General features: G+C 39.2%; 35 protein-coding genes, 1 pseudogene and 1 riboswitch. Of the genes and pseudogenes, 15 read left to right on the top strand and 21 right to left on the bottom strand.

Annotation, left to right across the window (positions count from 1 at the left end):
• Nucleotides 1–152 precede the first annotated feature (152 nt).
• From gmhB to H4J69_RS16620, 5 genes are all read right to left on the bottom strand, one after another.
• Nucleotides 153–689, bottom strand: coding sequence for a D-glycero-beta-D-manno-heptose 1,7-bisphosphate 7-phosphatase (gene gmhB, locus H4J69_RS16640; RefSeq protein WP_182217466.1), 537 nt, complete (start codon nt 687–689; stop codon nt 153–155).
• A gap of 173 nt (nt 690–862) precedes the next feature.
• Nucleotides 863–1,624: an SDR family oxidoreductase gene (locus H4J69_RS16635; RefSeq protein WP_182217464.1), complete on the bottom strand. Its 762-nt coding sequence runs from the start codon at nt 1,622–1,624 to the stop codon at nt 863–865.
• 19 nt (nt 1,625–1,643) lie between these two features.
• Nucleotides 1,644–2,750 carry an enoyl-CoA hydratase/isomerase family protein gene (locus tag H4J69_RS16630; protein ID WP_182244838.1) on the bottom strand — a complete coding sequence of 369 codons (1,107 nt, stop codon included), beginning with the start codon at nt 2,748–2,750 and terminating at the stop codon, nt 1,644–1,646.
• A 49-nt stretch (nt 2,751–2,799) separates the two neighbouring features.
• Nucleotides 2,800–3,843 (bottom strand): oxidoreductase, encoded by a 1,044-nt coding sequence (locus H4J69_RS16625; RefSeq protein WP_182244837.1) that lies wholly within the window; start codon nt 3,841–3,843, stop codon nt 2,800–2,802.
• A gap of 113 nt (nt 3,844–3,956) precedes the next feature.
• Entirely contained in the window at nt 3,957–7,337 is a 3,381-nt protein-coding gene (locus H4J69_RS16620) for a methylmalonyl-CoA mutase family protein (RefSeq protein ID WP_182251987.1), read from the bottom strand.
• A gap of 168 nt (nt 7,338–7,505) precedes the next feature.
• Between H4J69_RS16620 and H4J69_RS16615 the strand changes: the two genes are divergently transcribed.
• Both H4J69_RS16615 and recQ read left to right on the top strand, forming a co-directional pair.
• Nucleotides 7,506–8,453 (top strand): AraC family transcriptional regulator, encoded by a 948-nt coding sequence (locus tag H4J69_RS16615; RefSeq protein WP_182244835.1) that lies wholly within the window; start codon nt 7,506–7,508, stop codon nt 8,451–8,453.
• A 305-nt stretch (nt 8,454–8,758) separates the two neighbouring features.
• Entirely contained in the window at nt 8,759–10,555 is a 1,797-nt protein-coding gene (recQ, locus tag H4J69_RS16610) for a DNA helicase RecQ (protein WP_182244834.1), read from the top strand.
• Between the two features lie 139 nt (nt 10,556–10,694).
• Here recQ and H4J69_RS16605 read toward each other — a convergent pair whose 3' ends face one another.
• Complete coding sequence (locus tag H4J69_RS16605) at nt 10,695–11,879, bottom strand: acetyl-CoA C-acyltransferase (RefSeq protein ID WP_182217453.1); 1,185 nt, start codon at nt 11,877–11,879, stop codon at nt 10,695–10,697.
• Nucleotides 11,880–12,130: 251 nt separating this feature from the next.
• Between H4J69_RS16605 and H4J69_RS16600 the strand changes: the two genes are divergently transcribed.
• The 10 genes from H4J69_RS16600 (at nt 12,131) to H4J69_RS16555 (ending at nt 22,861) form a co-directional block, all read left to right on the top strand.
• Nucleotides 12,131–12,532, top strand: coding sequence for a MerR family DNA-binding transcriptional regulator (locus H4J69_RS16600; RefSeq protein WP_070376356.1), 402 nt, complete (start codon nt 12,131–12,133; stop codon nt 12,530–12,532).
• Nucleotides 12,533–12,571: 39 nt separating this feature from the next.
• Nucleotides 12,572–13,741 carry an isovaleryl-CoA dehydrogenase gene (locus H4J69_RS16595; protein WP_182217451.1) on the top strand — a complete coding sequence of 390 codons (1,170 nt, stop codon included), beginning with the start codon at nt 12,572–12,574 and terminating at the stop codon, nt 13,739–13,741.
• Between the two features lie 123 nt (nt 13,742–13,864).
• A complete protein-coding gene (locus H4J69_RS16590) occupies nt 13,865–15,472 on the top strand; it encodes a carboxyl transferase domain-containing protein (RefSeq protein WP_182217449.1) in 1,608 nt (535 codons plus the stop codon).
• An 11-nt stretch (nt 15,473–15,483) separates the two neighbouring features.
• Nucleotides 15,484–16,308, top strand: coding sequence for an enoyl-CoA hydratase/isomerase family protein (locus H4J69_RS16585; protein ID WP_182217447.1), 825 nt, complete (start codon nt 15,484–15,486; stop codon nt 16,306–16,308).
• A gap of 34 nt (nt 16,309–16,342) precedes the next feature.
• Complete coding sequence (locus tag H4J69_RS16580; protein ID WP_070377225.1) at nt 16,343–18,367, top strand: acetyl/propionyl/methylcrotonyl-CoA carboxylase subunit alpha; 2,025 nt, start codon at nt 16,343–16,345, stop codon at nt 18,365–18,367.
• Nucleotides 18,367–19,284: a hydroxymethylglutaryl-CoA lyase gene (locus tag H4J69_RS16575; protein ID WP_182217445.1), complete on the top strand. Its 918-nt coding sequence runs from the start codon at nt 18,367–18,369 to the stop codon at nt 19,282–19,284. Before H4J69_RS16580 ends, H4J69_RS16575 begins: the two co-directional genes overlap by 1 nt.
• A gap of 68 nt (nt 19,285–19,352) precedes the next feature.
• Complete coding sequence (locus H4J69_RS16570) at nt 19,353–20,060, top strand: CoA transferase subunit A (RefSeq protein ID WP_182217443.1); 708 nt, start codon at nt 19,353–19,355, stop codon at nt 20,058–20,060.
• A gap of 20 nt (nt 20,061–20,080) precedes the next feature.
• Nucleotides 20,081–20,737 (top strand): 3-oxoacid CoA-transferase subunit B, encoded by a 657-nt coding sequence (locus H4J69_RS16565; protein WP_182244833.1) that lies wholly within the window; start codon nt 20,081–20,083, stop codon nt 20,735–20,737.
• Between the two features lie 248 nt (nt 20,738–20,985).
• A riboswitch (cyclic di-GMP riboswitch) is annotated at nt 20,986–21,085 on the top strand.
• Between the two features lie 63 nt (nt 21,086–21,148).
• Complete coding sequence (locus H4J69_RS16560; protein ID WP_070376350.1) at nt 21,149–21,508, top strand: DUF3718 domain-containing protein; 360 nt, start codon at nt 21,149–21,151, stop codon at nt 21,506–21,508.
• A 198-nt stretch (nt 21,509–21,706) separates the two neighbouring features.
• A complete protein-coding gene (locus H4J69_RS16555; RefSeq protein WP_182217439.1) occupies nt 21,707–22,861 on the top strand; it encodes a patatin-like phospholipase family protein in 1,155 nt (384 codons plus the stop codon).
• Nucleotides 22,862–23,181: 320 nt separating this feature from the next.
• On the opposite strand, the gene H4J69_RS16550 is transcribed toward H4J69_RS16555, so the two are convergent.
• Nucleotides 23,182–25,149, bottom strand: a complete 1,968-nt coding sequence (locus H4J69_RS16550; RefSeq protein WP_182217437.1) for a monovalent cation:proton antiporter family protein — start codon at nt 25,147–25,149, stop codon at nt 23,182–23,184.
• A 250-nt stretch (nt 25,150–25,399) separates the two neighbouring features.
• Between H4J69_RS16550 and H4J69_RS16545 the strand changes: the two genes are divergently transcribed.
• Nucleotides 25,400–26,290 carry a GGDEF domain-containing protein gene (locus tag H4J69_RS16545; RefSeq protein ID WP_182217435.1) on the top strand — a complete coding sequence of 297 codons (891 nt, stop codon included), beginning with the start codon at nt 25,400–25,402 and terminating at the stop codon, nt 26,288–26,290.
• Nucleotides 26,291–26,300: 10 nt separating this feature from the next.
• Here the strand turns inward: H4J69_RS16545 and H4J69_RS16540 are convergent, their stop codons facing one another.
• The 14 genes from H4J69_RS16540 to H4J69_RS16475 all read right to left on the bottom strand — a co-directional run bounded on the left by H4J69_RS16540 (nt 26,301) and on the right by H4J69_RS16475 (nt 41,773).
• On the bottom strand, nt 26,301–26,954 hold the full coding sequence (locus tag H4J69_RS16540) for a hypothetical protein (protein WP_182244832.1): 654 nt from the start codon (nt 26,952–26,954) through the stop codon (nt 26,301–26,303).
• Nucleotides 26,955–26,974: 20 nt separating this feature from the next.
• Nucleotides 26,975–28,294 carry a DEAD/DEAH box helicase gene (locus tag H4J69_RS16535; RefSeq protein WP_182217431.1) on the bottom strand — a complete coding sequence of 440 codons (1,320 nt, stop codon included), beginning with the start codon at nt 28,292–28,294 and terminating at the stop codon, nt 26,975–26,977.
• A gap of 79 nt (nt 28,295–28,373) precedes the next feature.
• Complete coding sequence (locus H4J69_RS16530; RefSeq protein ID WP_220466057.1) at nt 28,374–29,777, bottom strand: sodium:alanine symporter family protein; 1,404 nt, start codon at nt 29,775–29,777, stop codon at nt 28,374–28,376.
• 153 nt (nt 29,778–29,930) lie between these two features.
• Complete coding sequence (gene pntB / locus H4J69_RS16525) at nt 29,931–31,334, bottom strand: Re/Si-specific NAD(P)(+) transhydrogenase subunit beta (RefSeq protein WP_182244831.1); 1,404 nt, start codon at nt 31,332–31,334, stop codon at nt 29,931–29,933.
• An 11-nt stretch (nt 31,335–31,345) separates the two neighbouring features.
• Nucleotides 31,346–32,881, bottom strand: a complete 1,536-nt coding sequence (locus H4J69_RS16520) for a Re/Si-specific NAD(P)(+) transhydrogenase subunit alpha (RefSeq protein WP_182217428.1) — start codon at nt 32,879–32,881, stop codon at nt 31,346–31,348.
• A 233-nt stretch (nt 32,882–33,114) separates the two neighbouring features.
• The gene (locus H4J69_RS16515; protein WP_182244830.1) at nt 33,115–34,452 is read right to left on the bottom strand and encodes a lipopolysaccharide assembly protein LapB; all 1,338 of its coding nucleotides are present in this window, start codon (nt 34,450–34,452) and stop codon (nt 33,115–33,117) included.
• A 10-nt stretch (nt 34,453–34,462) separates the two neighbouring features.
• On the bottom strand, nt 34,463–35,080 hold the full coding sequence (locus H4J69_RS16510) for an energy transducer TonB (protein WP_182244829.1): 618 nt from the start codon (nt 35,078–35,080) through the stop codon (nt 34,463–34,465).
• A 15-nt stretch (nt 35,081–35,095) separates the two neighbouring features.
• The gene (locus H4J69_RS16505; RefSeq protein ID WP_070376341.1) at nt 35,096–35,509 is read right to left on the bottom strand and encodes a biopolymer transporter ExbD; all 414 of its coding nucleotides are present in this window, start codon (nt 35,507–35,509) and stop codon (nt 35,096–35,098) included.
• A gap of 27 nt (nt 35,510–35,536) precedes the next feature.
• A complete protein-coding gene (locus H4J69_RS16500) occupies nt 35,537–36,067 on the bottom strand; it encodes a MotA/TolQ/ExbB proton channel family protein (protein ID WP_070376340.1) in 531 nt (176 codons plus the stop codon).
• 3 nt (nt 36,068–36,070) lie between these two features.
• Nucleotides 36,071–37,465 carry a MotA/TolQ/ExbB proton channel family protein gene (locus H4J69_RS16495; protein WP_182217424.1) on the bottom strand — a complete coding sequence of 465 codons (1,395 nt, stop codon included), beginning with the start codon at nt 37,463–37,465 and terminating at the stop codon, nt 36,071–36,073.
• 10 nt (nt 37,466–37,475) lie between these two features.
• The gene (locus tag H4J69_RS16490) at nt 37,476–38,267 is read right to left on the bottom strand and encodes a DUF3450 domain-containing protein (protein ID WP_182222809.1); all 792 of its coding nucleotides are present in this window, start codon (nt 38,265–38,267) and stop codon (nt 37,476–37,478) included.
• Between the two features lie 474 nt (nt 38,268–38,741).
• Complete coding sequence (locus H4J69_RS16485) at nt 38,742–39,395, bottom strand: helix-turn-helix domain-containing protein (protein ID WP_182217420.1); 654 nt, start codon at nt 39,393–39,395, stop codon at nt 38,742–38,744.
• Nucleotides 39,396–39,891: 496 nt separating this feature from the next.
• Nucleotides 39,892–41,124, bottom strand: a complete 1,233-nt coding sequence (locus H4J69_RS16480; RefSeq protein WP_182217419.1) for a serine hydrolase — start codon at nt 41,122–41,124, stop codon at nt 39,892–39,894.
• A 313-nt stretch (nt 41,125–41,437) separates the two neighbouring features.
• Complete coding sequence (locus H4J69_RS16475; RefSeq protein WP_182222812.1) at nt 41,438–41,773, bottom strand: hypothetical protein; 336 nt, start codon at nt 41,771–41,773, stop codon at nt 41,438–41,440.
• Between the two features lie 46 nt (nt 41,774–41,819).
• On the opposite strand from H4J69_RS16475, the gene H4J69_RS16470 reads away from it, so the two are divergent.
• A complete protein-coding gene (locus H4J69_RS16470) occupies nt 41,820–41,978 on the top strand; it encodes a hypothetical protein (protein WP_182244839.1) in 159 nt (52 codons plus the stop codon).
• A 28-nt stretch (nt 41,979–42,006) separates the two neighbouring features.
• Nucleotides 42,007–42,137, top strand: a pseudogene (locus H4J69_RS20240) (transposase); the annotation flags it as partial.

The raw sequence follows: 42,137 nt of genomic DNA, 5'->3' as shown, positions 1-42,137 counted from the left end.
GATGTAGATAACTTATCAAAACAGCTCTTTCGTGGTTCGTTTTGACTGAACCCCTTGGAACTGGAGCGCATTCTAGACATTTCTCGCTGGGCGTCAACCCTTTTTTGTAATAACTTTGAAATAAACGTTTGTTCGCTTATTTATCGAACAATTTAGCTAATATACGCGCTAGCTTCGCTAATTTTATTGATACGGTCTGCTTTAATCGCCTCATTATCGCTATATTGATCAACAAGCAATATCCTACTTTTTATACCAGCACGCTCAGCAGCCTGCATATCTGATACTTTATCACCAATAAAAATACTCTTTGCCAAATCAATGTCATGCTTTTTAGCAGCTGATAAAATCATACCAGGTTCTGGTTTTCTACAATCACAGGCCACCTTGTATTCACCAACGCCTTTATCTGGATGATGAGGGCAATGATAGACATCTGCAATTACGATCCCTTTCGATTTAAATTGCTTTACCATCCACAGAGTCAGTTGATTAAATTGCTCAACAGTATATTTGCCTCTAGCAATACCCGATTGGTTAGTAATGACAAATATTTCATAACCTTTATTGTGCGCATCCAAACAAACAGTAAAGATATCTTCGACAAATTCAAATGCTTCTTTTTTATAAACGTAACCATGGTCAACATTGATAATGCCGTCCCTGTCTAAAAACAGTGCTTTTTTCATAGTTAATTTCTTTTGACTCAGCGGCTAATGATAGGTTTTTTGATAGATTAATTAATTAATTAAGCCATCGTTCTTAAATCTTTTGCTGCACGAATTCACAAATGCTTTGCAGCATAGATATCTAAGAACGACATTTTGCTCAATATCTGCTGTTAATAAACAGCAGATAATTGTTACATGCAAAGACCGCCATCAATTTCTACGACACGGCCGGTAAAAAACTCATTTTCAAAAATATACTTTACGGTGTGAGCAATTTCATCTGCTTCACCTAAGCGGCCAACAGGTTTCATTTTTTCTAAACGGTCACGCATTTCTGGTTTCATCGCATCAGTCATTGCGGTGCGAATAACACCAGGGGCAATAGCACCAACGCGAATACCATGACGCCCTAACTCGCGCGCCCAAGTAACGGTCATCGCGACAACACCCGCTTTAGATGCAGCATAATTGGTTTGTCCCATATTACCGGCTCTTGCGATGGACGACATATTAATAATGACACCTTTACGTTTACCTTCAATCATGTGAACAGCAGCTTCGCGACCACATAAGAAAACACCCGTTAAATTAACATCGATGACTGATTGAAACTGATCCAATGACATTTTCTTAGCAACGACTCCATCTTTAGCTTTAACGAACATACCGTCACGTAAAATGCCGGCATTGTTAATTAAGCCGTCGATACCTGAAAAATCATCATTAATCTGGCTAAAAATAGCTTCTACTTCACTTTCATTGGTGACGTTGGCTAAATAATACTTTGCTGATGAACCTGCTGCTTCAATAAGTTTTACTGTTTCTTGTAGTAACGTTTCATTTAAATCGATTAACGCTAATTTAGCACCATTCGTTGCTAAGCTAATAGCCATAGAACGTCCTAGGCCTTGTCCACCGCCGGTGATGACAATAACTTTATCATTCAAATCCATTGTTTTTCCTTTATCTCTATTATATTTGTTCGTTGATAGCGCTAAAAAACCAATCAACTAATTTATGGTCAACATCACTAATATTTGAAAAAGCCCAATTTGGATTTTTGTCTTTATCGACTAATAATGCCCTAATACCTTCGCGAGCTTCAGTATACTGACAACAACGAAGGATTAAATTTAACTCTGAAGTAAAACATTCACTCAAACTTAGCGTTTTAGTCGTTTGTAACTGCCTATATATAATACAAGCACTCAATGGGCTACCCGCCAGTAATTTGTTTTTTGCCTTATTCAGCCAATTATTGTCTGTTTGTACATTTAAAATCGCTGTGTGTATATCAGCAATATTATCGAAAGCTAATAATTTTGCTATAGCCACTTCATTGTTTTTTACCTCATTGGGTAAATGGTGTTCAAAACGGTTCGAAAACTCGGTCAATGCTTGCTTTAGCAGAGAGTGATTTCGATCATTGTCTTGCCAGTCAACTGTTAGTAAGTGATCAAAAACACCATTTTTAGATGAACTATCAATAATATAATCCGACAAGCCAAGATAATTAGCATCTACGGCATTAAACACAGCACCGGTGATCCCTAAAAACAAACCAAGATCTTCTGGTGTTTTATTTAAAAACCAACTCGACCCTACATCAGGAAATAGCCCTATTGATACTTCTGGCATTGCCATCAAAGTGCGCTCTGTGGTTACACGATGACTGGCACCAGCAAATAAACCTATGCCGCCGCCCATGATATAACCATCTCCCCAGATCATAATGGGTTTATTAAAATTATGAATTAATTGGTCAAGTACATATTCTTCACTAAAAAATTCATTAGCGAAGCCTGATGTAATGACATCATCATCTATTGGTGTGTCTAGTTCGTGTAAATAGTGATACAGGCTAACAACATCTCCACCAGCACAAAACGCTTTTTCACCCGCGCCCTGTAAAATAACCATCGCGATATTGTCATCTTGCTGCCAAGACGACAGTTTTTTGGTTAACAGCTTAATCATCGAAAGATTTAATGCATTAAGCGATTTAGGCGCATTAAGTTCTGCTATAGCTATCAGTTTATTATTATTGCTGCTTAACTCTTTAAATATCACATCTGTCATTTAATTTAGCTCCGATTTTTTACGGGTTAATGTTCTCTTTGATAGCTATTTAAAGACTAGCATCAATCGCTACGACAGTTCGTCCGGTAACCGTGCCATCGACGTAAGCGTCAAATGCATTCCCTAAATCTCGAAATTCAATGGTCGTAGGAGAAATCAGATCAAGTTTTGTTGGTTTTAAATCTGTTGCTAATCTTTTCCATCCTTGCGTGCGCACTGAAAGTGGCATTTCGACTGAGTTAATACCAAGTAGGCTCACGCCTCTTAATATAAAGGGCATAACAGTGGTCTCTAATTTGAAGCCACCGGCTAAACCAATTGAAGCAATATTTCCCCAAACATGAGTGGTGCGTGTTAACCAAGCTAACGTTTCACCGCCAACACTATCGACCGCCCCACCCCACTGTGCATTTTCTAGCGGTTTGCTGCCCATTTCAATATCATGACGACTAATAAGCTTAACCGCACCGAGCGCTTTTAAATAATCTTCTTGTTCTGTTTTACCCGTAAAAGCAATCACTTCATAACCAATATTTGACAGCATATTAATAGCAAAACTACCAACACCACCGGTAGCGCCAGTGACGACAATAGGACCTCGCTCTGGAATTTGACCATTATCTTCCATACGCTGAATAGCAAGAGCGGCAGTATATCCTGCGGTACCGAGTGCCATCGCATCACGTAAACTCATGCCTGTTGGCAATGCCACGACTGAATCTGCTTTTACCCGCGCATACTCACTGTAACCACCATCATAGAGTTCAGATAATTGTGCGCCGCAAACCAGCACTTTATCGCCGGCTTCAAACCTGTCATCAACAGAGCTAACCACAACACCCGACAAATCAATACCGCCTACTAAGGGATAAGTACGTAAGATTCTTCCTTTCCCTGTGGCAGCTAGAGCATCTTTATAATTAATGTCTGAATAGGCGACTTTAATAACCACTTCACCTGCGGTTAAATCATCAATACCAACTTGCTCAAACCCACTGGTGATTTTTTTCTTATCACCCTCTTGTATTTGATGAATACGAAAAGCCGTAAATTTTTCTGGTACTTGCCTTAACTCCGTGATCAACGTTGACATAATTATTCCTATTCAATTATCTAAATAAAGGTGTATGAAGAATTAACATCAAAGCATAAGTAGTGCACAGGCACTACTTTACTCTAATCTAATAAACTGACTATCTACTAGTGTTACATATTGCGACGATATTGACCGCCTGCTTCAAATAATGAACTGACAATTTGCCCTAAAGAACAAACCTTACAAGCATCCATCATTAATTCAAAAATATTTTCATGATTAATGGCGGCTGTTTGTAAACGCTTCAGTAAGACTTCTACTTCTGCTGCATTAGCTTTGTTTAAACTCGCTAACATATCAATTTGATAAGTTTTTTCTTCTTCGGTAGCGCGAATAACTTCTTCAGGCACAATCGTTGGCGAACCCGTTGAACTAAGGAAAGTATTTACGCCTATAATAGGATATTCACCTGAGTGCTTTAAATGCTCGTAATACATACTTTCTTCTTGAATTTTTCCACGCTGATACATAGTTTCCATGGCACCAAGTACACCACCACGTTCGTTAATACGATCAAATTCAGTTAATACCGCATCTTCAACTAAGTCAGTTAACTCTTCAATAATGAACGCGCCTTGAATAGGGTTTTCATTTTTAGAAAGTCCTAATTCACGGTTGATGATTAATTGAATCGCCATCGCACGACGAACACTGTCTTCGGTAGGCGTAGTAATAGCTTCATCATAAGCATTAGTATGCAAAGAGTTACAGTTATCGTTTATCGCATAAAGTGCTTGTAATGTGGTACGAATATCATTGAAATCAATTTCTTGAGCATGCAATGAACGACCTGATGTTTGAATATGATATTTCAACATTTGTGCACGAGCATTGGCACCATATTTATTCTTCATCGCTTTTGACCAAATACGACGAGCCACTCGGCCAATGACAGCGTATTCTGGGTCGATACCGTTTGAGAAGAAAAACGATAAGTTAGGACCAAATTCATTAATGTCCATACCGCGGCTTAAGTAATATTCAACAAAAGTAAAACCGTTTGCCAACGTTAACGCCAATTGAGTGATCGGATTCGCACCAGCTTCTGCTATATGATAGCCAGAAATAGACACTGAATAGAAATTACGCACACCTTTTTCAATAAAGTACTCTTGCACATCACCCATTAAACGTAGGGCAAATTCAGTGGAGAAAATACAGGTATTTTGCGCTTGATCTTCTTTTAAAATATCGGCTTGTACCGTGCCACGCACTAGCGTTAAGGTTTTAGCTTTTATCGCTTGATATACCGCTGGAGGTAAAACTTGATCGCCAGTAACACCAATTAACATCAAACCTAAACCGTCGTTGCCTTCGGGTAATTCACCTTGATAGCTTGGACGTTCACAGCCTTTGTCTTTATAAATTTTAGCTATAGTTGCGGCTACTTCTTTTTCCAAACCATTTTCGGTAATAAAACGCTCACATTGTTGATCGATAGCGGTATTTAAGAAAAAACCTAACAACATCGGCGCAGGGCCATTAATGGTCATGGAAACCGACGTCATCGCATGAGCTAAGTCAAAACCAGAATACAGTTTCTTGGCATCATCTAAACAACAAATAGAAACGCCGGCATTACCTATTTTTCCATAAATATCAGGACGAATAGCTGGATCGTTACCGTATAGGGTCACTGAATCAAATGCTGTTGATAAGCGTTTAGCCGGCATACCTTTTGAAACATAATGAAAACGACGGTTGGTTCTTTCTGGGCCGCCTTCACCCGCGAACATACGTGTTGGGTCTTCGCCTTCACGCTTAAAGGGGAATAAACCAGCGGTATACGGAAATTCACCCGGTACATTTTCTTGTAAGTTCCACTTTAAGATATCGCCCCACCCCTGATATTTAGGCATACTAATTTTAGGGATATCGCTACCAGAAAGTGATTTTGAATGAGTGGCTATCGACAGTTCTTTGTCTCGTACTTTAAATTTAAATTCAGGGTCTTTATAACGCTGAACTTTAGTCGCCCATTGCTCGAGTAATAATTTGTTTTTAGGGTCTAAGTCTAATTCGACTTGAGTATAAAGCGCTTCAAGTTGCGTCACTAAATCAGCAGAAACCACCGTTTCAGTGTCTTTTGCCGTTTCAATCGCCTGATGAATACCATAAAGCTTTTGTGCAACCGTTGTTTGTTTTTCAACCCGAGCATCATAACCGCGATTACTTTCTGATATTTCAGATAAATAACGAATACGATTACCTGGGATCACGCTACTTTTATTGGCTAATGTGCCTTCGGTAGAGAGAATATCACCAACAATTAAGCCCGCTTTAGTGTTTAATGCTGTGATCACCGCATTATATAATTCGGTCATACCACGGTCGTTAAATTGTGAAGCTATCGTGCCGTAAACGGGTACTTCATCATCACCGGCTTCAAACATGCCACGGTTACGTTTATATTGTTTTTTCACGTCACGCAAGGCATCTAAAGCGCCCCGTTTATCAAATTTATTGAGCGCAATAATATCAGCAAAATCGAGCATATCGATTTTTTCTAATTGTGTTGCCGCGCCGTACTCTGGCGTCATCACATATAAAGAAACATCGGAATGTTCTTCAATTTCGGTATCTGATTGACCAATACCCGAAGTTTCTAGAATAATTAAGTCGAAATCGGTCGCTTTTAAAATTTCTAAAGTGTCATTAACATAAACAGACAATGCCAAATTTGACTGACGTGTGGCTAACGAACGCATGTAAACGCGATCATTGTTTACCGCATTCATACGAATTCGGTCACCGAGTAATGCACCACCGGTTTTACGCTTAGACGGGTCAACCGAAACAATGGCAATTTTGCTGTCTGCTGTTGCCATTAAAAAGCGGCGAATTAATTCATCAACCAGCGAAGATTTACCTGCACCACCGGTACCGGTAATACCTAATACCGGTGTTTTACTTGCTGAAGCAATTTTACGAATTTTCTCTAAATCGGCTTTATTTTCTTTTGGCGCATTTTCAGCCGCTGAAATTAAACGCGCAATCGCTTGTTTGTCATTTTTCTTTAAATTAGCAACATCGTCTTTTTTAACATTGACGCCAGTTTTAAAATCACAGCGCTCTAACATGTCATCAATCATGCCTAATAAACCCAGTGCACGGCCGTCATCAGGAGAATAAATACGGGTAATACCATAATCTTGTAGCATTTTAATTTCGTCAGGTAGTATCACGCCACCGCCGCCGCCAACGATACGAATATGTTCACAACCTCGTTCTTTAAGTAAGTCGTACATATATTTAAAATATTCGTTATGCCCACCTTGATAAGAAGTCATCGCAATAGCATTAGCATCTTCTTGAATCGCGGTATTAACCACTTCTTCAACACTGCGGTCATGGCCCAAATGAATAACTTCAGCACCACTTGATTGTAAAATTCGGCGCATAATATTAATCGCAGCATCGTGCCCATCAAAAAGTGATGCGGCAGTGACAATTCTAATTTTATTCTTGAGTTGGTATCTTTCAGTTGTCATTTTGAATTCTCTTTTATTAACTTACTCACCATTATAGGTGTAATATTTGTAGGTGTAATTTTTGGTGCTGAATTGCTATTTAAATTTTTTATTAATAATATTAAATCATAAAGAAAATGGTATTAACATTGATTTTATTGCTAATTTGATGGACTATCTTGTTATGGAATGAAAACGCGTAGCTTATTAATTATGCTTCAACAATCAAAGTCAGCAAAGCCGATAAAAACAGCAACTATCATTGATGATATTCGTTTACTTATTCCCGTTTTTTTATTGAAAAAATTGCAAGTTCATCCGCTAACCTCCAGTCTTTATCCATTATCGCTTGGGAAGCATTCAGATATTTCTTATCAAATAAATAAAAAAAACAGTGACCATCACAGCTTACTTTATTGTCAATCAACTAGCGCAACTCTAGACTATAAAAACAAAGTTAGAGAAGTTAAATCGGGCGATCTTGTTATTATACCAGCCAATGCGAGTTTTAAATTTACCGCCATTAACAGAGAAAATAACAGTGAAATTAAAAACAAGTCAGGAAAAGTCTATTGGTTAAATTTTAAAGGCGATCTCGCCAGTAATTTTGCCGAACGTTTATTAATGAAAATGGATGATGGCCTCGCACACGTCGGGAATGTAGATGAAGTGATCCGAGATTTTGACAATTTATTAGCGCTAGGTCGCCGCGGCTATACCGCTACTAATGTTATTCACGCGGTACATATTTTACAGCAAACCTTAAGCTTTTTAGCATTACAGTTGCGTTTAACTGACTTTAATAAAAGTTCTACTTTTGATATTGATGCGGTCGAACGTTTAATGCGCAATAATCTTCATCAAGAATTGAGTTTGGATACATTAGCGCATTACAGCCAGCTATCTAAATTTCATTTTTCAAAGAAGTTTAAAGAACTCACCGATACATCACCAATACAGCACTTTATTAATATGAAAATTCAACGCGCCTGCTCTGAGCTTGATAATAGCTCACAGACTATTAAAGATATTAGTGAGGGCTTGGGATATAGCGACCCTTACTATTTTTCACGCCTGTTTAAAAAATCGCTAGGAATGTCACCAAAGCAATATCGTGACTCTCGTCACAGTGCTTAAAAAAATAACTAGCAGTACGAGTATTAGCAATTTATTTAGCCAATAGCTAACTGTTGACCACAATAGCAAAGCGTTAACTATAGTAGTCTAATTTTACTCACCTTCATTTATAACGGCGTTGATGATACCTTTATCATATAATTGCTCGTTAAAAGTAAATAATCATTGCCTGCTATACTCAAGGTTACGCGATAACATCATCTATACTTAACTTTTAACCCGCTATTTAATACTCACCACTTAATATCACTTAATCTATGCTATTTAATTTCACTGACTTGTCTAGCGTTAAAAAGGAAATCAATATGGATATCAATACGGCAAAATCGGTTTTACAAAATACCTTTGGTTACGCTGACTTTCGACATCAACAAGCGAAAATAATTAGTGAATTAATCAGTGGCGCAGATGTTTTTACGCTTATGCCAACCGGTGGTGGAAAGTCACTATGCTATCAAATACCAGCGATAGTCCGTGATGGCGTAGGCATAGTGGTGTCGCCACTAATAGCGTTAATGAAAGATCAAGTTGATGCGCTAAAACTACAAGGCGTAAAAGCAGAGTTTTTAAATTCGTCGCAGGACCATGAAGAACAAAATCGTGTCGAGCAGCTAATAAGATCAGGCAATGTCGACTTATTGTACGTTGCGCCAGAGCGACTATTGAGTGATTATTTTCTAAACCTTATTGATAATATTACCATTGCACTCTTTGCCTTTGATGAAGCACATTGTGTTTCACAATGGGGTCACGATTTCAGACCTGAATACCAACAACTGTCCATTATCAGCCAGCGATATCCCCACACGCCTAAAATTGCCTTAACAGCGACAGCGGATATGAAAACGCGAGATGAAATTGTTCAAGTATTAAATTTAACGGCTGCTAAAATCTTTGTTCATAGTTTTGACAGACCCAATATTCAGTATCGGATCAGTGAACAAAAAAATAACAAAGAACAGCTCCTTAAATTTATCAATACCGAACATAACAATGATGCCGGTATCGTTTATTGTCTTTCAAGAAAATCTGTTGAGGCCACAGCTCAATGGCTGAGTGAACAAGGAAAAGTTGCTTTGCCTTATCATGCAGGTTTGGCCAATAATATTAAAGATAGCAATCAACAACGTTTTCTCAGAGAAGACGGCATCATAATCGTTGCCACCATTGCCTTTGGTATGGGTATTGATAAGCCCGATGTTAGGTTTGTTGCCCATTTAAATTTGCCTAAAAGTATTGAGGCCTACTACCAAGAAACTGGCCGAGCAGGCCGTGATGGTATGCCCGCCAATACTTGGTTAGCGTATGGCATGCAAGATGTTATTAAGCTAAAACAAATGACAAGTCAAAGTACTAGTAATGAACAGTTCAAGTTTATAACTCAACGTAAAATTGATGCCCTGCTTGGTTATTGCGAAGTGTGCTCTTGCCGCCGGCAAGTATTACTCAATTATTTTGGTGAAACGTTAGCTGAGCCTTGTGGAAATTGTGATAACTGTTTGAATCCACCCATAACATGGGATGGCACTGCTGCCGCTAGAAAAGCACTTTCAACGGTTTATCGAACGGGCCAAAGATTTGGTGTAGGCCATCAAATTGATGTCTTGTTAGGTAAGCAAACCCCTAAAGTTATTCAGGTCAATCACCAACAACTTTCTACCTATGGTATTGGTAAAGAGCATAAAGCAGAGGAATGGCAAACTGTGTTTAGGCAACTCATTTCAATGGGATATTTAGCCGTAGAAATGGAATATGGCGCTTTAAAACTTACTGAAAAATCTCGACCTTTATTAAAAGGCGAACTGACCATACAACTCAAGGTAAGAGAATACGGTAAGGCAAAGCTTGCGCGAAAATCAAAACAACCTAATGCCAGCAATTTATCAACACAAGAAGAAACCGTATTTGAAAAGCTCAAGCAACAAAGAGCATTATGGGCAAAAGAGAGAAATGTACCATCATTCGTTATTTTTCATGACGCTACCTTAATGGATATAGCCAAAGCTAATCCCAAAAACTCAGCGCAACTATTAAACGTTAATGGTATAGGTAAAACAAAACTTGAGCTTTATGGTGAAAAAATTATCGCACTACTCCACTAGCTAAAACCCTTGTCTTTGTTCAAAATACGTCTGTGCAATCAATTGAGCATTAATAAAAAAGCCGCAATGACTTAACATAGCGGCTTTAAAAATTTAATTTTTATCAGCATTACCTGAAAATAACAGCGAACTTAATGGTCTAAAACATTTCAACCGCAATCGCTGTAGCTTCACCACCACCAATACAAAGAGAGGCTAAACCTTTTGATAAACCTTTGTTTTTCAATGCATGGATTAGCGTTACCATAATACGAGCACCACTAGCACCTAAAGGATGACCCAGTGCACAAGCGCCACCATTGACATTCACTTTTTCAACATCTAAGGCTAACTCTTTAATCGCTAACATGGTAACCATGGCAAATGCTTCATTAATTTCCCATAGATCAACATCTGCAGCCGTCCAGTTTGCTTTTGCTAAAACTTTATTCATTGCGCCAACGGGTGCTACCGTAAACTCTTCAGGTTTTTGTGCATGCGTTGCATGAGCAACAATTTTACATAAAGGGCGTAGACCACGTTTTTCTGCTTCTGACTGTTTCATCATCACTAATGCCGCAGCACCATCTGAAATAGAGCTAGAGTTTGCAGCCGTAATAGTCCCGTCTCTTTTAAAAGCGGCACGTAATGAAGGTATTTTATCAGGGCGGGCATTACCCGGCTGTTCATCTATTGCAAAGACAGAGTCGCCACGACGAGATTTAATCGTTACTGGCGATATTTCATTTTCGAAAGCACCGGCAGCAATCGCTGCATTGGCACGTGCTAATGAGCGAATAGCATATTCATCCATGTCTTCACGAGTAAACCCAGCATCATCGGCAGTTTCTTGTGCGAAACACCCCATAGCTATACCATCATAGGCATTTTCTAAACCATCAGTCATCATATGATCAAGAATTTGACCATGTCCCATTTTTATACCACTGCGACCTTTAGGTAAAAGGTGCGGTGCATTAGTCATGCTTTCCATACCACCGGCAACAGCAACATTAATAGAGCCAGCCATCAGTGAATCATGTGCTTGCATTGCAGCTTTCATTCCAGAGCCACAGACTTTATTAATGGTGGTACAAACTGTTGATAATGCCAAATCAGCCGCCAAAGCTGCTTGACGAGCAGGCGCTTGTTTTAAACCTGCAGGCAATACACACCCCATGATTACTTCATCAACTTGATCGTTAGCAATATTTGCCGCAGCAAGTGCGCCGCGTATAGCCGTTGCGCCTAAGTCAGGTGAAGTTACAGCAGATAATCCGCCCATAAAACCACCCATAGGGGTTCTAGACGCTGAAACAATAACAATAGGATCTGTAGTAGACATGAAAGCTCTCCGAGATAAAAATAAAAAGGGATAAATTAATGATTAACACCATAACTTATATTTGACGTTTACGCCAACGTAAACTTTAATAGTAAGGACACAATTATAGCCAATTTATATAGTAACGATTTTAACTGAGCGGGTAAATTATTGACGGGATATTTATTAGCAGCTTGATGAAAAAAGCTCTTACTTTACGTTAACGTAAACTTCCTGTAAGGTGAGTGCATAACATAAATGTAGAGTTTTTCATGGCAGAATTAAAAGCACGGACTTTTTCAATCAGCGATCTTTCTAAAGAGTTCGATATTACGACTCGCAGTATTCGTTTTTACGAAGATCAAGGCTTGCTTGCCCCGACTCGCAAAGGACAAACTCGAATTTATAACCAAAGAGATAAAGTTCGACTAAAGTTAATTTTACGCGGTAAACGCTTGGGGTTTTCATTAGCCGAAACAGGTCGCATCTTTGAATTATACGATTTAGACAATACCAGCGCCAGCCAATTAAAACTGATGATGGATATTATTGAACAAAAAAAATCAGACTTACATCAACAACTCGACGATATAAAAGTGGTGTTGATGGAATTAACAAATTTAGAAGAAAGCTGTTTAGCTACTTTATCAGCTATCGACAATACAAAAACCTAACGCATAACTTTACGTAGCTAACTAAGCTAAGGAAATAACATGATTTCTACTTTTTCATCATTAAACTTTAATCTAGGCGAAACCGTTGAGATGATCCGCGAGTCAGTTAACGCTTTCTCTCGTGACGAAATTGCTCCACGTGCCGCACAAATAGATATTGATAACGAATTCCCAAATGATTTATGGCGCAAATTTGGTGATTTAGGCTTATTAGGCATGACCGTTGACGAAGAATATGGCGGTTCAGGCTTAGGCTATTTAGAACATATGGTGGCAATGCAAGAAATTTCACGTGCGTCTGCTTCTGTTGGTCTAAGTTACGGTGCTATGTCTAACCTTTGTTTAAATCAATTAAACAAAAACGGTTCGCATGAACAAAAAGCTAAATATTTACCAAAACTTTGTAGCGGTGAGCATATTGGCGCATTAGCGATGAGTGAACCTAATGCAGGTTCTGATGTAGTCAGCATGAAATTGCGCGCCGACAAAAAAGGCGACAAGTATATTTTAAATGGCAACAAAATGTGGATCACCAATGGTCCTGATGCCAACGTTTATGTTATTTACGCAAAGACTGATACTTCAGCGGGTTCAAAAGGCATTACTGCTTTTATCGTTGAGCGTGATTACCCAGGTTTTTCTCGTCATCAAAAATTAGACAAATTAGGTATGCGCGGTTCAAACACCTGTGAATTAGTTTTCCAAGACTGTGAAGTACCAGCAGAAAACATTTTAGGTGAAGAAGGTAAAGGCGTTCGAGTCTTAATGTCTGGCCTTGATTACGAGCGTATCGTATTAACCGGTGGACCTTTAGGTATTATGGATGCGTGTATGGACTTAGTTGTTCCTTATATTCATGACCGCAAACAGTTCGGTCAATCCATTGGTGAGTTCCAATTGATCCAAGGTAAAATTGCCGATATGTACACCCAAATGAATGCGGCTAAATCTTATGCTTATTTATGTGCACAAGCGGCCGACAGAGGTGAAACCACACGTAAAGATGCGGCCGGTGTTATCTTAGTTGCTGCAGAACTTGCGACAAAAATGGCCTTAGATGCTATTCAATTACTTGGCGGAAATGGTTACATCAATGAATTTCCAGCAGGTCGTTTGTTACGTGATGCTAAATTATATGAAATTGGCGCAGGTACTTCAGAAATTCGTCGTATGCTAATAGGTCGAGAGTTATTCGCCGAGTCTATATAAGGTTATAACTTGCTACAGCCTCTCGATTTAGAGAGGCTGATGAGAGCCACACTGCTCTTGTTTAGCGCGTAACATTAAAGCTAATGTTCTTACTGATAAAATTCCATAATAAAGGCAAATATCGTGGCTAAAATAATTTCAAAAATCAATGTACGCAGCCCAGAATTCATTGAAAACGCTGCTCATATGCAAGTTCAAGTAGACGATTTAAAAGTAAAGCTTGAGCAAATAAAATTAGGTGGCGGACAGCGCAGCCGTGATCGTCATTTATCTCGCGGTAAATTATTACCACGCGATCGCGTTAATGCCCTACTTGATGCTGGCTCACCATTTTTAGAATTATCTCAACTAGCCGCTTATGAAGTTTATGAAGCAGATGTTCCCGCTGCTGGTATTATCACCGGCATTGGCCGAGTTGGTGGACAAGAGTGTGTTATTGTCGCTAACGACGCTACCGTAAAAGGCGGAACCTATTTTCCGCTAACGGTAAAAAAACATCTTCGCGCACAAACGATTGCCCAAGAAAACAACTTACCCTGTATTTATTTAGTCGACTCTGGTGGCGCTAACTTGCCTAACCAAGACGAGGTTTTCCCTGATAGAGAACACTTTGGTCGCATATTCTTTAATCAAGCAAATATGTCAGCACAAGCCATACCGCAAATTGCTGTTGTTATGGGCTCTTGTACTGCAGGTGGCGCTTATGTACCCGCAATGGCCGATGAATCTATTATTGTTAAAGAACAAGGCACTATATTTTTAGCTGGACCGCCGTTAGTTAAAGCCGCGACTGGCGAAGTCGTTAGTGCTGAAGACTTAGGTGGCGCAGACATACATTGTCGTACCTCTGGTGTCGCCGATCATTACGCACAAAATGATCATCACGCTTTAGAAATTGCCCGCAGTATCGTTGGTAATTTAAATCGTGTTAAACCGGTAACCATGAATATTCAACCTATTGTTGAGCCCGCTTACGACGCACAAGAAATATACGGTGTGGTACCCAAAGATGCCCGCCAACCTTTTGATATTCGTGAAATTATCGCCCGTGTCGTTGATGGTAGTAATTTTGATGAATTTAAAGCCCTTTATGGCACGACTTTAGTCTGTGGTTTTGCACGGATATTTGGCTACCCCGTAGGCATTATCGCCAATAACGGCATTCTCTTTGGCGAATCAGCTCAAAAAGGTGCTCATTTTATTGAATTATGTGCACAACGAAAAATTCCTTTAGTCTTCTTACAAAACATCACCGGATTTATGGTCGGTAAGCAATACGAAGCAGGCGGTATAGCTAAGCATGGTGCAAAAATGGTCACCGCCGTTGCCACGGCACAAGTCCCCAAATTTACCGTGCTAATTGGTGGTAGTTTCGGCGCAGGTAACTATGGTATGTGTGGTCGTGCTTACGATCCACGCTTCTTATTTATGTGGCCAAATGCCCGTATTTCAGTGATGGGCGGTGAACAAGCGGCTGGCGTTTTAGCACAAGTTAAACGTGACCAAAAAGACAAACTCGGTGAACCGTGGAGCGAGCAAGAAGAAGCTGACTTTAAACAACCGATTATTGATACTTATGAGCATCAAGGCCACCCTTACTATGCTTCAGCTCGCTTATGGGATGATGGTATTATTGACCCTGCTGATACTCGTCAAATATTAGGTTTAGCCATTTCTGCTTCGTTGAATAAACCTATTGAGGATACCAAATTTGGTATCTTTAGAATGTAGGGCTGAACAAGATGACACCATTAAAAGAGATCAATACCGGTCAAGTATTATTTAACGTAGACCGTTACGGGGTAGCAACAGTTACCTTAAATAATCCTGACAAGCACAATGCTTTTGACGACAAAATTATCGCCCAATTAACGATGATATTTATCGAAATAGCCCAACGCGACGATATTCACCTGATGATACTCGCATCGACTGGCAAAAGTTTTTCTGCTGGGGCTGACTTAGCGTGGATGAAGCGCATGGCCAGTTACTCATATGAAGAAAACTTACGTGATGCTAACGCGCTTGCTCAGATGTTACATGCACTTAATTTTCTACCGCAAACCACTATTGCACAAATACAAGGTGCTGCTTTTGGCGGCGCAGTGGGTTTAGCCAGTTGTTGTGACATTGTTATCGCCAGCAATAAAGCCAGCTTTTGTCTCAGTGAAGTTAAATTAGGTTTAATTCCTGCGACCATCAGCCCTTATGTCGTCAATGCTATTGGCCAAAAAGCCAGTCGTCGATACTTTCAAACGGCAGAACGTTTCTTTGCAGACAAAGCGCAACAGTTAGGCTTAGTTGATGAGATTGTTTCGTTAGAAGCGTTAGAAAGCACCGTTATTGATATGGTGAGTACAATATTGAGCAACGGCCCGAAAGCCGTTCGTCAAGCAAAACAACTTGCTTTAGATGTCGCTTATCAAGAAATTAATCTTGAATTACTTAGCATGACCAGTGAACGCATCGCATCAATTCGCGTTTCTGCAGAAGGCCAAGAAGGCTTAACTGCTTTTTTTGAAAAACGACCAGCAAGCTGGCAAAAAGAACCGACGAGTGAAGGATAAAAACATGTCTCAACTAACAACTAAAACAGCTAAAATGTTTACTAAAATTCTTATTGCCAACCGTGGTGAAATCGCCTGTCGCGTAATTAAAACTGCTCGTAAAATGGGTATTTTAACCGTTGCCGTATATTCTGATGCTGATGCTGACTCGCTTCATGTCAACATGGCTGATGAAGCCATTTACCTTGGTCCATCGCCCTCTCGCGAAAGCTATTTATTATCAGAGAAAGTGATTGAAGCAGCAAAACGTACTGGCGCTCAAGCCATTCACCCTGGTTATGGTTTTCTCTCAGAAAATGCTGACTTTTGTCGTCGATGTAGCGATGAAAACATCGTTTTTATTGGTCCGCCCGTTGCGGCCATTGAAGCGATGGGGTCAAAGTCTGCCGCTAAAAACATTATGGAAAAAGCCAATGTTCCCTTAGTCCCTGGTTATCATGGTGATGATCAATCCGAAGCCATCATTAAAAAAGCGGCTGACGATATGGGCTATCCGGTATTGTTAAAAGCTACCGCCGGTGGTGGTGGTAAAGGCATGCGACAAGTGTGGAGCGAAGCTGAGTTTAGTGAAGGTTTTGCTGCCGCTAAACGTGAAGCAATGTCATCCTTTGGTGATGATAGAATGCTGGTTGAAAAGTATCTAACACAACCTCGCCATGTTGAAATTCAAGTATTTTGTGATAATCATCAACATGCCGTTTACTTATTTGAACGTGATTGTTCAGTGCAACGCCGTCATCAAAAAGTTATTGAAGAAGCGCCAGCCTTTAAAATGAGTGAAAAGCTACGTAAAGCGATGGGCGAATCTGCGATAAAATCTGCCCAGGCTATTGGTTATCAAGGCGCAGGCACGGTAGAATTTTTACTGGATGTTGACGGTTCATTCTACTTTATGGAAATGAACACTCGCTTACAAGTAGAGCACCCGGTGACTGAAATGATCAGTGGCCAAGATCTAGTCGAATGGCAATTAAGAGTTGCTGCTGGTGAAGTTTTACCAAAAACACAAGAACAGTTAGTCATTAATGGCCACTCTTTTGAAGCGCGAATTTACGCTGAAGACCCAAATAATGATTTTTTACCCGCAACGGGCACGCTAGATTTTTTACAACCGCCAGCAGAAAGCGCACATGTTCGTGTTGATACCGGTGTTCGTCAAGGTGATGAGGTGAGTGTATTTTACGATCCTATGATAGCCAAGCTAATTGTCTGGGATGAAAATCGTGAAAAAGCACTGCAACGCTTAACAAAAGCCTTGTCGGAATATCGTATTAAAGGTGTTACCACCAATATTGATTTTCTTTATAACTTAGCGACATCAAAACCGTTTATTAATGAAGAAATAGATACCAGCTTTATCGAGAAATACGACAGTGAAATATTTCATGATAACAAACAAGCGTTAGCCGACGAATTACCGATGGCAGCTTTGTATTTAGTGCTTTCACTGGCTGAACAAGCGAAACAAAAAGCAGCAACGACCAAAGATCCTTTTTCTCCTTGGAATAATACCTCGGCGTGGCGCTCTAACGAAGCGCATAATCACCGAGTAGTTCTTGCTCATAATGATATTGAATATCCAGTGACTGTTGAACAGAAACGTCAAGGTAATCGTAGTTACTATTTAATTTCAGTTGCAGGACGAACAGTTGATTGCCAAGGTCGAATTGCCGGTGACACACTCCATGTCAGTATTGATGGCTATCGCAGTCAAGCCACTATCGCCCACAACATTGACAGTTCAGGTGATCAAATTAGCTTATATCGTCAAAATGGCGTTTTTAACTTTATTCATATTAAACCTGATTGTGGTGACAACAATGCTGATGATAATCATGGCGGCCTATTAGCACCGATGAACGGTACTATGGTCAGCGTGTTAGTCAAAGCCGGCGATAGTGTGACTAAGGACCAACCCTTAATGATCATGGAAGCGATGAAAATGGAGCACACCATTCGAGCACCTGAAGACGGTACCATTGATACCTTATTCTACGCCGAAGGTGACATGGTTGATGGCGGCAGCGAATTACTTGCTTTTACGCCACAGGAATCATAATGAGCTCCCTTGCTAATAATACCTTACCTAAAAAAGTAAAAATCGTTGAGGTTGGCCCGCGTGATGGCCTACAAAATGAAAAACAACAAATCAGTGCCGAAGATAAAATTGCCTTAATTAATCTGCTCAGTGATGCCGGAGTCACTTACATTGAGAGTGGCAGCTTTGTTTCTCCGAAATGGGTGCCTCAAATGGCAACATCGACTGATGTTTTCAATGGAATAGCACGTAAAAAAGGGGTCACTTACGCTGCCCTCACGCCAAATATGAAAGGTTTTGAAGCGGCTGTAGCGGTTAATGCCAGCGAAGTTGCCATTTTTGGCGCGGCCTCTGAAGCGTTTAGTCAAAAAAACATTAACTGTTCAATTGCTGAAAGCCTTGAGCGATTTGAACCGATAATGGCTGCAGCCAAAAAATTAAACATTCCGGTACGAGGCTATGTTTCTTGTGTTGTCGGTTGTCCTTACGAGGGTGAAGTATCACCAGAAAAAGTGGCTGAAGTGGCTGAAAAACTTTACCAAATGGGCTGTTATGAAATATCGCTTGGCGATACGGTTGGTGTAGGCACACCTGTTAATGTACAGAAGATGTTACAAGCGGTTAGTGCCCGTGTACCTAAGGCTAAACTAGCGGTTCATTTTCATGATACCTATGGTCAGGCGTTAACTAACATTTACACCGCTTTACAAAATGGTATTGCCGTTATTGATAGTGCCATTGCTGGATCGGGTGGTTGCCCTTATGCTAAGGGCGCTTCAGGTAATGTTGCCACTGAAGATGTGGTTTATTTACTCAATGGTTTAGGTATTAATAGCGGTATTAATTTAGATAAATTAGTCCATGCCGGTTGGTTTATCAGTGATAAATTAGGTAAAACCCCGGCATCTAAAGTTTCTAATGCCTACCGTGCACAGTAATAAATATAATAATAAATGACGATGTATGATAAATACTCTATAGAAATAAATGTAATGAGGATTAAATAATGGCCGGATTTGACAAAGTAGTAGCAAGCTATGAAGAAGCGATGGCAGGACTTGAAGACGGCATGACCGTTATCTCGGGTGGCTTTGGTTTATGTGGTATCCCAGAAAATCTAATTAGTGAAATAAAGCGCAAAGGCACTAAAGCATTAACGATGGTTTCAAATAACTGTGGTGTCGATGATTTCGGTTTAGGTGTGTTACTGCAAGACCGTCAAATCAAAAAAATTGTTGCATCATATGTTGGTGAAAACGCTGAATTTGAACGTCAAATGATGAATGGTGAATTAGAAGTAGAACTCACACCACAAGGCACTTTAGCTGAAAAAATGCGAGCTGGTGGTGCTGGTATACCTGCTTTTTTTACGGCAACAGGTTATGGAACACCGGTAGCAGAAGGTAAAGAAGAGCGTGAAATAGACGGTAGAATGTATATCCTTGAGCCCGCAATTAAAGGTGACTTTGCAATTGTTAAAGCCTGGAAAGCCGACCGTTACGGTAATTTGGTTTTTAGAAAAACAGCACGTAACTTTAATCCTATGGCAGCAACGGCAGGCAAAATTACCGTCGTTGAAGTTGAAGAGATAGTTGAACCTGGCGAGCTAGACCCAGACCAAATCCATACACCAGGTATCTATGTTAATCGATTGATTTTAGGTACATTTGAAAAACGCATTGAACAACGAACTGTTCGTACTGCTCAGTCATAAATAATTCCGGAGACTAAACAATGGCTTTAACAAGAGAACAGCTAGCACAACGTGTAGCACAAGAATTACAAGACGGTTATTACGTTAACTTAGGTATAGGTATTCCAACGTTAGTTGCTAACTATATTCCTGCGGGAATAGAAGTGATGCTTCAATCTGAAAATGGTTTACTTGGCATGGGACAGTTTCCCACCGAAGACGAAATTGATGCAGATTTAATTAATGCCGGTAAACAAACGGTCACGATGGCAAAAGGTGCCTCTATCTTTGATAGTGCCGAGTCATTCGCAATGATACGTGGCGGACATGTCGACTTAACAGTACTAGGTGCCTTTGAGGTCGATGTAAACGGTAACATTGCTTCATATATGATCCCAGGCAAGCTGATTAAAGGTATGGGCGGTGCTATGGATTTAGTTGCGGGTGCTGACAATATTATTGTTACTATGACTCACGCTTCTAAACATGGTGTTTCAAAACTTTTATCTAACTGCACTTTACCGTTAACAGGTAAGTGTTGTATTAAAAGAGTACTCACTGATTTAGCCTTTATCGAAATTAAAGATGGCAAGTTTCATTTATTAGAGCGAGCACCAGGGGTCAGTATTGAGGAAATAATAAAACTCACTGAAGGTGAATTAATTGTTCCTGAGCATGTCCCTGAAATGAAATTTTAATAACCTAGCGGCATATTAATCATACGATTAAATAAAAAAAGAGCTTTAGCTCTTTTTTTTTACTCTATATTTTAACATTACATTAAAGTTCACTTAATGGTTTTGATAGTCACCATTCGATTAAGCACATGTTCTATTTGAAAAAAAATTGATAAAAGTGTTTTTTTTATTAAATTTCTTTACGCATGTCACTAGCGTATTACACATTTTTCTTGCATTTATTGGCTCAATTCGCAATACTAAAAGGGACAAAGAAAAGGCAAAACACGTGAAATCGTGTTACGCAAAACCACCGGTCTAAGGGATTTATGTTTTATATATAAATTCTATGACAGCGGAGTCACCTCGTTATACAAGGTACATCCCGTGGTTTTTTCCTTTACTAACTAAATTAATTACAAGGTTACTAAAATGAAAAAATTATTACTAGCTTCTACCATCACTATTTTAACATTAACGTCTGTTGTATCGGCGCCGAAAGCACAAGCTGCTGACATCGCTCAAAGCGTTTGCCAGTATGTAGCTGCAGACGACAAGAAACGCATGCGTTCGTTCTTAAAAACGAATAGATTAAAAATTCGCACTATCTTTCATGGTATTGAGTGTAATGGACAGAATCTGTTGGCGTTTGCATCGTCTAATGGTTCAGTTAAAACAGGTTCTTTGATGATTTCAAAGTTACCAAAGAAAGTTGTTTCTGAAAACTTAGCTATTTTGCAAACCGGATCGCAACCATTGATAGACGCAGCTAACGAACGCGTTAGCAGCTAAACTTATTTTTTAGTAGATGTTATTTGTTCAATCAAGTGTACTGTTTTACTAGATAATAATTCTATGTCATTTTAAAAAGCCTGCTTCTGCAGGCTTTTTTTTGCCTTAGTCATTTCAATCTATTTTTTGACTCGTTAAGCTAGCACCAGGTTAAAAAACTGATTACACTTAAGTTATACGAAGAAGACTGCGATATACATGTTGAATAAAAGAAGTTATAAAGACAGTAAGAATGCTTTAGTACTTACTGGCGGTGGCGCTCGAGCGGCTTATCAAGTAGGTGTGCTTTCTGCCATATCAAAATTTGTCCCTAGAAATCATGGCATCCCCTTTCCCATTATATGTGGCACCTCTGCTGGTGCTATAAATACCACAGCGCTAGCCTGTTATTCTTCATGCTTTCATTTGGGGGTAAAAAAATTAGAATGGGTTTGGAAGAATATTAATACCAGTCGAATATACCATAGTGATGGTATTCGGGTTTTCTCACATTTGGCGAAAGGTATGCTGGCAAGTTTCCAAGCAGATTATGCCAATAAAAGTGCGCGTAGTTTACTAAACAACGCGCCACTTCGTGACTTACTGAATATGGTGGTCGACTTTAAACGTATCGACACCAATATTTTACGTGGCTATTTATCTGCAGTTTCTATTACTGCATCAAGTTACAGTAATGGCGATTCAATTAGTTTTTATCAATCTGATGAGTCTATTTCTCCTTGGTTTCGCGCTAAACGTCGTGGTGAGCCTTGCCAAATTAATAGTGAGCACTTAATGGCTTCTGCCGCTATTCCCCTTGTGTTTCCTTCAATCAAAATTCGCCAAGAGCATTATGGTGATGGGTCTATACATCAACTTTCACCGTTAAGCCCTGCGATACACTTAGGTGGAGAAAATTTGTTTATTGTTGGTGTTGATCAACCTAAAGCACCACTTCATAGTAAAGTGAATAATCCTCATCCTCCGACAACCTCTACTGTTGCCGGTCATTTACTTGATACTATTTTCTCAGATACATTACACAGCGATATTGAACGTCTAGAACGAATTAATGAAACAATAAAACTTATACCACCAGAACTTAGAAAAGAAAAAGATGGTTTAAAACCGATATCATCATTTCTCCTTAATCCCAGTCATGACTTTAATGCCATGGCCGTAGAGTATTTTTCAGACCTACCACTATCGATACGTTTATTATTACGCAGCGTAGGTATCTCTAATGACTCTGAATCAAGTATTGTTAGTTATTTATTATTTGAAAAAAATTATTGTCGGCAGTTAATTAAACTGGGATTTGAAGATGCTATGGAGCAAGAGACTGCGATTAGAAAATTTTTATCTCTTGAATAGCGATCCATTGCTAAAGTAATAAAGTAAACGCCTTGTTGAACAAGGCGTTTATTGGCTTAGTACACTGCGGACAACCAAGAAAAAATTCCCCCTCTCTTGGATGAAATGTCCTGCTCGTTATACTCATCTAGACCTAACAACACTGCGGACAACCAAGAAATAAGTTACCCCTCTCTTGGATAAAATGTCCTGCTCGTTATACTAATCTAGACCTAACAACACTGCGGACATCCAAGAAAAAGTTCCCCTCTCTTGGATGAAATGTCCTGCTCGTTATACTCATCTAGACCTAACAACACTGCGGACAGTCAAAGGAAAAGCTAAACCCCCTTTTGAACAAAGCGCTCTGCTCGTTCTACTCGTCGAGGCTTTCCGCGTACAATCAGGGTATCCTGAGCTTGAAGAATAGTGGCTTCATCGGGTTGCTCTGATTCAATATTGTTACGGCGAAGCGCAACCACCGTGACCCGTTTTGCCGATAAATTCAGTGACGCTATAGAATGCCCATTAGCATAAGAGTTTTCCGTTAATATAATCCCATTAGCGAATTCAATGCGATCCATAGCATCAGGGCTCATGTCAGTATGCTCACCCTGAAAAAACCCATGCAAATGGCTGTAGTGGTCTTTACGTTCTTTTTGTACACGGCGAATAATACGAGAGAAAGGCACTCCGGTTAAAGATAACACTTGAGAGACCAGCATTAAGCTGCCCTCTAAACTCTCTGGTACCACTTGATTAGCACCCGCTTCTTGCAATGCTTGTAGTTGATCGTCATTTCGAGTGCGGACAAGGATAGGAACATCGGGTGATAATGATCTAACTTTTTGAATAACCTCAAGTGATTGTTTGTCCTCACCAAAAGCAATAACAACAAGCTTAGCTTTCGACAAGTGAGCTGCTTGTAATAATTCAGTTTGTCTTGATGAGCCAAAAAGCACATTTTCTCCTGCTTCACGCGCTTTTGTTGCCCTAAGTGGGTCAATATCGATAGCAACAAACTTAATCGACTCTTGCTTTAAAAAGCGACTCACCGTTTGGCCAATTCGACCAAAACCACAAATAATGACATGGTCACTTAACTCTGTTTGCTCGGGAAGTTCAGCTAAATGATCGGTATCTATGGGCTTTTCGTTACTCAACATCAACGACCAACGACGAGCATTGTTAATCATATAAGGTGTTATCGCCATACTCAATACACCTGCGCCTAACAAGATAGAAGCAGTTTCAACCGGTAACAATTTAACCTGATTGGCTAAAGCGATAAGCACAAAACCAAATTCACCCATCTGTGCCAACATAATACCTGCAGCCCAAGCATCTTTAGCCGCTTCTCCTGCGCGTTTTGCTAAGAAGGCGATAATGAGTATCTTAACCACCATAAAGCTGACCATAACGCCGATAATAACCAATGGTGAGGAATAAACGATGCCGATGTCGAGTTTCATACCGACCGTTACAAAAAATAAACCTAGCAAGATATCACGATAAGGCCGAATATCGGCTTCAAGCTGATACTTGTACTGGCTTTCACCTAACATCATACCTGCGAGAAAAGCCCCTAAAGCCATAGATAAGCCAAACCATTGCGTCAATGATGATGCGACTAAGGTAACTAATAAGGTTGTTAAAACAAATAATTCATCGGTTCTAACTTGCGCCACTAAATTAAATAAACGTGGTAGCAACCATTTTCCGGCAAACATTAACAAGGTAACGACAAAGACGCCTTTAACTAGAGCAATCAGTAGCTCAACAACCATTGAACTATCAGACTCTTGGGCAAACATCGGGATGATAATTAATAAGGGAACAACGGCTACATCCTGAAAAAGTAAGATAGCAACAGAGAGCTGCCCAGACTTTCTTTTCATTGCGCCCGTTTCACTCAATTGCCGAATAACGATGGCTGTTGAAGAAAGCGCTATAATACCACCAATAATCAAAGCACTAGCAAATGTCTGACCAAACAACAAAGCAATGCCCATAAAAAAAGCTAGCGAAATACCTACTTGAAGACTACCAACCGCTAAGACCAGATGGCGCATGGCGATTAATTTAGGTAATGAAAATTCTAAGCCTAGGGTAAAAAGTAAAAAGACGATACCTAACTCAGCAAAGTGATCGTAATCCACTTGGTCTTGAACCAAAGATAAACCATGATCACCAACCAGCATACCTGCCACTAAGTAGGCTAAAATTGCCGGTAAGTGTAAACGGCGAAATAACCAAACAATAAGTACAGCACTTGATAGAATAGCTAAGAGTTCAAAATGACCTGTCACAAAAAATCCTTATTTTATCATTCGCATCGGTATTAAATTTATAAAAATAGAGTGAGCACTACTGAGTCTAAAGCAATTATCGGTAGTTTGACAGCGGCAACTCCTTGCCATTAATGAATTGTCAAAAATTCGTCAAAGATTTTATTAATATAAACTCATTTAATATCAATACTATAAAAATAACCACTTTAAAATAAATTTAGGTATAAAAATTGCTTAATCATATCTGATAAAATAATCAGGTGATGATATGCAGACATTAAATTTAGTAGATAATCAGGCTTTTCAATATAACGCTTTTAAAGTGTTTGATAGTCCTGACCATGAAAAATCTAATAGAAAATTAGCGTTAATGGAACAACTCCAAACATCGCTAGAGCTTGATCGTTTACTCAATATTTTTGCAATGGAAGCAGCTAAGTATGTCGATTTTTCAGGTCTATATTTCAAGAAAGGTGATATGACCGCTTCGATTAGAGGGAGTAGACAAGGTAAAAATGAACGTAGTTTTGAATTAAAACTAAACCAAAAGTTTGTTGGTATTTTGACCTACGCCATTAATTCACCAATAAGCATTACTAATTATAAGATACTTAACGAGTTACACCAGTATTTAATTCACCCATTAAATAATGCTTTACAGTATCAGGAAGCTTTGCTGTTAGCGATGCAAGATGGATTAACCTCTTTAAATAACCGTCGATGTTTTGATGAGCAGTTAAAGCGTGCTATGCACCATGCAAACCGCCAAAATAGTAAAGTCGGTTTAATCGTCTGCGACCTCGATAAGTTTAAATTAATTAACGACAGTCATGGCCACAATTTAGGTGATGATGTCTTGATTCAGTTTTCTTTGGCGCTTAAAGAAAGTGTTCGAGATTCTGATAGTTTATTTCGATTTGGTGGTGATGAGTTTTCAATCATTGTTGAAAATGCCACGCTAGATTCTCTACTCGTTATTGAACAGCGGATATACAGCGCAATGACTCGTGATCCTTTATTATCAAAACATCAAGTCAGTTGTAGTTTAGGGCATACTTTTATGGACAGGATGGATACGCAAGCAAGTTTTTTTAAACGCGCCGACAAAGCGCTATATCAAAGAAAAATATTTAAAGACCGTAAGCTAAGTTTAGTCTAGTGAGATTAACTTAGCTTAATTTTTCGTCTTCTGCAAAATAGCGAAGCGCTAATTTTTGTTGCTCTGGCGTTCTGCCAATAAGCAGGCGGCAAAACCTTACCGCTTTGCCAAATTTGTCAATGCCGACAATTGATAGTGCTTTTTTAAAGTTTTCAGCCGACAAGTCATAGGTTTCAATAAAGTGCTCAATAGCAAGATCAACACTTGGGTAAGTTACCCCATCAAAAGTAAACTCGGTGCCAATATAATCAACATCGAGTTCGACGCCCTCAAGCGACAATAACCAGCCTTGATAATTTAAGCGTTGTTTGGCTATTTCATACATCATCCAAGCACTTTTTTGAAAGCCAACAAAATTTCCGCTTTCAAACTCACTATCGGCAAGCTCTTCTTTCGTCCAATTGATACCTATCGCTAAATCTTTTTGATAGGTTTGTGCTAAAAAGTGCTTAACATTATTGGCAACAGCCCAAATAGAATGCTGCTTTGCCTTTCTCGCTAAAGAAGTACATTCACGACAACTAGGTACAGATAATGGTGGATGAGAGCAATCAAAAACTAGAAAATATTGATGCGGAAAGCCAAATATTAATTCAGATGGCTCGCCACAAAACCAGCACTGATGGCGTTGTTCAAAGGGTATATCAACTAAGGTGTGTGCCATAAGTACTGTTCAACAATAAATTATCTACGTTTGCCGGTAGGCGCTGGTTTGGCTTTTTTGGCCACTTTTGCACGTCGTTTAGCCGCAGGCGTACTGTCTGCCTTTTTACGGGCTATTAATTGGTTTTTCTCTTGTGTCGCTTTGTAACGGCTTTTCTTTAGAGGTTTATCTTCTTTTTCAGCATATTGTGCTGGTAAAGCACGTTCTAGTTCATAGCCAGGGACAATTGTTCGTTCAAAAGTTCGACCAATTAATGCTTCGATATTTTCTAAAAACTGTTCATCTTTAGGGCTAACTAGTGAAATTGCCGTACCAGACTTTCCTGCTCGGCCTGTACGGCCAATACGGTGCACATAATCTTCAGCAAGATAAGGCAAGTGAAAGTTAACAACGTAAGGTAAATCAGGAATATCTAATCCTCGAGCTGCAACATCGGTAGCAACAAGCACGCGAACTTTTCCTTCCGTAAATTGTTCAAGGGCTTTGTTTCTTGCGCCTTGTGTTTTATCACCATGACACAACGCCGACTTAATTCCGTCAAGCTTAAGTTCTTTAGCGAGTATATTTGCACTTTCTTTGGTACCTGCAAAAACAAGTACTTGCTGCCAATTATTAATACCAATCAATTCTGATAATAATTCACATTTACGTGTTTCTGATACCCAATAAACTGATTGTTTAACCTTGCCTGATGTTGAATTTTGGCGTGAAACTTCTAAGGTTTTTGGCGTATGCAAGACTTGTTTAGCTAACGTTTTCACTTTATTTGAAAATGTTGCTGAAAACATCAATGTTTGATGTTTTTGCTTAATAACACTGATTAATTGCTGAATGTCATTTAAAAAACCCATATCTAGCATACGGTCAGCTTCATCTAAAACAAGAAATTTAACTTGTGATAAATCTACATTTCTCGCCACTACATGCTCAAGTAGACGCCCAGGTGTAGCAACAAGTACATCAACACCTTGCTTTAACATTCTAGTTTGTGGTGGCATATTTACACCACCATAAACAGCACCGCAGCTTAATGGTAGAAATTCACTATAGCTTTCGATATTACGGGCAACTTGTTGAGTAAGCTCACGCGTTGGCGTTAAAATAAGTGCGCGAATGGTTTTTGATGAATTATTATCACTCGGAATTTTAGCTAAAGCCTCTAGTATTGGTAAACTAAAAGCGGCTGTTTTACCGGTACCTGTTTGCGCACTTGCCAGTAGATCAACCCCAGACCGAATAAGCGGTATAGCTTGCTGCTGAACAGGCGTCAACGTTTTATAACCACAGGCTTTAACTGCCTTTAATAGTTCAGCCGACAACCCTATTGCATCAACACTCATATATCACCACTTATCAAAAAAAAACGAAACCCAAAATTAAGGCGCGCATTCTAGCATAGTTTAAAGATTATTCATCAGACTATTTTTGCCAGATCCCTTTCGTCAAATTAAAACGATTATGCTCGCTTTCACTTGGCTTATAGCTCGGCAATTTTCCTTGGTTATGTTGCTTATGATAGTCTTGAGTAATACTCACCACAACTTTAGACAAGAGTAATAAAGCCGTGACATTAACTACCGTCATAAGCCCTGTAGATAAATCAGCTAAAGCAATAACTTGAGGTAAACTCGCTACTGAACCAAAAATCAACATCGCCAAAAATCCACAACGTAAAAACCAATGTCCAAGTGGATTATCCATATTTAAATACTTCAAATTATTTTCAGCATAAGCAAAGTTGGCAACAATTGAGGTGAAACCAAACAGTAATATAGCGATAGTAATAAAATCGCTACCCCATGCGCCCACTTGATAAGCTAACGCTTGCTGAGTTAATTGTATCCCTTGTGCATCGCTACCTGTTTCTTTGAATAATAAAATAAGAAAAGCGGTACAAGAACAAATAACAATAGTGTCAAAAAACACAGCAAGCATTTGTATATAACCTTGTGAAACAGGATGAGGAGGATAAGGTACTGCGGCGGCAGCGGCATTGGGTGAGCTCCCCATCCCCGCTTCATTAGAATAGAGTCCACGTTTTATGCCTTGGACTATTGCCGCACCAACTAAGCCGCTGCCCGCTTCTTTTAAACCAAAAGCAGAAGCAAATATATCGCTAATAATGGCAGGGATTTTTTCAATATTTAAAAAGATGACCGCTAGACAGACTAATAAATAAGCAAGCCCCATAAAAGGTACCGTTATTTCTGCAAAACGAGCGATGTTTTTCAAACCACCAAAAACAATAAAGGCCGTTGCTATAGTAATGACAATGCCGGTAAATAACGGGTTAATACCAAAAGAGCCGTCAAAAGCACTGGTAATTGAATGGGCTTGCACTGAGCTAAAAACAAAACCATATCCGAAAAATAAACACAGCGAAAAAGTCACCGCAAGTTTTCTACTTTTTAAGCCTTTGCTCATGTAATAAGCAGGACCACCACGAAAGTTTCCGTTGGCGTCTTTTTCTTTGTAGAGTTGGCCTAATGCACTTTCAGCAAAGGCAGTTGCCATACCAACAAGAGCAATAAGCCACATCCAAAAAACAGCACCAGCGCCACCTAAGGTAATAGCGACAGCTACCCCCATTAAATTTCCGGTGCCGACACGGGCGGCAAGCGAAGTACATAATGCTTGAAAAGAAGAGATGCCTTGGCTGTCTGTTTTACGACTTAATTTAAGTAACGTAAACATGTGAGTAAAGTGAGTTATTTGCAGGCACTTTAATCGCCAAGTAAACCAAATACCACAACCGGTCAGTAAATAGATAAGCACACTGCCCCATAAATAACCATTGATCGTACCTATCCATTGTTCTATCAAAATATCTTTCTCACCTTTTTAGATTATTACTAATTATCATAACAAACAAAGTACTACCAGCGTTAGACCCTATTAGTGTTAAGAAAACAAATAGTGCTAAGCAAAAAAAACCAGTGAACGATCACTGGTTTTTATTACTCAATGTAAAGTTAATTACAGTGCTTTAAATATTTTTTCAACAGAGTCTTTAGCATCACCAAATAACATCTGAGTATTTTCTTTAAAGAATAATGGGTTTTGAACCCCAGCATAACCGGTACTCATTGAACGTTTAAAGACAATGACTTGTTTAGCATTCCATACTTCTAGCACTGGCATACCGGCAATAGGGCTGGTTGGATCTTCTGCAGCTGCAGGATTTACCGTGTCATTTGCCCCAATCACCAAAACAACATCGGTTGTAGGGAAGTCATCATTAATTTCATCCATACTAAAAACAATATCATATGGAACTTTTGCTTCCGCTAATAAAACATTCATATGTCCAGGCAAGCGCCCTGCAACCGGATGAATAGCAAAACGCACATCGATCCCTTTCGCTTTTAACGCTTGAGTCATTTCATAAACAGGATATTGAGCTTGCGCTACAGCCATACCATAACCTGGCGTAATAATAACGGATTTAGCTCCGCGCAACAGATCAGCAACAGCCTCGGCATTTATTTCAATGTGATCGCCATAATCAGTATCGTTATCAATAACAACATCGGTACCAAAACCTCCAGCAATAACACTAATAAAAGAACGATTCATCGCCTTACACATAATGTATGACAGTATTGCCCCTGATGACCCCACCAAAGCGCCGGTTACAATTAACAAATCGTTGTTAAGCATAAAACCTGCGGCTGCGGCTGCCCATCCAGAATATGAATTGAGCATAGAGACAACAACAGGCATATCAGCACCGCCAATTGAAGCGACTAAATGCCAACCAAAGACAAGTGCAATAAAGGCCATCATGTATAGTGGATTAATAGCGCCATCACTTTGAACAAAGCTAATAAGTAAAACTAAAGTAACAATACCTGCTACTAAATTTAACTTATGGCGATGTGGCAACATCAATGCTGAAGAGCTAATAACACCGCGTAATTTAGCAAAAGCGACAATTGAACCGGTAAAGGTTACCGCGCCAATAAAAACACCTAAGAATACTTCAACTAAATGAATGTTGGTCTCCATTTGTTGGGTGTCGGTTAGGTTAAACGCTAAAGAGTGGTCCATTTCAAAATAACTGTTAAAGCCAACAAGTACCGCCGCTAGGCCAACAAAACTATGTAAAATAGCGACCAACTCTGGCATCTGCGTCATTTCAACTTTTTTGGCTAAATGTAAACCAATAAAAGCGCCAACTGACATGGTAATAAATATCACTAAAACATTATCGACACGTGGGTCGGCAATGGTTGCGATTAAAGCAACGGCCATACCCGTGATGCCATACCAATTACCTGTTTCAGCCGTTTCTTGCTTACTTAACCCTGAAAGACTAAAAATAAATAATAATGCAGCAACAATATAAGCTGCGCTAATTAACCCTTGAGAAAATTCCATCAATGCGCCCCTTATCTTCTAAACATTTTTAACATACGTTTGGTCACTACAAAGCCACCAACAATATTTATTGTGGCAATGAGCACCGCAATCCCCGCAAGTATTTGTATCAATATATTGTCTTGCCCTATTTGTAACAAAGCGCCAACAATAATAATGCCCGAAATGGCATTAGTAACACTCATTAAAGGCGTATGCAGCGAATGACTGACATTCCACACCACGTTGTAACCAATAACACAAGAAAGCACAAAAACAGTGAAATGAGAGAGAAAATCCGCGGGAGCAACACTGGCCACCCAAGCAAACAATAACGCGCCTATTGCCATAAACAGATGCTTTTTAGTTTGTGATGCGGGTTCTTCTTTCACATCGACTGCTTTAATTTTTACTGGAGCAGGTTTAGTGGGTGCCGCACTGACTTGAATTGGTGGTGGCGGAAAGGTAATTTCATCATGATTAACGACGGTCATATTTCGAACCACTTGATCTTCAAAATCAACCGTAATGGTACCGTCTTTATTTGGACACACTAATTTAGTTAAATTAACCAAATTATTTGAATAGAGCTGTGATGCTTGATTGGGTAAACGAGAAACTAAATCTGTGTAACCAATAATTTTAACACCACCAACATTAGCAACTTTACCCGGAACGGTTAAGGCACAATTACCACCACCCGCGGCCGCTAAATCAACAATAATTGAACCGGGTTTCATTGAATGAACCATGGCTTCTGTAATTAACTTAGGCGCTGGTTTGCCCGGGATCATCGCTGTGGTAATAATAATATCAACATCTTTGGCTTGTTCTGCAAAGAGTGCCATTTCAGCATCAATGAATGCTTTACTCATTTCTTTTGCATAACCATCGCCTGATCCCGTATCTTCGGGTTCTTCGTAGTCAAGCTCAAGAAACTCTGCGCCCATACTTTCAATTTGTTCCTTTACTTCGGGGCGCGTATCAAAAGCGCGAACCACAGCGCCTAAACTTCCAGCGGTACCAATAGCAGCAAGACCTGCAACACCCGCACCAATGATCATTACTTTTGCAGGAGGCATTTTACCCGCAGCTGTAATTTGTCCTGTTAAGAAGCGTCCAAAAAGATGGGTTGCTTCAATAACAGCGCGATAGCCGGCAATATTTGCCATTGAACTTAGTGCATCCATTGACTGAGAGCGAGTCATACGTGGCACCATTTCCATGGCAAAGGTCGTAATTGATTTTTCGCGTAAGGCTTCGAGTAACTCTGGACTTTGCGCTGGTGCAATAAAACTGACTAAATGTGCGCCATCTTTCATTTGTGCAACTTCATCAAGTGAAGGTGCATTTACTTTAAAAATAATATCTGACTGCCAGCATATTTTTTTAGTGACTAATGAAGCTTCTGCGTCGGCAAACTCTTCATCAGTAAAACTGGCTTTTGTGCCAGCTCCTTTTTGTACTTGGACACTAAAGCCAAGCTTAAGTAGAGCAACTACCGAGCTTGGCGATGCTGCTACTCGGTTTTCCCCTGTTAGTGTTTCTTTAGGTATTCCAATATTCATAAGCCACCTTTTTTAAAAGGTCGCAACTTCAACGTAAATTAAGATAAAGCTGCAACATATTACTTTTCTTATGGGTTTTATAATTAATGTTTTACCATCAATTGAATGAATTTCATACACCTAAAAATAATAACGGCTATTTTCATAATAAATATAGTCAGCTCCCCCTGAACTAACTTTTTATCCGTCAAGGGGATGTTCGCAAAGGAGAATAAGGTAAAACTACGGAATAATTAATTTAACATCGCCAAATTTTGCTTAGCAACTTGCTCTTTTTCAACATACTGAAACCATTGTTTCGCTGTTTTAGCCGAACTTTTAATTTTTTTGGCTTGTTCAAAGGCAGATAAAGAGTCGCCAAATTTTTGCAGATTAAATTCCGCCATACCTTTGGCTAAATACATATTACCTAGGCTAACTTCTGAAGCTAAGTCACCACGACTTAGTGCTTCATTAGCTGAATTAATAGCAAGTTGCCATTTTTCTAAGTTTAAATAAGCTTGTGCTAAAGCAGCATCAAACTTACCTGTTTCAGAAATTTCTGCTGCTTTAATTAATACCGGAATTGATTTTTCATCATCTTTTGCCGCCATGTATGCATTAGCCAGCATCTCTAAATATTTTTCTTGGGCGATAACTTGACCACTGTCTATTGCTTCAGCGAGTAAGTTTGCCGCTTTAATTGGCACGTTATGAAAGCGATACAGCTGTACTAAGGTGATAATGTCAGTTGACTGAGTCACATAGCCCGCTTGCCAAGCGCCTTCCATCACCGCAAGCTGCTTATCTTCTTGGCCAATTTCACCATACATTGCTGAAAGCTGTAACCAATATTTAGGTTTATTGTAATAGCGAACCAGATTTTCTATCACAGCGGTTACTTCAATTGGCTGCTTTAATTCAAAGTAATTTGCACGTTGTAAAATCAACCAATTTTCTTTAGGAATTTCATTGGCCGCGATGCTTTGTTTAATAGCCTGTGAAACATAGTGCAGAGACTGCTGATATTGTTTATTTTGATAATAAACTTGCGCAAATAAGACTTGTTGAGTATCGGTAATAGCTTTGTCGTTAGTTGCTTGCCACAAAACTAAAAACTTTAAAGATTGTGGAAAGTTTTGCATTTGCATTGATAATTGCGCTAAAGAATAAAGTGTCGACAGCCTTAATGTTTCAGGGATCGCATTTTCATCGATAACTTTTTCAAAGCTATCAATGGCTGAAGCGACATCGTCATTACCGTAATACATAAAGCCATAAAAATTCCATAACATCGCACGTTCGTAACTGTTTAAACTATCAATGCGGTCTTGCACTTCATCAAGTACATCAAAGCCCTCTAAACCGTTACCCTCATCAGCAAGTTTTTGTGCTCTTGCCAATTGCGTATAAACACGGTTACGCATCGCGGGTACTTTCACTGAGGTTGTTTCTTTACCCAACTGTGCTGATGATTGCGCATTTGCAATACTGCCACCCATATTTTGGTTAAGTATTACCGGAGCGCTAAAGAGAAGCGCGATTGAAAGGCAAGATAGCGCTTTTCTTTTTAATGTTGTCATTTTAGTCATCCCCGACTCCTTAACCTTCTATTTGGAAAGAAATTTTATTCTGCACGCCAGCAACTTCCATAGCGACACCATCAACTACCCGTGGTTTGTACTTAAATTTTAATACTGCCGCCATTGCCGCTTGATCAAAAATCCCTTCAGGTTTAGCTTCAACAACTATAGCGTCTCGCACTGAACCATTTTTAGTGACAATAAATTCAACAATAACATACCCTTCAATGCCACGAGATTGAGCACGACGTGGGTAAATAGGTGAGACTTTCACTATGGGCAAATAGTCGCCATCACCGCCACTTAAACTTAAGCCCCCGGCTAAACTTAAATCAGTTTGAATATCAGCACCAAACCCGCTAGCAGTACTTAATGCATTGGGGTTAGCTTGTTGCATTTGTGGTTGCTGCATTTGCGGTGGTGGTGCTTTAGGCGCTGGTGGTTTTTGTGGTTTGCGTTCTTTTTTTGTCAGTTGCTGCTCTTTTTTCAATCTAATAAAGTCGAGTACATTACCGCGAGGCGCTTCAGTTAAAGCATTATTACCACCAGAAATAAGCGCTTGCATCCCCCATAAAAGAAAGAAAGTCATCACCACAGCAAGTAATAAACCTATGCTGTAACGGGCAGGAGTGTTCATCACGGTTGCCATGATTTATCCCTCTTGAGCAGCAATTGAAACATCAAAAACACCCGCTGAACGAGCAGCATCCATCACTTTAATTAACGTATCAGTTGTCGATGCTTTATCGGCTTGAATAACAACAGTACCCTGAGGGTTTTCTGCCTTTAAGCGTTCAATATTGGCTTGTACGGCTCGAATATCAATACGACGCTTATTGATCCAAATATCGCCTTTATCACTAATTGCAACTAAGATATTGGCTCGTTCCTTTTTAACGGCAGTAGCCGCTTCTGGTCGATTCACTTCAATACCCGCTTCTTTAACAAACGAGGCGGTAACAATAAAAAATATCAATAAAATGAAGACCACGTCTAACATAGGCGTCATGTTAATTTCTTCGGCTTCTTCTTGTTCTTGTAAAATATTTGATAGTTGAGAACGCATAGCGTTACTCCTTAATTAAACTGCTAATTATTGGTGAGCCATCGGAAGACTGTCTTCCATTTGCTCAGTTCTACGTTTCGTTTTACGCTGTAACCATGTCACCATAAATACACCAGACAAAGAGCCGACCATGCCAGCCATTGTTGGAATAGTCGCGCGCGAAACGCCTGAAGCCATTGACCGTGCATTACCACTGCCCGAAATTGCCATAACGTCAAACACTTCAATCATACCGGTTACCGTGCCCATCAAACCAAGCAGTGGACACAAGACAACTAAACATTGAATTAAGGTAACGTTAGTTTTAAGCATTTCAGTGGCTCTTGATATATGAGCAATTCTTATATGCTGGGCATTCCACGAATGTCGTTCCGGGCGTTTAAACCAACTTTTAATGATGTTTTCTTTCACCGTTTTATAACTGTGCAAGTAAAAAAACAATCGTTCAAAAATAAGTAACCACATTAAACAAATAACCGCGGCGATAACGCTTAACACTAGCCCCCCCGTATCCAAAAATTCTTGGATACGATTCATCATTTCGATGAAGAGGATCATGGTTTATGCTCCTTGCTTTGATGTCAGCGGTTTTTCAGAGCTTTCTGAGCGTTCAGCTAAAATCCCTGCACTTTGTTGTTGTAAAATATTAATAATACCGCGACTTCGGGTGTTGAGCAGTGTAGAAATAAAGACCATCGGAATAGCAACAACTAAGCCCAGTACCGTTGTTACTAATGCTTGAGAAATACCACCTGCCATTAGTTTAGGGTCACCTGTGCCAAATAAGGTAATCGCTTGAAAGGTATTGATCATCCCTGTAACTGTGCCTAACAAACCAATTAAAGGCGCAACTACTGAAATGATTTTGATGAAAGTGAGCCGAGTTGTTAATACAGGGACTTCTTTTAAAATACTTTCAGAGAGCTTTAACTCTAAGGTTTCAACGTTATCAAGGGGATTTTTATCTTGGACTAACATAACCCGACCCAGTGGATTGTCATTTGATGCTTGATCGCTCTTTAATTGACGATTGACTTTACTGCCAATGAAAAAGAGTGTGATAAAACGTTCAATCGCAATCAGTAAACCAATGAGACCAATCGCTAAAATAACATAACCAACCGCACCACCTTGTTCAACGCGTTCTTGTAAGTCAGGTGCTTGTACTAATAATCCTAGGATTGAACCACCTGTTGGGTCTAAAGCAAAAGGAACGACTTGATTAGTGCTTGAAGTGAGTGCATTAGCACTTGATAAATAACGACTCGATGGTTGTCTCATTAATTGTGCAACAGAAGCTGTTTCATCAATATATTCAAGATACTTTCCTTGTGAAACTAGATTAAAACCACCAACACGCACCACATCTGCTTGGCTTTTCTCACCGTTTGCTAACACAATTTCTCGGCTAAACTTATGCACTTTTCCACTTTGTGTCATTTCACGTTGTAATTCAAACCACAAACGTTCAATTTCTTCAATAGAGGCTAATTTTGATGAGGAGCCCATACTTTGCGCAAACTCATCAAGAAACTGACCTCGACCAGGAATTTGTGCTGAAATAACAGAAGTTTGAAATTTACTGCGCGTATCGCCAGCGACTTGTTGTAATACACCAAACAATTCTTTTAATTCACCCATGCGCTTGTTGAGCGCATCGGTATTATTACCTAAGGTTACATCGTTATCTTGAAAGTTTTTTTCAAGTTGTGTACTTAAGTTAATCGCTTGATCTCGCTGCTGTCTTGCTTGGTTTAACAATTGGGTTTGTTGGCTTTTTTTCGCATTGAACTCTGCTTCTCTATCTTGATTTTGCTTACTTTGTGCAATTTTTCCTTGCGCTAATTGTGACAGTAAGTCATCTAAACTCGTTGCTTGTTGCGCGATGGCATTGCCACTGAATACTGAAACAGCTGACAAAGTTATTGCCGATATTAATAGAAGTAATTTTTTCATGGGTTATTCCTTATTCGGCCGAGTTTTGCGTTACGGGGACAATAATTAAATCGGGGGCAAGTTGTTTACGAGCAATGCGTAAACCTTTATTAATATCTAAACGATATTGCGCTGAAAGAGGCTGCCATGATTTAGAAGCGTTATCCCACAAACCTAACTTTTGACCATCACGTGTTTGATACACTAGACTTACGCGGCCAATTCTGAGGAAATCAACATTTTGCTCACTACCGTCAATATCAATTAAGCCAGAATACGCCTCTATTGTTCGCCCATAATCAACTTCAATTTGATAAGCGGCGAGTACTCGGCGAAACTTTTCAGAAATAGCAACATCAGCGCGTTCCATCATACTGTGTAAATCAGCAATACGTTTATTACGCTCGGTTGTTAAAAACTGCACATCCAAGGTAATAAAGTTTGCTAAGGTTTCAATCATACGCGCCATTAACGGTGAAACTTGTCGTTCTATAATACTCACTTGTTCCATTGACACGGCTATTTGGTCAAGCTCTTTCAATTGGTTCGCCACTTGGGTTTTCATTTGCTGGTTATAAACAGTTAAGCCATCAATTTCCTTGTTAATGGTTTTAAACTGTTGTGACTTCGTTTGTATTTGCTCGTTAATAGCATTAACGCGCTGTTGAGACTGACTGGCCGATTGGTTGATTTCTTTACCAGCATCAACGACTTGGCTGAGCTGTTTATCATTATCCGCTAGTGTGGGTGTTGCATCGCTAATTAAGCTAGTTGTGCTTAAGCTCAGTAATAAACAAGCTTGTGCAATTTTCGAAAGAGTCATAAAAACCTTTTGCCTTTGTTTGAGCTAATCAGATCTTATTTGATTACCCCTAAAATTAATGTCGATAATATTAATGGCTAAATATGACAATTAAGTTTCAGGAATATTGCCGATTTATTAAATGACAAGGTTGTGACATTTTTCTTACTGCGGAAATTAAGATTGATATTAATAATTTATCTGGGGGATTGTGGAGGAGTCATTAAAATTAAAATCGTGTCAATAAATCAGAATTTTATCATTGCACACGATGCTTAAGTTAATGACTGCTTCAAGATAATAGCTGGCGTTGGTACTTGTCATTTAAACGACAACCTTGCGCGAGCAGCGGACGATTAAGCAGGCAAGCGTACGGTTATTATTACCTCAACTGGGGTCATTAACTCTTGTAGGTTAAAGTTGATTCGATTCAGGTTTTGCATCGCTATTTTGTCGCACTTCAACCTTGATACTAAGTAATTGTTACTTTAAAAATTACTCTACATTATCTTTAGCATCGACAATAGCTTGAATAAGATAGTTTGGCTGATTCGTTCCTAACCTAATAAATGAACCTCCCTTTAGTTCAATTTCTATACCTAAAAGCCCCGAAACATTATAAATCCAACCAGTTCCAAATGAGTGTATACCGAATCCCATCCATATTGGATTTTTCACATTATTGCAGTTCGCAATCTCTTCCAGTGCTATTTGTTTTTTAAATACTCCCGGACCAAAATACCAACTGACTTCACTTTCATTAACTTCAATTGTCATAGAGCTAAATATAATAGCAACTATAGTTAGCACACCGAAAATAATCCCTAGAGCTTCCGATGGTAAAAATTTATACCCATCATTTATTCCTAGTATTGCAGCCGCTAAAATAAATATAGCGGTGAATGTAACAATTCCCCATTGCTTGTGCTTATATGCTTGGTAACACCCATCACGCCAGACAAGAGTAGCGGCATCTACTTCAAAAACAGATGCTAGTGACATGATTGTTTCGGATGAACAACTTCCGCGAGACTCCAACCTTTGAATAGTCCTTAAGCCAAGCCCACTTACTTTTGATAAATGCTCTTGCGACCAGAGTCTTTCCGTTCTGTATTTTCTAATAAGTGATGATTTTACTTTCATATCCATAATTCATAACCTCAGTTAAATAGAGGAATGAAACTACCCTAATATTATCAATTTCTGTTACGCCACTTCACCGTCAATACCCCGCCTACTTCACTATCTAACTGATAATTAGTAATAATCGAATATTGAGTGGTGTATCTGACATAACGCTCCATTAAGCCGGTAAAAAGGGTTGGCTATAATCGCGAAGCGATAGCCAACTGTTATTATCCGTTTAAGCAACTTGTTATTTGCAGCCATATCCGTATTAAACACCATAGAGCAAAGCTCGTTATTTAATTTTATAAAGTCTAAACCTTTCAGCTACCAATAAACCACTGACATTATCAGCTTGATCCCGATGGAATACAAACGGGTTCATTTCAGATTAAACATTAATAAATGTCACCTTATTGGAAGGTATTAGTCGTGAAAACAGCGCTTCATGTTTTTCTTTAACTTTAGGCAGCCCATCAATAATTTTGACCTCCACAATGAAGCCACCAGTTATCAGTTTCTACTCTCCTATAAAGCCCTTGAGATTGTTCATAAATAAAGTTAACGGTTCTATGCTCTTTCGTGAGTGAAAGCCCATTTTATAATATTTGGAGATAGCGATCATAATTTTTTGATTAATTTGCCGCGCATTATCACCATTACTCATTACTACCATCCCTTCGCCTCTATTCACGAAGGCTTTAAATTCATTAGTAAAACCAAGGTTTTTTCCAGAATGAGAAAAAACAAGTTGATTGTTAACTTCACTCATCGCCGGCCCTAGCCCCCAATTTCCTTGATGCTTACTGAACATAGCTGTTACTGTCGATTTATTTACTATTCCGTCATTCTTTCCTGCCATTATTGCTTGCATATGAATAGCATAAATCGCTAAGTCTGACGGGGTAGTCCATAATCCCGCTGCGGCCTTCTCTGCGTAGTCATTGTATATTGCTGGATACATTTCACCATTAGAGTCATAAGCTGCACTGGTATGTTGTTTTAATTTTTTGGGTAACACATGTTGAAAGGTACTATTGAACATGCCCATAGGTTTAAGAATTTGATTGTCAGCATATTCAGAAAATGGCATTCCTGTGACATCTTCTACTATTTTTTGCATTATAGTATAGCCACCACCTGAATACCGCCATTTACTTCCCGGCGCTTCATTGACCTCAACTTTATCGGTATTTCCTTTACCACTTAGCACATCAGTTGTACTTGGTATTTCACTACCTGTTGCATATCCGGGAAAGCCGTGAACACTAATACCGCCAGTGTGGGTAAGAAGGTGACGTAAAGTAACAGGATTTTCTTTAGTTAATAAGTCTCCCTTAACCTTCCAGCCTTTTAGATATTGATTAACATCAACATCAAGATCTAACTCTCCTTGTTTAACCAATTTTAGCGCAGCAAGGGCTGCAACGGGTTTACTAATTGAACCCGCTTGAAATAAAGTATTAGAGTCTACTTTCCTTGTGCCATTAGCAATACCGTAACCTTTTGACCAATCAATTTTTCCTTTATGAATTACCGCAATACTAAGGCCTGGTACATTTAACTGCTTCATAAGATTTACGATTGAATCACTCGAGTCGGTTTTGCCGTTAATCTTTATATTACTTTTTAAATTATTCTCAATGATCTCAATGGATTCACTGCTCGCATAAACTGCACTTGTAAATATTAATAGAGTGAGTGAAATAAGCGAAGAAAAGATAAAATCGGTGGTTTTAGTTTTATATTTCAATGATAGTTCCTTTATTAAATAATATTATGTATTGTAAAAACAATTCCATTTTAGCTACTCTGAATGAAGGTTTTTTTCAACTCATTCATCCGACTAGTTTCCCCGCGAGCCTCATGCCGAGAACAACCAAGTAAAACAATAAAAAATTAATTATCAATACGATAAACATCAGGTAATAAACATAGACTTCGTCATATTACTTAGGCTTAAACCTGCATATAACGCTTTGCTAAGCGGCTAAAAATGGCTGGCTATAATACCGAAGTACGAGCATAGCCAGCTGCTTGTGTCCGTTTAAGCAGCTGGCTATATTTTATTTTACACTTATCTCATTTATTTTTAGGATTTTTTTAAAAGCTGAACTAATAGCTTCAAAATATTGATGTTTTAAATAATCTTTAGCAATGTAGGCGTGACCATCGTAACCATACTTGATAATCAAATTGCTAGGTATCCCTTGCCTACCTTCGGTAAAGTACACTTCGGTAATCTCTGAAAATTTAAGATCGATGACTTTTAAAGAATCACCCAACTCAGTAAAAATCATAGATTTAACATTAATAGTAATTACACGTTTATGACCATGTAATCTAAAATATGTTTTAATACCGCAATCAAGCCACCCATAATAACTTGTTTGTTTTTTCAACAATAAACTACACTTAATTTACCCTCTTATAAGTGTGGTGATTGTTATGCCCAAGCCTCGTTCACAACAAATTAGTTTATCTGATACGCCGTATTATCATATTTGCAGTCAAACCGTTCGAAAAGCCTTTTTATGTGGTATTGATTACCGCAATCAAGCCACCCATAATAACTTGTTTATTTTTCCAACAATAAACTACACTTAATTCACCTCTTATAAGTGTGGTGATTGTTATGCCTAAGCCTCGTTCACAACAAATTAGTTTATCTGATACGCCGTATTATCATATTTGCAGTCAAACCGTTCGCAAAGCCTTTTTATGTGGTGTTGATAAAGAAACCGGTGTCAGTTATGAGCACAGGCG

The sequence above is a fragment of the Colwellia sp. BRX10-9 genome (assembly GCF_014077405.1).
GTDB lineage: Bacteria > Pseudomonadota > Gammaproteobacteria > Enterobacterales > Alteromonadaceae > Colwellia_A.
The sequence above is the reverse complement of the archived record's forward strand: the minus strand, read 5'-3'. Positions and strand labels throughout refer to the sequence as shown.

Bases quoted from the DNA above. Each gene is read 5' to 3' on its own strand.
- gmhB (WP_182217466.1), bottom strand. From the start codon at position 689: ATGAAAAAAGCACTGTTTTTAGACAGGGACGGCATTATCAATGTTGAC.
- H4J69_RS16635 (WP_182217464.1), bottom strand. From the start codon at position 1,624: ATGGATTTGAATGATAAAGTTATTGTCATCACCGGCGGTGGACAAGGC.
- H4J69_RS16630 (WP_182244838.1), bottom strand. From the start codon at position 2,750: ATGACAGATGTGATATTTAAAGAGTTAAGCAGCAATAATAATAAACTG.
- H4J69_RS16625 (WP_182244837.1), bottom strand. From the start codon at position 3,843: ATGTCAACGTTGATCACGGAGTTAAGGCAAGTACCAGAAAAATTTACG.
- H4J69_RS16620 (WP_182251987.1), bottom strand. From the start codon at position 7,337: ATGACAACTGAAAGATACCAACTCAAGAATAAAATTAGAATTGTCACT.
- H4J69_RS16615 (WP_182244835.1), top strand. From the start codon at position 7,506: ATGAAAACGCGTAGCTTATTAATTATGCTTCAACAATCAAAGTCAGCA.
- recQ (WP_182244834.1), top strand. From the start codon at position 8,759: ATGGATATCAATACGGCAAAATCGGTTTTACAAAATACCTTTGGTTAC.
- H4J69_RS16605 (WP_182217453.1), bottom strand. From the start codon at position 11,879: ATGTCTACTACAGATCCTATTGTTATTGTTTCAGCGTCTAGAACCCCT.
- H4J69_RS16600 (WP_070376356.1), top strand. From the start codon at position 12,131: ATGGCAGAATTAAAAGCACGGACTTTTTCAATCAGCGATCTTTCTAAA.
- H4J69_RS16595 (WP_182217451.1), top strand. From the start codon at position 12,572: ATGATTTCTACTTTTTCATCATTAAACTTTAATCTAGGCGAAACCGTT.
- H4J69_RS16585 (WP_182217447.1), top strand. From the start codon at position 15,484: ATGACACCATTAAAAGAGATCAATACCGGTCAAGTATTATTTAACGTA.
- H4J69_RS16580 (WP_070377225.1), top strand. From the start codon at position 16,343: ATGTTTACTAAAATTCTTATTGCCAACCGTGGTGAAATCGCCTGTCGC.
- H4J69_RS16575 (WP_182217445.1), top strand. From the start codon at position 18,367: ATGAGCTCCCTTGCTAATAATACCTTACCTAAAAAAGTAAAAATCGTT.
- H4J69_RS16570 (WP_182217443.1), top strand. From the start codon at position 19,353: ATGGCCGGATTTGACAAAGTAGTAGCAAGCTATGAAGAAGCGATGGCA.
- H4J69_RS16565 (WP_182244833.1), top strand. From the start codon at position 20,081: ATGGCTTTAACAAGAGAACAGCTAGCACAACGTGTAGCACAAGAATTA.
- H4J69_RS16560 (WP_070376350.1), top strand. From the start codon at position 21,149: ATGAAAAAATTATTACTAGCTTCTACCATCACTATTTTAACATTAACG.
- H4J69_RS16555 (WP_182217439.1), top strand. From the start codon at position 21,707: ATGTTGAATAAAAGAAGTTATAAAGACAGTAAGAATGCTTTAGTACTT.
- H4J69_RS16545 (WP_182217435.1), top strand. From the start codon at position 25,400: ATGCAGACATTAAATTTAGTAGATAATCAGGCTTTTCAATATAACGCT.
- H4J69_RS16540 (WP_182244832.1), bottom strand. From the start codon at position 26,954: ATGGCACACACCTTAGTTGATATACCCTTTGAACAACGCCATCAGTGC.
- H4J69_RS16535 (WP_182217431.1), bottom strand. From the start codon at position 28,294: ATGAGTGTTGATGCAATAGGGTTGTCGGCTGAACTATTAAAGGCAGTT.
- pntB (WP_182244831.1), bottom strand. From the start codon at position 31,334: ATGGAATTTTCTCAAGGGTTAATTAGCGCAGCTTATATTGTTGCTGCA.
- H4J69_RS16520 (WP_182217428.1), bottom strand. From the start codon at position 32,881: ATGAATATTGGAATACCTAAAGAAACACTAACAGGGGAAAACCGAGTA.
- H4J69_RS16515 (WP_182244830.1), bottom strand. From the start codon at position 34,452: ATGACTAAAATGACAACATTAAAAAGAAAAGCGCTATCTTGCCTTTCA.
- H4J69_RS16510 (WP_182244829.1), bottom strand. From the start codon at position 35,080: ATGAACACTCCTGCCCGTTACAGCATAGGTTTATTACTTGCTGTGGTG.
- H4J69_RS16505 (WP_070376341.1), bottom strand. From the start codon at position 35,509: ATGCGTTCTCAACTATCAAATATTTTACAAGAACAAGAAGAAGCCGAA.
- H4J69_RS16500 (WP_070376340.1), bottom strand. From the start codon at position 36,067: ATGATCCTCTTCATCGAAATGATGAATCGTATCCAAGAATTTTTGGAT.
- H4J69_RS16495 (WP_182217424.1), bottom strand. From the start codon at position 37,465: ATGAAAAAATTACTTCTATTAATATCGGCAATAACTTTGTCAGCTGTT.
- H4J69_RS16490 (WP_182222809.1), bottom strand. From the start codon at position 38,267: ATGACTCTTTCGAAAATTGCACAAGCTTGTTTATTACTGAGCTTAAGC.
- H4J69_RS16485 (WP_182217420.1), bottom strand. From the start codon at position 39,395: ATGGATATGAAAGTAAAATCATCACTTATTAGAAAATACAGAACGGAA.
- H4J69_RS16470 (WP_182244839.1), top strand. From the start codon at position 41,820: ATGCCCAAGCCTCGTTCACAACAAATTAGTTTATCTGATACGCCGTAT.